43 protein-coding genes (2 of these 43 running past the window's edge) are annotated in these 57671 nt (G+C 44.3%); 23 read left to right on the top strand and 20 right to left on the bottom strand.

The window, feature by feature from the left end:
- Positions 1-1735 carry the 5' portion of an inorganic phosphate transporter gene (locus MR764_RS06025; protein WP_247978502.1) on the bottom strand. The gene continues 542 nt to the left of window position 1, outside the view, so the window shows 1735 of its 2277 coding nt (coding positions 1-1735); it begins with the start codon at positions 1733-1735; its stop codon lies beyond the left edge, outside the window.
- 601 nt (positions 1736-2336) lie between these two features.
- Here MR764_RS06025 and MR764_RS06020 point away from each other — a divergent pair.
- Complete coding sequence (locus tag MR764_RS06020) at positions 2337-3377, top strand: ATP-binding protein (protein ID WP_247978501.1); 1041 nt, start codon at positions 2337-2339, stop codon at positions 3375-3377.
- 91 nt (positions 3378-3468) lie between these two features.
- Complete coding sequence (locus tag MR764_RS06015) at positions 3469-4170, top strand: response regulator transcription factor (RefSeq protein ID WP_247978500.1); 702 nt, start codon at positions 3469-3471, stop codon at positions 4168-4170.
- A gap of 311 nt (positions 4171-4481) precedes the next feature.
- On the opposite strand, the gene MR764_RS06010 is transcribed toward MR764_RS06015, so the two are convergent.
- Genes MR764_RS06010 through asnS form a run of 3 tightly spaced genes read right to left on the bottom strand, consistent with a single transcriptional unit; the run spans position 4482 to position 8037 of the window.
- On the bottom strand, positions 4482-5087 hold the full coding sequence (locus MR764_RS06010) for a phosphatase PAP2 family protein (protein WP_247978499.1): 606 nt from the start codon (positions 5085-5087) through the stop codon (positions 4482-4484).
- Position 5088: 1 nt separating this feature from the next.
- Positions 5089-6540, bottom strand: a complete 1452-nt coding sequence (rpoN, locus tag MR764_RS06005; protein ID WP_247978498.1) for an RNA polymerase factor sigma-54 — start codon at positions 6538-6540, stop codon at positions 5089-5091.
- A 60-nt stretch (positions 6541-6600) separates the two neighbouring features.
- On the bottom strand, positions 6601-8037 hold the full coding sequence (asnS, locus tag MR764_RS06000) for an asparagine--tRNA ligase (protein WP_247978497.1): 1437 nt from the start codon (positions 8035-8037) through the stop codon (positions 6601-6603).
- Between the two features lie 384 nt (positions 8038-8421).
- Here asnS and MR764_RS05995 point away from each other — a divergent pair, with 384 nt between their 5' ends.
- From MR764_RS05995 to MR764_RS05960, 7 genes are read left to right on the top strand one after another with little or no spacing between them, the layout of a single operon-like run.
- Positions 8422-8685: a PqqD family protein gene (locus MR764_RS05995; RefSeq protein ID WP_247978496.1), complete on the top strand. Its 264-nt coding sequence runs from the start codon at positions 8422-8424 to the stop codon at positions 8683-8685.
- A 5-nt stretch (positions 8686-8690) separates the two neighbouring features.
- Entirely contained in the window at positions 8691-9737 is a 1047-nt protein-coding gene (locus MR764_RS05990) for an ATP-grasp domain-containing protein (protein ID WP_247978495.1), read from the top strand.
- A gap of 13 nt (positions 9738-9750) precedes the next feature.
- Entirely contained in the window at positions 9751-11091 is a 1341-nt protein-coding gene (locus tag MR764_RS05985) for an alanine racemase (protein ID WP_247978494.1), read from the top strand.
- Positions 11092-11096: 5 nt separating this feature from the next.
- Positions 11097-13328: an urea transporter gene (locus tag MR764_RS20230; RefSeq protein WP_282189145.1), complete on the top strand. Its 2232-nt coding sequence runs from the start codon at positions 11097-11099 to the stop codon at positions 13326-13328.
- Positions 13301-14620 (top strand): hypothetical protein, encoded by a 1320-nt coding sequence (locus MR764_RS05970; protein ID WP_247978493.1) that lies wholly within the window; start codon positions 13301-13303, stop codon positions 14618-14620. The genes MR764_RS20230 and MR764_RS05970 overlap by 28 nt, the downstream gene beginning before the upstream one ends.
- Positions 14608-15234: a tetratricopeptide repeat protein gene (locus MR764_RS05965; RefSeq protein WP_247978492.1), complete on the top strand. Its 627-nt coding sequence runs from the start codon at positions 14608-14610 to the stop codon at positions 15232-15234. The genes MR764_RS05970 and MR764_RS05965 overlap by 13 nt, the downstream gene beginning before the upstream one ends.
- Positions 15235-15246: 12 nt before the next feature.
- Positions 15247-16038 carry a T9SS type A sorting domain-containing protein gene (locus MR764_RS05960; RefSeq protein WP_247978491.1) on the top strand — a complete coding sequence of 264 codons (792 nt, stop codon included), beginning with the start codon at positions 15247-15249 and terminating at the stop codon, positions 16036-16038.
- 139 nt (positions 16039-16177) lie between these two features.
- Here MR764_RS05960 and MR764_RS05955 read toward each other — a convergent pair whose 3' ends face one another.
- The 8 genes from MR764_RS05955 to MR764_RS05920 form a co-directional block, all read right to left on the bottom strand.
- Positions 16178-16870 (bottom strand): DUF2202 domain-containing protein, encoded by a 693-nt coding sequence (locus tag MR764_RS05955; RefSeq protein ID WP_247978490.1) that lies wholly within the window; start codon positions 16868-16870, stop codon positions 16178-16180.
- Positions 16871-17002: 132 nt separating this feature from the next.
- The gene (locus MR764_RS05950) at positions 17003-17509 is read right to left on the bottom strand and encodes a hypothetical protein (RefSeq protein WP_247978489.1); all 507 of its coding nucleotides are present in this window, start codon (positions 17507-17509) and stop codon (positions 17003-17005) included.
- Between the two features lie 83 nt (positions 17510-17592).
- Positions 17593-18126, bottom strand: a complete 534-nt coding sequence (locus MR764_RS05945; protein WP_247978488.1) for a periplasmic heavy metal sensor — start codon at positions 18124-18126, stop codon at positions 17593-17595.
- Between the two features lie 3 nt (positions 18127-18129).
- Positions 18130-18564, bottom strand: coding sequence for a zf-HC2 domain-containing protein (locus MR764_RS05940; RefSeq protein ID WP_247978487.1), 435 nt, complete (start codon positions 18562-18564; stop codon positions 18130-18132).
- 48 nt (positions 18565-18612) lie between these two features.
- Positions 18613-19194 carry a sigma-70 family RNA polymerase sigma factor gene (locus tag MR764_RS05935; RefSeq protein ID WP_247978486.1) on the bottom strand — a complete coding sequence of 194 codons (582 nt, stop codon included), beginning with the start codon at positions 19192-19194 and terminating at the stop codon, positions 18613-18615.
- A 39-nt stretch (positions 19195-19233) separates the two neighbouring features.
- Positions 19234-20046, bottom strand: a complete 813-nt coding sequence (locus MR764_RS05930; RefSeq protein ID WP_247978485.1) for a DUF4405 domain-containing protein — start codon at positions 20044-20046, stop codon at positions 19234-19236.
- A 63-nt stretch (positions 20047-20109) separates the two neighbouring features.
- On the bottom strand, positions 20110-20985 hold the full coding sequence (locus MR764_RS05925) for a pyruvate, water dikinase regulatory protein (protein WP_247978484.1): 876 nt from the start codon (positions 20983-20985) through the stop codon (positions 20110-20112).
- Between the two features lie 228 nt (positions 20986-21213).
- A complete protein-coding gene (locus tag MR764_RS05920; protein WP_247978483.1) occupies positions 21214-23601 on the bottom strand; it encodes a penicillin acylase family protein in 2388 nt (795 codons plus the stop codon).
- A gap of 79 nt (positions 23602-23680) precedes the next feature.
- On the opposite strand from MR764_RS05920, the gene MR764_RS05915 reads away from it, so the two are divergent.
- The gene (locus MR764_RS05915) at positions 23681-24124 is read left to right on the top strand and encodes a DUF2147 domain-containing protein (RefSeq protein ID WP_247978482.1); all 444 of its coding nucleotides are present in this window, start codon (positions 23681-23683) and stop codon (positions 24122-24124) included.
- Positions 24125-24874: 750 nt separating this feature from the next.
- Here MR764_RS05915 and MR764_RS05910 read toward each other — a convergent pair.
- Positions 24875-25654 (bottom strand): radical SAM protein, encoded by a 780-nt coding sequence (locus tag MR764_RS05910; RefSeq protein WP_247978481.1) that lies wholly within the window; start codon positions 25652-25654, stop codon positions 24875-24877.
- A gap of 30 nt (positions 25655-25684) precedes the next feature.
- Positions 25685-26584, bottom strand: coding sequence for a hypothetical protein (locus tag MR764_RS05905; protein ID WP_247978480.1), 900 nt, complete (start codon positions 26582-26584; stop codon positions 25685-25687).
- Positions 26585-26765: 181 nt separating this feature from the next.
- On the opposite strand from MR764_RS05905, the gene MR764_RS05900 reads away from it, so the two are divergent.
- On the top strand, positions 26766-29093 hold the full coding sequence (locus tag MR764_RS05900) for a TonB-dependent receptor (protein ID WP_247978479.1): 2328 nt from the start codon (positions 26766-26768) through the stop codon (positions 29091-29093).
- A gap of 66 nt (positions 29094-29159) precedes the next feature.
- Here the strand turns inward: MR764_RS05900 and MR764_RS05895 are convergent, their stop codons facing one another.
- Both MR764_RS05895 and MR764_RS05890 read right to left on the bottom strand, forming a co-directional pair.
- Positions 29160-31532 carry a TonB-dependent receptor gene (locus MR764_RS05895; protein ID WP_247978478.1) on the bottom strand — a complete coding sequence of 791 codons (2373 nt, stop codon included), beginning with the start codon at positions 31530-31532 and terminating at the stop codon, positions 29160-29162.
- A 57-nt stretch (positions 31533-31589) separates the two neighbouring features.
- Positions 31590-31949: a hypothetical protein gene (locus tag MR764_RS05890; protein WP_247978477.1), complete on the bottom strand. Its 360-nt coding sequence runs from the start codon at positions 31947-31949 to the stop codon at positions 31590-31592.
- 84 nt (positions 31950-32033) lie between these two features.
- Between MR764_RS05890 and MR764_RS05885 the strand changes: the two genes are divergently transcribed.
- Entirely contained in the window at positions 32034-32417 is a 384-nt protein-coding gene (locus MR764_RS05885; protein ID WP_247978476.1) for a DUF3859 domain-containing protein, read from the top strand.
- Positions 32418-32422: 5 nt separating this feature from the next.
- On the opposite strand, the gene MR764_RS05880 is transcribed toward MR764_RS05885, so the two are convergent.
- Together MR764_RS05880 and MR764_RS05875 are read right to left on the bottom strand one after the other, a co-directional pair.
- Entirely contained in the window at positions 32423-32719 is a 297-nt protein-coding gene (locus tag MR764_RS05880; RefSeq protein WP_247978475.1) for a hypothetical protein, read from the bottom strand.
- A gap of 61 nt (positions 32720-32780) precedes the next feature.
- On the bottom strand, positions 32781-34715 hold the full coding sequence (locus MR764_RS05875) for an Ig-like domain-containing domain (protein ID WP_247978474.1): 1935 nt from the start codon (positions 34713-34715) through the stop codon (positions 32781-32783).
- 211 nt (positions 34716-34926) lie between these two features.
- Between MR764_RS05875 and rnr the strand changes: the two genes are divergently transcribed.
- The 11 genes from rnr to MR764_RS05820 all read left to right on the top strand — a co-directional run bounded on the left by rnr (position 34927) and on the right by MR764_RS05820 (position 54877).
- Positions 34927-37113 (top strand): ribonuclease R, encoded by a 2187-nt coding sequence (rnr, locus tag MR764_RS05870; RefSeq protein WP_247978473.1) that lies wholly within the window; start codon positions 34927-34929, stop codon positions 37111-37113.
- A gap of 130 nt (positions 37114-37243) precedes the next feature.
- Positions 37244-37846, top strand: a complete 603-nt coding sequence (locus MR764_RS05865) for a TetR/AcrR family transcriptional regulator (RefSeq protein WP_247978472.1) — start codon at positions 37244-37246, stop codon at positions 37844-37846.
- A gap of 335 nt (positions 37847-38181) precedes the next feature.
- Entirely contained in the window at positions 38182-38766 is a 585-nt protein-coding gene (locus MR764_RS05860; protein WP_247978471.1) for a hypothetical protein, read from the top strand.
- Positions 38767-38984: 218 nt separating this feature from the next.
- Positions 38985-39878, top strand: a complete 894-nt coding sequence (locus MR764_RS05855; protein ID WP_247978470.1) for an ABC transporter ATP-binding protein — start codon at positions 38985-38987, stop codon at positions 39876-39878.
- Positions 39879-39888: 10 nt separating this feature from the next.
- Positions 39889-43236 carry a M1 family aminopeptidase gene (locus tag MR764_RS05850; RefSeq protein WP_247978469.1) on the top strand — a complete coding sequence of 1116 codons (3348 nt, stop codon included), beginning with the start codon at positions 39889-39891 and terminating at the stop codon, positions 43234-43236.
- Positions 43237-43258: 22 nt separating this feature from the next.
- Positions 43259-44764: a TolC family protein gene (locus MR764_RS05845; protein ID WP_247978468.1), complete on the top strand. Its 1506-nt coding sequence runs from the start codon at positions 43259-43261 to the stop codon at positions 44762-44764.
- Positions 44765-44785: 21 nt separating this feature from the next.
- Entirely contained in the window at positions 44786-45844 is a 1059-nt protein-coding gene (locus tag MR764_RS05840) for an efflux RND transporter periplasmic adaptor subunit (RefSeq protein ID WP_247978467.1), read from the top strand.
- A gap of 28 nt (positions 45845-45872) precedes the next feature.
- Positions 45873-48971 carry an efflux RND transporter permease subunit gene (locus tag MR764_RS05835; RefSeq protein WP_247978466.1) on the top strand — a complete coding sequence of 1033 codons (3099 nt, stop codon included), beginning with the start codon at positions 45873-45875 and terminating at the stop codon, positions 48969-48971.
- Between the two features lie 30 nt (positions 48972-49001).
- The gene (locus tag MR764_RS05830; RefSeq protein WP_247978465.1) at positions 49002-49391 is read left to right on the top strand and encodes a GxxExxY protein; all 390 of its coding nucleotides are present in this window, start codon (positions 49002-49004) and stop codon (positions 49389-49391) included.
- Positions 49392-49431: 40 nt separating this feature from the next.
- Positions 49432-54156 (top strand): efflux RND transporter permease subunit, encoded by a 4725-nt coding sequence (locus MR764_RS05825; protein WP_247978464.1) that lies wholly within the window; start codon positions 49432-49434, stop codon positions 54154-54156.
- 1 nt (position 54157) lies between these two features.
- Positions 54158-54877, top strand: a complete 720-nt coding sequence (locus MR764_RS05820) for a hypothetical protein (protein ID WP_247978463.1) — start codon at positions 54158-54160, stop codon at positions 54875-54877.
- 121 nt (positions 54878-54998) lie between these two features.
- On the opposite strand, the gene MR764_RS05815 is transcribed toward MR764_RS05820, so the two are convergent.
- Entirely contained in the window at positions 54999-57236 is a 2238-nt protein-coding gene (locus tag MR764_RS05815; RefSeq protein ID WP_247978462.1) for a GH92 family glycosyl hydrolase, read from the bottom strand.
- A 102-nt stretch (positions 57237-57338) separates the two neighbouring features.
- Positions 57339-57671: the 3' end of a sugar phosphate isomerase/epimerase family protein gene (locus MR764_RS05810; RefSeq protein ID WP_247978461.1), read on the bottom strand. Its footprint extends 501 nt past the window's final position; 333 of the gene's 834 nt are visible here — the last part of the coding sequence; the start codon falls outside the window, past its right edge; its stop codon occupies positions 57339-57341.

Here is a 57671-nt window from a genome sequence, read left to right as displayed (position 1 = left end):
CTTCGCGCAGAAAACCTTCAATTCCCATGGTAAGCACCTGGTTACTGGCAACAACCGCTTTTACCACTTGTTTCGAACTTTTCTCAATGATCTGTTCTTTGGCATCCTCATCCAGAATATCTTCTTCCTCTTCAGCAGCCAGCTTTTGCGTGCGTTGATTAAAAAACAATTGTGTACGAATAACCATAAATATAGCGACCCCCACAAATACAAAGATCATAAAGGTGCCGCTCACCGAAATCAAAAGCGCAATAATTCCCGAGAGCGTAAAAGCGCTAATGGCCGTCAGAAACCACCCGCCGATCACCGAAAACACTCCCGACACCCGATACACCGCAGTTTCGCGATCCCACGCACGATCGGCCAGCGAAGTACCCATGGCCACCATAAACGTTACATATGTGGTGGAAAGCGGAAGTTTGAGCGAGGTTCCAATGGCAATCAGGATACTGGCAACTACCAGGTTTACAGCCGCCCGCAATTTATCGAAGGCCGGCGCATCGGGATCTTCTGCATCGTAATACGAAAAAGGCTCGAAGCGCGACCGGACAACATTTGTCACTCCCGATGGGATAAACCGAAGCAAATGATTATTAAAACGCGTGGAAGTACGCACCAAAAAACGTGCAGCCAACGAGGAATCGAAGCGTTCGGATTCTCCTTCGCTTTGCCGCGACAAATCGACCGTTGTGGCAACCACCGAACGGGCCTTTCGTGAAAAAATCAGTGTCAGGATCATAACCAATCCCGCAATGACCAGCATATAGGTTGGGGTACCCACTTTCCCCGCGAGCATACTCATTCCAAAACCTTCGGGAGCACCAGCTCCGGAAGCAACCCACGCTTTAAAAGAATTGTACCCGGCCAGCGGCACCCCGATGAAGTTCACCAGGTCGTTGCCCGCAAAAGCCATTGCCAGGGCAAAGGTGCCGATTAAGACAACCAGTTTCAGAATTTTGACTTTAAATACTGTATGTAAAAGCTGTAGCGCTAATGCCCAGAAAAAGAAACCATAGAGCATGATCTGAAAAGTATTGCCTTTCAGCCATTCCTGAACAGTAATTCCGGATTGAAGCTCCAAATCGGCGTAGGATGAACCTTTCATCCCTTTAATCAGCATAAAATACGTGATCGCCGTAATCGCCAGGCCACCGAAAACAGCCCCCATGTATTTCATGGGGCCGCGGTATCTGAACGAAAAAACCAGGCGTGAAAGGTATTGCACAATCGCCCCCACGGTAAAGGCAATAAACACCGAAACCAATATCCCCGAAATGATGGCCAGCGCCTTCCCCGAGTTAATGTACTGCGACAGTTCCATCATGATGGAGCCTCCGGCCATTTTAATTTTTACCGCCGAAACTGCGACTGCAGAGCCCAGCAATTCAAACACAATGGAAACCGTGGTTGAAGTCGGCATCCCAAATGTATTGAACAAATCCAGCAAAATCACATCGGTAATCATCACGGCTACGAAAACCACCATAATTTCGGAGAACATAAACATTTCGGGATGAAAAATCCCTTTTCGTGCCACTTCCATCATTCCATTCGAAAAAGTGGCCCCCACCAACACACCCAAACTGGCCATCAGAAATATCAGCCATTTGGGAGCAGCCTTTGAGCCGATGGCAGAATTCAGAAAGTTTACAGCGTCGTTACTGACTCCAACAATCAGGTCTGAAATGGCTAAAGCAAACAATACAACTACCAGTACCAAGTAAAAATTTTCCATAATTTTCTATTTAACCATGGCTTCTTTAACATCTGGCTTTCTTGTTTCCGTCGATCTGAACTTATTTTGTATCCGTTTATTCAGGGACTATTTGGATCCCGGTGACCCAACATTTTGCCCCCACTTTCACCTACAGGAAGAACCTTCCAAAACTGCTCCGGAAATTCGGAGCGTGTCGCTATTAAACATCAGTCCGGGATTCTGACTTTTATACTTTACTGCCATATCTTTTTTCCTGTAGCAACAACGATTTTCTAAATTTAATGACTTCCCAGCGGATTCAAAATTTCTTTTCGAAATATTCCCTTTCACCTCAAAAAAATATTTGTGAATGTTTTATTCCCGAAGAATTATTGTAACACAAGCCATTACTGCTTCGAACAGGAACACATTTTCATCAACCTTCGCTCTTGTGATTTGCCTGCCGGAGGGCGATGCAAACGGCTATATTGATGCCAGTCAGCCGCTTACATTAAAAAAACATTAACTAAGCTTAAAATTACTGTTAATCAATCACTAACAACTTTTTTTTACCTTTAGGATCACGATTTTATCATAGTTTAGCGCACGCAAAATTCGATAATCAAAGTATCACACAAATATGAAGACCTATTCATCAAAATTTCTATCGGCCATCGTATCATCGGCACTTACCATTCTGGCGCTCATCATTGCCCTGCTTGTTTATCATTACGGGCAACAGCTGCTGGTTGTCATTATCCCGGTGATTCTGTTCTTTGTGGCCACCTATTTTTCCATACTTTTCATCATCCGAAAATATGTAATCGACCGGATTAAACCCATTTACAATACCATTCGCGATCTTCCTTTAAGTGGAAAGAAAATGGATGAAAAAGTACTCGACCCCAACAGTCTGCTGTTAAATGTGAAAACCGAGGTGGAGGAATGGGCAAAAACACAGTTGAAGGAAATCGAACGTTTGAAAGAACTTGAAAAATACCGCAAAGACTTTGTAGGCAACGTTTCACACGAGCTGAAAACGCCGATTTTCAACATTCAGGGTTATGTGCTCACACTGCTTGAAGGCGGTTTGGACGACCCTAAAATCAACAAACTGTACCTAAAACGTACGGAAAAAAGCATCGACCGAATGGTATCGATCGTTGAAGACCTTGAGTCGATCACCAAACTCGAATCGGGGGAATTAAAGTTAAACATGACACGCTTCGACATTGTAAAAACGGTGGAAGAAGTGATTGAAATGGAACACTGGCAGGCTTCTGAAAGCAAAATTTCGGTACAGATCATCAATAAACCTGACCGCCCGGTGTATGTAAAAGCCGATAAAAAGAGAATGTTGGAAGTGATTACCAACCTCGTTGTAAACGGCATTAAATACGGGAAAAAGACAGGAAACGTTAATATATCGTTCCACGACCTGGAGGATAACATTATTGTGGAAATTGCTGACGACGGCATTGGAATCGAGAAAAAAGACCTGCCGCGCATATTTGAACGTTTCTACAGGGTCGACAAATCACGTTCGCGCGAACAGGGTGGAACCGGACTCGGACTATCGATCGTGAAACACATTATCGAAGCCCACAACCAATCCATCAACGTCAGAAGTGTGATAGACAAGGGCACCACCTTTAATTTTACACTTGAAAAAGCCAAATAATAACCTAACTTTGTCTTAATAATAGTGTAAACATACGTTAATCGTTTATTAACGACGGGCACTTATCTTTACAAAACAAATTTTACTTGTTATGAGCGAAAATCAGTTTAAAGTTCTTTTGGTCGACGACGAACTCGATATTCTCGAGTTCCTGAGCTACAACCTCGAGAAAGAAGGGTATATTGTTTATACCGCAAAAAACGGTATTGAAGCGCTTGAAATAGCCGAAAAAGAAACTCCGAACCTGATTATTCTGGATGTAATGATGCCCGAAATGGACGGTATTGCAGCCTGCGAAGAACTGCGCAAAATACCATCGCTGAGCAGCACCATTATCGCTTTCCTGACCGCCCGCGGAGAAGACTACTCGCAGATTGCAGGATTTGAGGCCGGAGCCGACGACTACATTACCAAACCGGTTCGCCCGAAAGTATTGGTTAGCCGCGTAAAAGCACTGCTTAAACGAACTGGAGAATCAACACCAGTTCCGGTTGAAGTTGTTGATTCGAACACCGTAACCATCGGAAATTTACTGATCGACAAAGAACGGTACCTGATTCGCATTGGCGACAATGAAATGATTCTTCCGAGAAAAGAATTTGAATTGCTTTCGCTGCTGGTTTCAAAACCCGGAAAAGTGTTTACCCGCGAAGAAATCTATTTCTCGGTTTGGGGCGAAAACGTTGTTGTGGGCGACCGCACCATCGATGTTCACATTCGTAAGCTGAGAGAAAAAATCGGGAACAACCACATCAAAACGCTAAAAGGAATCGGCTACAAATTTGTGGAATAGCCCAACAATCAGAAAAATAAAATAACGATTGATAAATGCCCTGTCCGGATTGGATGGGGTTTTTTATGACAGGCAATCTGTTCTCAGTTATTGTTTATTTTCCGGCTTATGCCGTTTGAAAAACACATGTTCTGAAAGCCTTAAAAACAGGGCCTTTTAAGCGTACCCAAAAAACACGCTACATTTTTCCAAAAACGTAACGTCTTTTTTAAAAAAAGACACTTCTTTTTTCTAAAAAGATGCCGTGTTTTTTTTGAAAGAGATGCGTAATACGTAAAACGAAGGGCTAAAAGCAATGCTTTTCGATCTGATCACACAAAATAAACTACAAGATAAAGCACCAAAAATCCAAGGGAATAACCGGCAATAACCTGCCAGATGTTGTGGCGCGACAATGCTAAACGGGCAGTACCCACCAAACCCGAAACCAAAATAATGATCAGCAGCGAATAAACCGGGTTAAGACCGTAGCGGAACGACAGGGCCAGAAAGGTTCCGGTCAATCCGCCCAAAGCCGCCATATGGTTACTTATTTTCCACTTAAACGAAACCACCAGCAATGCAACAATCACCAGCACACTGGCCAGCATGTAAAGTTTTAACACCGGGAAAACCGATACTTTCCCCAACAGTACGAAACCCAGGTAATAAAATACTGCCGAAGCCAGCAGCGGCAGAATGCGATCGGTACTTTTGAGCATGTTGATGTCGAACTTTGTATTCAGCGCCAACAGCGAAACCATCAGCATCGGAAGAATACAAGTGGTGAAAAACACTACCAAAAGAATAAACCGCTTGGCCTCCCACGATAACATCGAAAAGTAAAAACTGGAATTCAACAACAAAAGAATTCCAAGTGTGGGCACAACAACCGGGTGAAACAGGATGGAGATTATTTTGGCTAATTTTGGATGCATATCAGAGTTCTTTTCGCAAACGTGCCACCGGAATATCCAGTTGTTCACGGTATTTTGCAACGGTTCGGCGCGCAATGTTGTACGATTTTTCTTTCAGAATAGCCGCCAGCTTTTCATCGGTCAAAGGTCTGCGCTTGTCTTCATTTTCGATGCATTCCTTAAGAATCTTCTTGATTTCGCGCGTCGAAACTTCTTCTCCATCGTCCTTCTGCATGCCTTCAGAAAAGAAATATTTTAGCGGATAAATTCCAAAATGCGTTTGAATGTATTTGCTGTTCGAAACCCTTGAAACGGTTGATATGTCAAGATTTGTTCGCTCTGCAATGTCTTTCAGGATCATCGGTTTAAGCCTGGCTTCATCCCCGTCCTGGAAAAATTCGCGCTGGAAACTGATAATTTCCGCCATGGTAAGCAACAAAGTGGTTTGCCGTTGCTGAATGGCATCGATAAACCATTTGGCCGAATCTATTTTCTGCTTTACAAAAAGTAAGGCTTCCTTGTCGTTCTTTTTTGACTTCTGGCTTTCGCTCATGGTTTTGAGCATTTCCTGGTAGGTTTCGTTGATGGTCAACTCGGGAACATTGCGCTGATTCAACGACAAACTGAGTTCTCCGTCTATGTTATCCAGGATAAAATCAGGCACAATGTGCTGATTTGCTTTGTTTAAGGGATTACTGTACGAACTGCCCGGCTTCGGATTTAGTTTTAATACGTGGTCGATACCGGTTTTCAACTCTTCTTCGCTAAGCTCCAAACGGGCTTTTATTTTATCGTAATGTTTTTTGGTAAACTCATTAAAGAAATCCTTAACGATGGTTTTTGCCAGGCTGTAATCGTCTCCCTCTTTCCGGTCGAGCTGAAGCAACAAACACTCGCGCAAATCGCGGGCTCCAACCCCGGGAGGATCAAAATCGTGAATCACGGTCAGAATTTCTTCCAGTTCTTCTTCCGAAACATCCAGGTTCATATTAAACGCCAGATCGTCGCTGATCGACATCAGGTCGCGACGCAGGTAACCATCATCGTCAATGTTTCCGATAATGTATTCGGCCAGCTGCTGTTGCCGCTCGGTAAGATCGGACAAACTCAGCTGCTCGGTCAGAGATTCATGAAACGATGTTCCTACAGAAAACGGGACATCGATGTACTTATCGTCTTTCGAATAATTGTTGGTGTTGAGCTTATACGTTGGAATTTCGTCGTCTTCGTAGTAATCATCCAGCGTAAACTCTTCATTGTCCACATCCCGGTTATCGTCCTGGTCCTGCATATCCGGTCCTTCGTCGCCCGACTGATTATCTGACTCAAGTTCCAGAACAGGATTTTCTTCCAACTCTTTTTTGATGCGTTGCTCGAGTTGCATAGTAGGGATTTCCAAAAGCTTGATCACCTGTATTTGTTGAGGCGACAGCTTTTGGAGAAGCTTTTGCTGTAGTGTTAGTTTTTGCTCCATATCCCAAAATTAGCTGCGATAAATTTAATACTTTTTTTGGAGCAACATCTCTACAAGCTCTTAGAACTCGGCATTTTTTGGTGTCCTTGGGAAAGCGATCACGTCGCGGATGTTCCCCATTCCGGTGACAAACAGAATAAAACGTTCAAAACCCAGTCCGAAACCGCTGTGAACCACCGACCCAAAGCGACGGGTATCGAGGTACCACCACATTTCGTCAACCGGAATATTCATTTCGTTCATACGGGTTTCCAGTTTCACCAGGTCTTCTTCACGCTGCGAACCACCAATGATCTCGCCAATCTGCGGAAACAGCACATCCATTGCACGAACGGTTTTGTTGTCGTCGTTTTGCTTCATGTAGAAAGCCTTGATGTCTTTCGGGTAATCCGTCAGAATAACCGGACATTTAAAATGCTTTTCCACCAGGTAGCGTTCGTGTTCGCTTTGCAGGTCAATTCCCCATTCCACCGGGAACTGGAACTGGTTCTTCTTATAAGGTTTTGAATTCTTCAGTATATCGATGGCCTCGGTATAAGTGAGGCGGATAAAGTCGTTATCCAGCACAAACTGCAGTTTCTCGATCAACGGCATTGAACGCTGATCCTGCGGCTTGTTTTTTTCTTCCTGTTCCAGACGATCCGCCAAAAACTTCAGATCGTCCATGCAGTTATCCAGCGCATACTTAATACACGATTTCAGGAATTCTTCGGCCAGATCCATGTTGTCTTTCAGATCGTAAAAGGCCATTTCAGGCTCAATCATCCAAAACTCGGCCAGGTGGCGGGTGGTGTTTGAGTTCTCGGCACGGAAAGTTGGTCCGAAAGTATAAATCTCGCCCAGCGCCAAAGCTCCCAGTTCTCCTTCCAGCTGCCCTGAAACGGTCAGGTTGGTTGGACGGCCAAAAAAGTCTTGCGAGTAATCAATGGTTCCTTCTTCGGTTAACGGAGGATTCTTGGCATCGAGTGTCGAAACCCGGAACATTTGCCCGGCTCCTTCCGCATCGCTCGCAGTAATAATCGGGGTGTGCAGGTAATTAAATCCTTTTTCGTTGAAATATTTATGAATGGCAAAAGCCATGGCGTGACGAATGCGGAAAACCGCGCCAAAAGTATTGGTACGGAAACGCAGGTGCGCATTTTCGCGCAAAAATTCGAGCGAGTGTTTTTTAGGCTGAATCGGAAATTTCTCCGGATCGGCTTTGCCCAGCAATTCAATTTCTTTGGCATTCAGTTCGATGTTCTGTCCGCTACCTGCCGACTCAACCAATGTTCCGGTAACTGCCAGCGAAGCGCCGGTGTTGATCTCGCGTATCAGCGCTTCATCAAAACTTTCAACATCTACCACAATTTGAAGATTATGGATCGTGGAACCATCATTTAAAGCGATAAAATTTACGTTTTTACTTCCCCGCTTTGTTCTTACCCAACCTTTGGCTACAACTTCGTCGCCAGCCTTTCCACTTTTTAAAATCTCTTTAATTTTCAAACGTGCCATGATGTTTTTATTTTCATTCAAAAAACCGGGATGCAGTCCGTCTACTAATCATTCTGATTGTTAGAAGCATTCAGACTGTACCTGTCTGTTAAAATTTAAGTCTACAAATTTATATTTTATTGGAAATAATCGGAATCCACGAGTGATTTTCAAGCATCTTTTAATAATGACTAAATATGACGTTATTTCCCATCTAAATTGTAACTTGCGTTTTTTAAACATTTGTGCTATTTAAAATGAAGCCAACTGTAACCTTCTCAGTAAAAAAACCACCTCCCTCCCACAAGTTTTTTTTCGAAGATGTGTCAAACACATGTTTAAAACAATGAAGTTCACAAAAGAAGATCAACGCATAACATTACGTCATTAAACAGTCAAAATACGATGAAAATTACGGGAGAAATAAAAATCAGCGACAATGGTTTTGTTTTCAATTCCAGAACCGGTGATTCATTCAATCTGAATCCTTTCGGGCTGGAATTACTGAAGAACATTGAAACAGGGAAAGACTTCGATCAGATAAAAAACGACGTGCTCGACCGATTCGACATTGACGACCTGACATTCGAAAAAGATTTTTACGAATTCTGCGCCTTGCTAAAGCATCATCAGATTATCTCGCAGGACGATCCGCTTGATTTCAAATAAACGCCATGAGTAAACAAAAAATTACGATAGCGGTAACGGGCCTGAACAATACGGATAATCCGGGTCCGGGAGTTCCGGTAATTCGCGGAATTAAAGAGTCGACCGTATTCGACGCCCGCATCATCGGACTGGTGTACGAAAACCTGGAACCCGGTATTTATATGGAAGGATTGTGCGACCGCATTTTCCAAATTCCCTATCCCTCATCCGGCTCCGACGAACTGATTGAGCGGATTGAAGCCATTCACAGTTCGGAAAAGATTGATGTGCTGATTCCGAATTTCGATGCCGAGCTCTTTTCTTTTATGAAAAACGAAGAACGCCTCGCAAATCAGGGCATCCACACTTTTCTGCCGGGGCTGAAACAATTCCAGGAACGGGAAAAGGACAAACTCGAGGAATTCGGCAAAAAATACGGGGTAAAAGTTCCCGGAAGTTTGAACATGGGAAGCCTTTCGCAAATTTCCGACCTGGAGGCTAAATTCGATTACCCGGTAATGATAAAAGGCCAGTTTTACGATGCCTATGTAGCCCAAAATGATGAGCAGGTGAAACAATTTTTTCATAAAATTTCGGCCAAATGGGGTTTTCCGGTCATTGCCCAGGAATTTGTAAACGGAACCGAAGTAAACGTGATCGCATTGGGTGATGGGAAAGGAAATACCGTTGCTGCCGTTCCTATGCGCAAACAATACATTACCGACAAAGGAAAAGCCTGGGGCGGCATTACCCTGGCCGACGATAAAATGATGGAACTTACCCGCAACCTCATCCAAAAAACCAAATGGAGGGGCGGCATGGAACTCGAACTCATCAAAACCAACAAAAGCGAATATTACCTCATTGAAATAAATCCGCGGATACCGGCCTGGGTTTACCTCGCCGTGGGTGCCGGGCAAAACATTCCAGAGGCGCTGGTAAAACTGGCGCTTGGACAAAAAGTAGAGCCAATGACCGAATACAAAATCGGAAAAATGTTTGTGCGCTATTCCTACGACGCCATTGTGGACCTCGAAAAGTTCGCCGCCATTTCAATGAACAAAGAAATTTAAAACAGAAATCAAGATGAAAAAATTAGCATACGAAAAACCCGTTATCAGCAAAATTACCGCCGGTGTCCCCAATAAATTCGGATTGCCGACCAAACTTAAAACCATTTCAGCCATTGATGGCATCGCAGTTGAAAAACTCATGCAAGAATACGGTTCTCCGGTGTTTGTCATTTCCGAAAAAACCATTCGTGAAACATATGCCGATGCCAAACAGGCTTTTGAAACGCGCTATCCGAAAGTGCAGTTTGCCTGGTCGTACAAAACCAATTACCTCGATGCCGTTTGCAGCATTTTCCACGACGAAGGTTCGTGGGCCGAAGTGGTTTCAGCTTTTGAGTTTGAAAAAGCGCTTTCGCTTGGGGTTAACGGATCAAACATCATTTTTAACGGTCCCGAAAAATCAGCCGATGACCTGAAGCTGGCGATTAACCACAATGCCTGTATTCACATCGATCATTTCGACGAGCTGTATTTGCTGATAAAAGTGACTCGCGAACTCAATAAAAAAGCAAGGGTCGCCATTCGAATAAATCTGGATGCCGGAATTTACCCAATCTGGGACCGTTTCGGTTTTAACTACGAAAACGGAGAAGCCTGGAATGCCATTAACCGGATCATGCTGGCAGAAAACCTTGACCTGATCGGGCTGCACACGCACATTGGCACCTATATAATGTCGGCAAATGCCTATGCCATTGCGGCTTCCAAACTAGCTAACTTGTACATGGCCACTCACCGCAAATTTGATCACTGGCTGAAATACGTCGATCTGGGCGGTGGTTTTGCGTCAAAAAATACGCTGAAAGGTGCTTACATGCCGGGCACCGAAACCTGTCCGTCGTTTGACGAATATGCAGAAGCCATTTCGAATGCCTTGATTTCATCCGAGATCCCACACGAAAATTTGCCGGTGTTGTTCCTCGAGACCGGCCGTGCCCTGATCGACGACGCGGGCTACCTGCTCACCACAGTACTGGCTAACAAACGCTCCACACATGGTCGTCGCACCATGGTAATCGACGCGGGAGTGAATCTGTTGTTTACCTCTTTCTGGTACAATCTGGGTATTTATCCCACAAGGGACTTGTCGTCGCATGTGGAGGAAAGTACGATTTACGGGCCGCTGTGTATGAACATCGACGTGATTCGCGATGCCATTAATTTCCCGCAGGTGAAAACCGGAGAAAGACTGGTGATTGAACGGGTGGGCGCTTACAACATGACCCAGTGGATGCAATTTATCACTTTCCGCCCGAATGTGATATTGATCGATCTCGATGGGCAGCCCCACATCATCAGGAAGAAAGAAGAACTGGCCTCGTTGCAAAATTTCGAACAAAATCCTAAAAGATAAAAAGCATGCCGCTTCCCGTTGTCAACAGAAAAGAAATGCTGAACTCGGTATTGAACAGCTATTCGCAGGTGTTTTTCTCGAGCTCAAAACTTCTGGCGGTGCTACTCATCATTATCAGTTTCTTTGACTATGGCGCAGGCATCGGCGGACTGCTGGCGGTGCTGGTGGCTAATACACTGGCATGGGGACTTGGCTATAACCGCTACTTCATCAGCACGGGTCTGTACGGCTACAATGCCTTACTCGTAGGGCTGGGAGTTGGCCTGTTCTACCAGCCTTCTCCTGAAGTGTTTTTGCTGATCGGAATTGCGGCGGTAGTTACTTTTTTCATCACCATCGTTTTTCAGGGAGTGTTGTACAAATACGGTCTGCCGTTTTTGAGTATCCCTTTTTTGTTCGGAATCTGGATCGTAGCATTATCCGGGAGCGACTTGTCGGCACTGAACATCAGTGAGCGAGGCATATATACTTACAATGAACTGTATTCGATCGGCGGGCAAAGTTTTGTCAATTTCTACGATTTTCTTGAGAATAACATTCGAAGTTCATTCATTCGAATCTACTTTCATTCATTGGGAGCAATTTTCTTTCAGAGCCACTTGTTAGCCGGAATTATTATTTCAATTGGCTTGCTGATATACTCGCGAATTACTTTTGTTTTATCGCTGCTCGGCTTCACTGTTGCCTACCTGTTCTACCACATTGTGGGCATCGAATTCAACTCGCTGGGCTACACATTTATCGGATTCAACTATATCCTGACTGCCATTGCACTGGGAGGTTATTATCTGATACCCGGCAGGGTGAGTTATGCCTGGATAATTTTGATGCTTCCCGCAGTGGTGCTGGTCACTACCAGTACGCAGCAAATCTTTTTACTGCTTAGAATATCTGCCTATTCGCTTCCGTTTAACATTGTAGTGCTGATGTTTCTGTACGCATTGAAACTACGTGAAAAACGGCCACGCAAACTAATGGAAACACCGGTTCAACTCGGAAATCCGGAGAAAAACCTTTATCTGTATTCGGGGAACCTGAAACGTTTTCCGGCCGCTTTCCCGGTTTCTGCCAGTCTCCCATTTTTTGGCGAATGGACCGTAAGCCAGGGGCACAGCGGAGAATACACCCACAAAGGACAATGGAAACACGCCTGGGATTTTGTAATCACCGACCGGAACGGACAACAATTTAAAGGATCAGGCGATTATCATGAAGATTATTTCTGCTTCGGTAAAGCCGTTGTTGCGCCTTTTGACGGAACCGTTGTTGAAGCGGTGAATCATGTGGAGGACAATACAATCGGTGACGTAAATACGCGGGAGAATTGGGGAAATACGGTCATCATCCAACACAACGATACACTGTATGCCAAACTAAGCCATTTAAAATATCATTCGCTGGAGGTAAAGGCAGGCGACCAGGTGAAAAAAGGCCAAATAATTGGGCGCTGCGGAAACTCAGGCCGTTCGCCCTACCCACACCTGCACTTCCAGTTTCAGGAAACACCCTATATCGGTTCGGCTACATTCGATTATCCGTTTGGCAATTACCTCTTAAAAGAAAGTAACGGCTATACGCTCAAAAATTTTGATTTCCCTGAAAAGGATGTCATCGTGGTAAATCCTGCCAAAAATGAAACCCTTGCCAAAGCCCTTCACTTCATCCCCGGGCAGCGGATAAAAGTGGCCATTGAAGTGGATTCAGCAAAAACCAGATGGAAAAACATGGCCGGAGAATATTTGTGGCTTGTGCAAACCGATGTGTACAACAACACCTACATTGAATGTGAAAAGGATGACGGAGTTGCTTACCTCTATAACGACGACGAACTCCACTATTTCACGAACTATACAGGAACGCGGTTCTCTCCGCTTTACTGGTTTTTTATCGCGCTGTTTAAAGTCCCCACCCGGTTTCTTCCCAACAGTAAGATTCAGGATGTTATCCCGGTAAACCTTATGTTTTCAGGCCCCTTAAAATTTCTGCAGGATTTTATAGCTCCCGTTTATCTATTCCTGAATACCAGCTACCAGCTAACCATGAAAGATGCCGGAGACATTCTTTCGTCGGGCGACATTGAAATGGAGGCCAGTGTCAGTAAAAATATTCTCGGAAAATCGGTGCGTTCGTACGAAATCGGTGTGCGGATAAACACCGGGAATCAGATTGAAATAAATGTAATTTTTAACGAAGCCAAGATCAAACTAACATGTCAAAACGAATTGGAATCACTTTAATATTTCTTTCCGTTTTGTATGTGCTGAATGCGCAGCAAAAATGGAACTATCCCGCAGTGGATAAGAAATCGTATGCACTTTTTCTGCAAAAGGATTGGAAACACTTGATTGCTTTTAACGACTCGGCGCGTCAAAACGGGATCGATTATTTCAACCTGCAGGCCCGAACCGGGATCGCCTGGTACAACCTGGGGAAATACCGAAAATCGACACCGTGGTTTGAAAAGGCCTGGAAAAACGATCAGCAAATGGAGTGGCTGCAGGAATACCTGTATTACAGTCTGCTGTTTTCGGGAAGATCGACCGAAGCCGGAAGAATCGCTAAAGATTTTACGGTCGGCCTTCAGGAAAAAATCAATTACCGGAGGATGCAGCCGCTGCGGCTGGCATTCGAAGCAGGATTCAGCTTTAATCCTGATTTTGGCCAGCTGCAAGCCAGCCAAATGCATAACGGAGCCGGCGTTGGCAGCGACTATGGCGAGGGATTTCTACTGAAGAACTACTACTTTGGATCGCTGGACTACAGTCACCGGATTGCACCGGGCCTGAACCTGAACCACAATTTCACCTACCTGGGCGTAAACCGTGAGGAACAGCTGCTTTGGGGATCGAATTACAACTTCCCGATGGACATTAAACAGTACCAGTATTTTCTAAGCCCGCATTTTGCACTCGGGAAATGGTATTTTTCTCCGTCTCTAAATTTAACATGGGGAAACTACGACCTGATTTTAGGCAATTACGATCCCAACACATTTTATACTGTAACAAGAAAGTATTCTGATTTTATTTTCTCCACTTCTATGTGGACACACTGGGGAAACATTTCGCCCGGAGCAGAAATAAATCTTGCCAACATCAACAACAGTAGTTTTACACAGGCATCAGCGTGGATGACTTTTTACCCGTTGTCGAATTTGCGGCTTTACCTTACGCCGCGGGTATATTTCAAAAGCGATGCTGAAAATAGTTTTAGCTACAATACCTTCGGTTTATCGGGTGGTTTTCAGCTGGGACAATTTCATTTCTACGGCAATTACCTTGATGGAGAAATGGAAAATTTTGTTGAATCAGGAGGTTATGTCATCGGCAATTTCCCCGGACACTCCACCCGCAAATTTATGGGTAGCATTTATTTTCCTTTTGCCAAAAAATACCAATTTGTGGTACGTTACATCAACCAGGATGTAATCGAGAAATATCAGGTCTATCGAAATCTCACTCGGGATAACTTCATTGAATACAGTTATATCAAACAAACCATTACAGCAGGAATCTCATGGAACTTTTAAAAAGAAAATTATTCGCGTTGCTGATACTTTCAACAGCAGCTGTTCAGCTATTTGCTCAAACCAACCAACAAGCCCTTGAAGCGGCTTTTGGGAAAAGCTACGAACTGGAAAAAACAGGCGATTTCTCGGCCTCAATGGATCCTTTAAAACAGGTTTACGATGAATCATCGTACGAAATCAACCTTCGCCTGGGATGGCTGAACTACAATGCCGGTCTTTTCGACGAGTCCATTATTTTCTATTCCACCGCACAAAAACTAAAACCTTATGCCGAAGAAGCACGCTTTGGCCTGATTTTGCCACTGGCAGCGCTGGGCCGTTGGAGCGAAGTAATTGGCATCTACGATAAAATTCTGGAAATCAATCCAAACAATACAATCGCCATGTACCGCCTCGGACTGGTTTATTACGGCCGGAAAGATTACAACAAAGCTTATCCGCTCTTTAAAAAGGTAGTCGACCTGTATCCCTTTGGCTACGATGGTCTTTTGATGTTGGGCTGGACCTCATACTTTCTCGGAAACTACAACCAGGCCAAGGTACTGTTTAACAAAGTTAAGCTTTACAATCCCGGCGATGCTTCGGCGGAAGAAGGGCTGAAACTCATCCAATAAAAATATCAACCCATGAAGAAATTAATCCTACTCTTCGTTTTTGCTTTGGCTTATTTTTTCAGCCAGGCGCAGGTAACTCTGGATCACACCTACAACTACTCAGCAACTGTGGTAAAATTCGAAACCCTCGGTTACAAGTACTACCTCATGGATGTTCCGCGTGCTGAATGCCGCATTTACAACATGGATCATTCGCTGTACAAGACCATTGCATGCACGGTTCCATCGGGCTGCTATCTGTATGATATTAAATTCCTTTCTGAAAAAACCTTCGACAACGATGCCGGAATTGAGCTGCTTTATTCGTATTACAAATATTATCAGGAAGCGGAATATTACGACTACGACACCCGTATCATCAACGAAGACGGCAGCGAAATTGTATTTATCGACGGGGCACTTTACAATTACATCAACAAAACCGGTGAAGACGAGTACAAGCTCTTTTCGTATTGTTACATTTTATCCGGTTTCCCGGAGGTAATCTGGACCAACATTTATTCGTTGCCCGGAGCTCCGGTTCTCAATGCCTCCATTCAGTCATCAAGTGAAGACTGGTCGTTGACTGCCTATCCGAACCCGGGAAATGAGATGGTAAAAGTGGCTTATTCGCTGCCCGCAAATGCATTTTCGGGAACCCTTCACCTGGTTGATCAATCGGGACGACCGATCCATCAATTTATTGTTGATCGTTATTCCGATCATCTTGATTTAAACGTTTCCACGATGGCCAGCGGAGTTTATATGTATTTTATTGAATCGGAAGGACAAAAGTCTACAACACAGAAACTGGTCGTGCAATAAAGATTGGTCAGCTTTATTTTTGTTGTTCAATACCCCACTCAAATTCAGCGATCGATAACCGGGCTACACCAGAACCCGGCACAATATGGCCAAGCCTTTGAACAAGTCAGGGATAAGTATTCTTGTCACAAGAAACGGATCAGTTGTTCCAACATCCGTTTTGTTTCCCGCGATTTCGAAATTGCTTTCCGCCCTGCTGCTTGCAATTATTTGAATGGGGCGTAGCATTGATACAATTGCCGCGATTTCCGCATTGGATGCTTGTACCCACTATGGCCGAATATATTTCCGCATCCAGCACCGTTGGAACATATTCCAAATCTCTCCACGACAATTGCCGGGTAAACGCCCGTATATGATTTTCTGATCCGCGTAACAAATTGGAATAAACGGCAGCAATGGCATCGTTCGAAGAGGTTTCAATAAGTTCTTTTAGATCGAGAATATCCACTTCTTCAATATACGCCCCAACTTCAAGTGCTGCCAGTAAAGATTCACTCCCCCGGCTTACGAGCGAGTCGTAAAGCACAGCCAACTCCCGGTTTTTGAACCTCCCGGCTTCCGGAAATGCCGGATCATTCAGCTCAAATGTTTCCAGTAAATAGCCCATTGCATCGAAATGCCTGCTTTCGCTGCCCGAGATGTTGCTGAACGGCTGTAACTGCCATTTATCGTACAACAAAGTATAAACATCGTGCGCCAGTTTCTCTTCTTCACGCATCAGTAAAATCCCTTCTTTCTCAGAAGCTGATATTGAAACACTCTGTGAATACCCGCTTAACTGCAATACGAGGAAAAGCACGTTTGCCAAAGTGAATATTATTGTCTTCATAATCTGAATATTTGTTTTGAGTTAGACACTTTTAGTCGGAAAAACTTGTGCAAAAAAAAGCTCCGGATTTTCACCCGAAGCTTTTGAAACTATCTCTTAACTTAATGTGTGTTCGCTTAGATCGAACTCACGTTAATTACTAAAGCGGCATGCTCCCCGCCCGGCCTGGTTCCAGCCCCGATTCGACCGGGCATTAACACAAGCGTTTCCCTGTCCGCGACCACGTTTGCCTCCGTTGCCGTTTCCCCGGCCAACGTTTTGGCTTTTCCCCGTTCCGGCATTCGCCTGCAGCTCATCATATCTTTTTTGCTGATCTTCGGTAAGAAGTTCCCTTACTGCGTTGCGATGGGCTTCCACGGTTTTAAGCATCTCGGTTCTGATTTCGCTTTTCTCAACAGCATTGGTAGTGGAACGGCGTTTAGTCTGCAGCTCATCCATTGTTTCCCAATGCTTTTCATTCATAGCCTTGATCTGCGACTGTTGGTCTTCGGTTAAATCCGAAATGTAGTTTAAACAGGTTCCCTTTTGCTGGTTTACATTCCTGTTTCCTTGTCTGCCTCCCTGACCAAATGCGGTAGAGGTGCTTAGCGCCAGGGCAAAGAACACCCAGGCAATCTTTTTTAAGTTGCACGATTTCATTGTCTTACGATTTAAATGATTATGACTTTTATTGATTCCGTTACGTCGTTTCGAAACGGGTTTGATATTTTACAGAATTTATTTTAACGATCATTTCCTCCCCTATGTCTGTGCCCCCGCTGCGGCAATGCAATTTCTTCTTTCGACTTCGAAACTGAGAGAAAGATCTCTTTCAGTTTTTCCTGCTGATCGCTGTCACAAATGGCTTTCATCTGCAGGTAGTAGTTCATGGTAATCTCTTTCAGTTCCGAATGGTGACCTCCAACTTCCTGAGCAATTGAGTCGAGTCTTTCCTGCGACGGCGACTGTTTTCCCATTTCTTCAACCATTTGAAGACGCAACTCCTCCAGTTCATCCGATTCCTTGCGTGCACTCCGGTTAAATTCACGGTTCAGTTCCCGAAAAACATCCAACTGGTCCGGGCTCAGGTTAAGCTGTTCCCTGAAAAAACGTGTTCGCTGTTCCGAAGGAATTTCTTCCTGCTGTATACTTACTTCTGCAGCAGCCTTTGTTTCCTGATGTCGGTGATACCAGAACGAAAGTCCCATGGAAAGATTGGTTGCCACCAGAATCACGATGATCCAGATAAGTATGCGGTATGTATTCCTGGTCCTCATAACTTACTCCATTAAAAAGGTTTCCAAAGGTTCCACATCCATTTCATTTAAATAAGGAACCATTTCCTGCTCAGCAGTAAACGCCGACCCTGTTTTTGCTCCTGTGGCACCCATTTTTACTCCTCCGTAAACGCCCAAAATCAAAACAATGGAAAAAGCCACGGGCTGAAGTACCCGAACCAACACTGAGCTGCGGATTCCGCTAAGCTGAATTTCTGAAGGACGATCGAGTTTGGCTTTTACACGTGTATAGAAATAAGGATTGACTTCCGAAACTTTTTCTGTTTCCAAAATACTGAGTGTCCTTTTCATTTCTTCGGCGAAAAGAGCGCAATCCGGACAAACAGCCAGATGTTCCTGAACCGCTTTCATTTCCGGTTCCGGAAGCTCTCTCTCGAGAAAGAAAATTAGTTTGCTATGTGCTGCCTTGCATTTCATTCTTTTCAGTATTTGTTTATATGACACATTCATTCTTAAAAACTTGCGCTACATACACTTCTTTTTGTAGCATTGGTATAGTTTCTTTTGAAGGTTCTTTTTTGCCCGAAACAACAGCGATTCCACCGAGGAAACTGACATTTCCATGACTTCAGAAATCTCCTGGTAAGAAAGATCTTCGTACTTGTTCAACGTAAAGGCTACTTTCTGGTTTTCGGGCAGACTGTTAATCGCCCCGTACAAAATAGCTGCCCGTTGTTTGTTCTCCATCTCGTATCCGGGATTGTCTGCCGCGGAAGACTCAACCTGAAAGAGCTGGCGGCTTTTGGCCTCTTCATCTTTTTCAAACGACTGGAACCATTTGTGTTTTTTATTGTCGCGAATGTGGTTTAACGAACGATTAACGGCAATCCGGTACAACCAGGTAGAAAGCTTGGAATCGGCGCGGAACTGCTGAATAGAACGGTAGACCTCGATAAAAACGTCCTGTGCAATGTCTTCGGCATCTTCACGATTATGAACCATCCCGAAACAGGTGTTAACCACCAGCTTTTGGTGGCTCTCAACCAGTTTCCGGAAAGCTGCTTCGCTGCCCTGCTTAAGCTGTTCTATGATTTCCTGATCCGACATTAGCTCCCGAAAATTACAATAAATGAAGGTTAGTTTTCATTATTTTGAAATCAAATTGTACACATCGCGCGGGGGAATATTATTGTTTTCTCCAATGGTCCGAAGCGTCTGACCTTTCTCAGCTTCAATGTTGTTTTGTTGTAAAACTGCGAGCATTTCGTCGACACTTTTCCCAAGTTCTGAAGCAAAGTCTTCCAGCGTTTTGCGTCCAACACCGGCTCCCTGCATGGAATTTCCGGCCGGTTTCGAAATAATTTCGTAGATCTCCATTGGTGTAGTACCATTGGCAACGGCTATTTCCTGCAACGATTGCGAATGAACATTTTCAAAGCTGATTTTGTGGTTGTTCAGTTTTCGGGTAATTACTTCCACCGAATCAAGTTTTAGTTGATCCGACAGTTCAGCCAGTGTTAGCAATTCGGCGTGCGGAACGGGTGCCCGCTCTTCGGTTTTTTCCCACGAGTTGGTGAGATCTTCACCCAGCGCCATCACATTTTGGAAGGGTGGCAACGAAAATACTGTTCCAAATAAAAATACCAGTACCACAACAGTTGAAAGCAGTAATTCGCGTTTTCTGCCAAAACTACCAGTGGCCTTCGACCTTAGGTAGGAAAGAAACACTCTCCAGTTGGCCGAGAAAAGATGAAAAACAGACAAGACGATAAAGCCCAGCGAGAACACCGTATGAATGGATTGCCATTCTTCTTTTGAAAATCCCCACAATGTCCAGTTTACCCAATGCGCATAACGTCCGGGAGGCGAAACATACAAAACTATTCCCGAAACAAGGAGAACAACCATTGCGTAGGTAAGCCCAAAGCTTATAAACGCACGCCAGCTAAATTTATTCATCTTACAATTGAAATTAAGTTCTCATCAACCGTAAGACACCGGCATCTGAAAAAACTTGCGCTCTTATTTTGAAGTATCTGATTTTTGATCGTGATAAGGCGATTCGAGCTTTCTGCCGCGGTACACAAAACGCTCCGACATGAGTTTCAAAATTTCGTTAGCCGTACTTTCAATAGGCTTATTGGAAACATTGATGACGGTAAAGCCTCCCTTGTCGAACACAAACATGGCATTCCGTATCTCTTCGCGCACTGCGTTCTGATCGACATACGAATCACTGCGATGGTTGTTCCAGCCTTGTATGCGTTTCATACGGTGGGCAATCAACTGACCGGCTCCGATGTGTAATCCAAAAACCCGGTTCGGATCGATTTCAAAGAGCTCGTCGGGAGGCTGAACACCGGGAACCAGGGGAACGTTGGCGACTTTCCAGCCATACATGGCCAGGTAAACACTGAGTGGTGTTTTTCCGGCACGCGAAACTCCGGTGAGTACGATTTCAGCCTGTCTCAGCCTTTGGGGGCCCATGCCATCGTCGTGCGAAAGCGTATATTCAATAGACTCTATCCGGTCGAAATACTGCTGATTCAGCTCGCGGTACAAACCCGGATGCTGCAAAGGCTCCACATTCAGGGTCCGGTCCAGATAGCGGGCCAAATCGCCCATCAGGTCGATTACTTCCACATTAAACTCGTTGGCCAGTTCGTTGATCCTTTTCCGCAAAAAAGGATTTACCATGGTGTGCGTGATAAGTCCGCCTTCGCTTTTGGCGCGCATTACCACATCAAATACCATATCTTCCGTATTCACTCCACCAATGATTTCTACCGGAATTTTGTTATCGGGATATTGGATCAGTATCGATTGAAGTAAATTATTTCCGGCAATTCCGCGACCACCGGAAACAACATAGATAGGGGCGTTTTTTTTCATTTTCATCGGTTATAATTGTTTTATTTCAACGGCTTTGTCTGGAATTATCTCCCTTTATTTTACGGAGCACTCCCGTACATGCTTTCATTCGTTTTGGTTGATGTGAAACGAAATTCAGCATGACTCATTCCATCCTCACGCGCGTTGCATGGCTTTACTACTGTTTCTTAAAAACACGCAAATCAATGCAGTGTTCTACAAATATGACTCTACTTACCAACTTTTTCCAAGAGATTAGTCAGGATTGAGCGTCATTTTGAATTTTGCAGCCTTTTCTACTTCTGTTTTACTGAAAGGATCGGCATGATACTGATTCTGCAAATACATTTCGGTTTGATCAAGATAGAACTCGCTGGCCGGAATTCCGCTTGTCCCGGTCGGGATAATGGTTTCCGAACGATCCCAGTTTCCGGCATCAAAAATATGCCGCTCCGAAGCGCCGTGGTTCGTTTTATACAGGTTGCGGAAAGAATAGGCGTACGGGCAAACCGTGTGATAACTCCCCGGAACCGGGAATGGCCCGCGATTCAGCTTTAACACTTTGTTCAGCGCATTTACCACGCCCAGCGGATGTTTCAGGGTAATCGTATGAAGTTTTCCCCATTGCCACTGTTCGACATCTGTTCCAAGTTCCCCGGAAAGATCCTGCACGGTTTCAGCAAAGGCCTGCTGCACCACATCATCCAGGTTTTCTTTCCCGGGCGTATTTTTATTGTCGATCCACACAGAATTCTGATCGGCAAGCACATTCATCAACAAGTTCTCCAAAAGCATTTTTTCACCTTTCATCTTTTCAAACAACTCCGAAGAAAGATCATCTTTTACGAGGTTCTCCATCACTTTTCGGTATAACACTTCAAATACCGACGCCGCCTGGCTTTCACGTGTTAACTGAAAATCCCAGGCAAGTAATTTATCCAAAGCTGCTTTTTCGGTAGCCGACCAATCTGCTTTCGTTTTCAACGAAGCGAGAAAAACCGGTGTCATACGTTCCGCCGTTTTCGATTTTACATCGGCATGCATGGCTTTAAAATCATCCACACCCAGCTTTTCTTTTGCTTCCAGCATCTCGCGAATACGATCAATGCGGCTTGGCGTAGCAAACCAGTGACTGATGTAATACGGATAGCCATCGGGTACCGTTTTGTTGTTGGCCGAAGAAACATAGCCTCTTTCCGGGTTGTATTCGTAAGGTAGTTCTTCAAAGGGAACCAGTCCCTTCCAGTCGTATTTGCTGCTGTCGCCGGGATAAATTTCAATGCCCGAGCCTTCACGAAGCGGAATACCGGCAGTGCACTGCAAACCAATATTCCCATCCACATCGGCATACACTACATTCTGACTCACCGAAATAAAAGTGCTCATTGCATTGCGAAAATCATCCCAGTTCTTTGCCCTGTTTACCAGGTACACCGTTCGGATCTCGTTACTCATTTCGTTCCCCAGCCAACGAATCGACAAAGGCATTTCCTTTTCCTTTTTCATGCGGTTCACAATCGGGCCGCGATGCGTAAACTTCAGTTCGGTTTGAATGGAATCTCCCTCTTTGGTTTTTATGATTTCGGGTTGAATGATCAGGTCTTTCCAGGCTCCGTCGAACCAGTATTTGGTGGAGTCTTCGTTGAGTTTTTCCCGGTAAAAATCAAGATCATCGAGCATTACATTGGTCATTCCCCAGGCAATCCGGTCGTTGTGCCCCGCAATTACAAAAGGCTGCCCCGGAACCACAACACCTGTAACATCCAGTTTCCCTTCAACTACCTGGTGCATTTGGTACCAAATACCCGGAGCAAACAAACCGAGGTGCATATCGTTGACCAGCAAAGGCATTCCGGTTACACTTTTTTTACCGGCAACCGCCCAGTTGTTGCTGCCGTTAAATATTTCGATCCCCATATCTTTCAACTTCTGAGTGGCTGAAAGCAAGGAGGAACCTGCATCAATCCGGTTATTTCCGAATGCTTCAAAAACGGTTGTCGGGTGTTTGTCCAGATCGGGGATCATTTCTGCGATCATTGAATCGGGTACTTCGGCCCTGAGCTGATGCAAAAAATATTCGGTTCCCCATCCCATCGATAAATCCCACGACATGTAGCCAATCAGGTTAATGGAATGCACCGGTTTCCACCACTCGGGCTGGTAACCCAGCACCCTAAATTCAGGAGGAAGCGGAAACTGTGCGATATACTGATTCACGCCGTCGGAAAACGCCTGAAGCGCCGACACAACTTCGGGATCGGACTGTTCCAGAATTTTTTGCGACTTTTCCTGAATCCGCAAAGCGCGCATCAACAAATCGGTTTCTGCCTGGTCTTTCCCTAAAATTTCAGACAAACGCCCCTGTGTAACGCGTCGCAGCAAATCCATCTGCCACAAACGGTCCTGCGCCATGGCAAACCCTACGGCCCGGTATAAATCGGAATCTGATTTTGCATAAATATGTGGAATTCCGTGCTCATCGCGAAATACTTCTGTTTCCGACTTCAAACCGTATAAAATAAAGCTTTTGTTGTAGTCGGGAACTGCAGCCTTTTTTAAGTATTGAACAAAAAAAACACCCGCGATAAGTGCGAGTACGATCAAAATGAACAGCGAAAACAAGACACGCTTAATGATTTTCATAAAGAATGGATTAGTATTTTTTCACCCGATGAATGAATCTTTTTTATATTTAAGCTTAAAATTAGATCAAAATAAACGTATGAAGAAATTAATCATCCTTTTTTTCCTTGCAATTTATGGTCTTGCAGGATTTGCCCAGGAAGCCGACAAAATAGTTGGAATCTGGTGGAATGAAGAAAAAACATCAAAAATTGAGATTGAAAAGAAAGACGGGAAGTTTATTGGCACCATCGTTTACATGATTCCTGAAAAATATGTGAACGGAGAAGCGCCAAAAGACGATAAAAATCCGGAAGAAAAACTTCGCGAACGTCCGCTGGTCGGAGTCCATATCCTGGATGGATTTGTGTACAATTCCGAAAACAAAGAGTGGAAAGAAGGAAAAATTTACGACCCGAAATCGGGCAAAACCTACGATTGCTATGCCTGGTTCGAAAACAATGATCTGCTGAAACTCAAAGGTTTTGTAGCCGGTATTCGCTGGATGGGCAAAAGCTCGGAATGGTATCGGACAACGCTTTAGTTCAGAGTTCAGAGTTTAGAGTTCAAAGTTCAGGGCTCAAAGCTCAGAGTTCAAAGTTCAAAGCTCAGAGTTCAGTCGTCAAAGATAAGGACTACACTAATACATTATTTTTTACGAAAAATTGGCTTTTGTCCCGGATCTGGTTGGCAGATAACAACCTTTTCCAAAGCTTGGAACTTTGGAAAAGATAAAAAACAACGCGGGTACCCGCCCGGCGGAGGTTGAAGTAGTCGATGCTACAACCAAAGAACTCGTTGTTTGAGTTCAAGAGGTCGTTGTTGTACCCCGAGCGGTTATTGTTACAACTCAAGTAGTTGTTGCGAAGGTCAAACCTGACATTGTTTCAGATGAAGTATTTATTGTTTGAATCAAACCTGACAATGTTTCGTCTAAAATGCTCATTGCGAAGGTTCAAGTACTTATTGTTTCAATCTAAACAGTCATTGTTTAAACTCAAGTGGAGGTTGTTTAAGTTGAAGTGGTCATTGTTTGAAATCAAGTGGAAGTTGTTTAAGTTGAAAAGGTCGCTGCAGCAACCAAAGCAGGCATTGTAAGCGGTTACTCAGAGCTCGTGGCTCGCAGCTTTTAATTTGTCCCCATTGGGGGGCGAGGAATTCAGGCGGCATTGACACCGGAATGACGGAGGGGGTGTTCCGGATACTCAATGCTGGATTCCGGATACCCGATTCTTTACTCACTCTAAACCCTAACCCTGAACTTTGAACTCTGAACTCTGAACTCTAAACTCACCTACCCTGAAACCTGCACATCGAATCCGGCATTTCGGACGCGGTCTGCAATTGCGTTTAGTTCTTCCAAAGAAACTTTCTGAAGCGTTTCCACCGGAGTGTCGCGGGCAATGGTGTAGATCATCACCTGCCGCGGTTTGATTTGTTTCAACAATTCAAGCCAGGCTGCAATTTCCTTTTCGGTGGTATTATCGATTACCTCCCCTTTAAAACTTCCGCGGATAAACATGGTTTGGATGATCACTTTCCCTTCGAAGGCAATCAATTGTTCAACGGTCCGCTGAAGATCAAAAGAAGCCTTCGGGCAATCGATGCTTTTTACAGTTTCTGCAAACGCCGAATCCAGTTTTTGTATGTTGTCTTTTATTTTGAGCAAGGCATCAAAAACCGGCTTCCGGTGAATCATCGTAGCGTTGGAAAGAACAGCAATCCTTGCGTCAGGCGCTAAATGATCCCGAAGCTCAATGGTGTCGTCAATGATTCCGGCAAACTCGGGATGAAGCGTTGGTTCTCCGTTTCCGGCAAAAGTAATTACATCGGGCAACTGTCCTTCGGCAGCCATTTCCCGTAACTTGGTATCCAAACGGGCTTTTACCTCTTCGCGTGCAGGAAGCGATACTTTCTCTTCGTATTCTTTAGGGTTGAATCCACATTCGCAATAAATGCAATCGAACGAACAAACTTTTGCCTGGGTAGGCAGCAGGTTAATCCCCAGGGAAACACCCAGCCTGCGGCTCTTTACCGGGCCGAAAATTATCTTATCAAATAAAAAAGTTGCCATAAAAAGAGTCCCGTCTCTACAAAAACGGATTTATTGGAGCGTAAAAGTTGTGTTGCCAATTTCGTTTCCATCGGCAAACAGATTCACGGTATAAGTGCCCTTCATCAGTTCGGGTTCGTTGGTATTGTCCCAGAAAATAGCCACCGGCAAATCTTTTCCTTCATACACCACTTCGCGCATGGCCGAATACTGAATCTTCAGGTCCTCAAACTGAAACAGGTCTTTTTCCGATTTGGTCATCAACAACTGATCGGGGCGCATGATACGGGCATACACATTTTTAGCGCCTCGTGGTGTGGCCTGGTTTTGTCCCAGTACAAAATAGATGCGTATTTTTTCCGTGCGCTTGGTAAACTTTGTCACTTTTGCCTTATCATTTATTGGTTCAGCAACCAATTCCCGGGCTTCAAGTTTTGCAGCAATTTTCAAGTTCTGCTGCAGTTGTTGTTTCTCCTGACTTAACTGCTGATTCTTTTGCTCTACCTGCATGTACTGTTGTTTTACTTCCAGGTTTTCGGCCATCAACTCCTCATTTCTTCTGTTCAGCGAATCAATTTGCACCACAAAATTTCGCATGATGCCTCTCAGTGTGGTTACCTGTTTTTGGTAATCGGCTATTTTTGAATAACTCACTTTTTTGGTCTGTTCCACTTCAAGCAAAAGATCCTTTACTTTTGCCTGAGCCACAAAAAGCTGTTCATTTAAGGTATCGTTCTCGGTGCTCATCGAATCGTAACTGGCAGCAATCTGTGTCAGTTGAAACTGAATGGAATCCTTTTCTGCTTTTATTTCCTTGACCACTGAATTATGTTCACGGCGTTGCATAAAAAACAAGCCGACAACCAACACCAAAACCACAGACAAAGCAATTACGATGATATTGTTTCTCAAATTCTTCTTTTGCTGACCGGTATTCATTTCGTTACTCATAGTTCGAAGTATAAATTGAAGTGGCAAATTTAGTAATCTTTTAAGCTAAGGCAAACAAAACAAAAACGATCAATTCAGAATTAAATTTTGAAGAAATTAATTATTTTATTTAGAATCTTTCTAGATAAATTACGTTATTGTACCCGAATGATACATTTACCAATCTTAAATGAATTACATCATGCGCAAACTTGCAACTGCATTAATCATACTACTTCTTTCCGTTAACTCAGTTATAGCACAGGAACACAACGATGTGGTAATCACGGGACATGTCGTTTCAAGCGGCGAACACATTCCCTTTGTAAATATATTTCTGGAAAACACACGCTTTGGAACCACCACCGATGTAACCGGACACTATATGTTGGTTGACCTGCCCGTAGGCGAATATACATTGGTGGCGAAAATGGTGGGGTATAAACAGAAGAAGCAAAAAGTTGTGCTAAAAGCCGGCGAAACACTGGAAGTTAAATTTGACCTGGAAGAGGATGTGATCCACATGGACGAAGTGGTGATCACCGGTACCAAAACATTTAAACGACAAACCGAAAGTGCCGTAATCGTGAATGTGCTGGATGCCAAAACCATTGAAAAAGTAGCTGCCCAAACCATTTCTGAATCGCTGAGTTTCCAGCCGGGCCTGCGTATGGAAACCGATTGCCAGACCTGTAACTACACTCAACTGCGAATGAACGGACTGGGAGGCGCCTACAGCCAGATACTGATTAACAGCCGGGCAGTATTTAGTCCGCTAACCGGGTTATACGGACTGGAACAACTCCCCACTGCTCTGGCTGATCGTATTGAAGTGGTTCGGGGCGGAGGATCGGCGCTATACGGCTCAAGTGCCATTGGCGGAACCGTCAACATTATTACCAAGCTTCCACAGCGAAACTCGTATGAGGTAACTTCCAATAACCAATTGATTTCGGGCGATGCATTGGATTACAATGTAAATGCAACCCTAACGGCTCTGTCACAAAAAAGAAATGCAGGAATGGCAATGTATGCCTTTCACCGGGACAGGGATGCCTACGACCATAACAATGATAATTTTTCGGAACTTCCACAAATCAGCAACAACTCTTTTGGGATTAATTCCTTCTTCAAAATAAACGAAGATGAAAAACTGGAGGCCAACTTTTCAAGCACCCACGAATACCGGTATGGAGGAGAAATGATTGACGGGCCGGCATTTATGGCGAAGCAATCGGAGGAGCGCACTCACGATATTATTATGGGCGGACTGGATTACGAAAACAACCTGAGCATGCGAACAAACCTGATTTTATACACAGCCGGTCAGTACACCAAACGCAAGCATTTTACCGGCATTGCCCCCGACGGCGACCAGGAACTTACCGATTACAACAACCAGCCTCCGTACGGCCATTCAAAAAATCACACTTTTCAGTTTGGAACGCAGCTAAACCATGCAATCAATGACTTTCTGGGTGCAGGAACCAACATTTTTACTTTCGGGGCCGAATATGTAACCGACGATGTTTACGACCAGATTGAAGCCTACAATTATCTCATCGATCAGAACACCCGTAATTTTGGAGCCTTTGTTCAAAGCGACTGGTCGCTCACCCGAAAAACAACACTGCTTGCGGGAGTTCGGGCAGATCAACACAATTATGTGGACAAGCTGATTATTAATCCGCGTGTGTCGTTACTGGTTAAACCTCATCAAAACACGCAGCTACGCTTATCATGGTCGACCGGATTCAGGGCGCCGCAGGCCTTTGACGCTGACATGCACATTGCTTTTGCCGGAGGAGGAATTCAGACCGTGGAGCTGGCCGATCAGCTTGAAGAAGAAAAATCGCAAAGCTGGAGTGCATCGCTAAATTGGGATCGCCCCACTGAAAAACATATTGTTGGTTTTACTTTGGAGGGATTTTATACGCAACTAAAAAATGCTTTTGTGTTAGAGGAACTCGGAAATGATTCAAACGGAAACTCGATTCTCGAAAAAAGAAACGGTGGGAATAGCCAGGTTTACGGAGCTACTTTCGAGGCTCGTGCCAACTTCGACCGGAAATTACAAATGGAAGCCGGTTTAACGCTTCAAAAAAGCATTTATGATGAGGCAGTCGCCTGGTCGGAAGAATTGCCGGGAGTAAAAGATTACCTGCGGACACCCGAAAGCTATGGTTATTATACTTTCAGCTGGACTCCGGCCCAGAAGATCAGCCTATCGTTATCGGGAGTTTACACAGGAAGCATGCTGGTTCCACACTACGGACTGGCAGGCGATCCGGGAACACCCGAGCAAGACCAGTTGTACAAGTCGGATTCATTTCTGGAGACGAACCTGAAAGCTGGCTATACTTTCGAGTTGAAACGCATCGATTCATCGATTCAACTTTTTGCCGGATTCAGCAACCTTTTTGACAACTACCAGGACAATTTCGACAGCGGCAAAAACAGGGACAGTGGTTTTGTTTACGGCCCGTCGAAACCCCGTACCTTCTACTTCGGAATTAAGCTATTCAATTAAAATAGAAGGGACCAGTTGTTGAACAACCGGTCCCTTCTGTATTCACTGTTCAGATGAAAGAAATTTCTAATACAAATTCCCGATTTTCAGACCAAAATATAGGGTGCGCGGCGTAAGTGGCCCGTACATATAACCCGGGTCGCGATCAACACCGCTATCAAAATCTTTTTGATAACTGTTGAAGATATTTTTCACTCCGGCATTAAGCTGAACACGGGCGTTATCGGCCACTTTAATATCGTAGCTGAATTTAATTCCCGCATCAAAAAACGAGGTACTTTCCCGCAATTCCCCTGCGTCAGGATCAGCAATCGAAGGCCCGAAATACGGAACCAGCATGGGGCCGGAGAAATTTCCCGTTGCTGCAATATTGAACACCGGAACAGGATTGTAATTCATACTCAAATACCCGTACGTGTTGGGAGTGCGAAAGAAGCGCTTTTCGTTAAACTCCTGCGGTGTTTCAAACTCACTCTTCTGAATAGTAAAACCGGATTGAAGCTGAAACTTCCCGGAAGGTGATGCATTCAATTCGATATTCACTCCCTGAACAGTAGCACCGTCTTCGGCATTCACCCTTGTATAAATTACGGTTCCGTCCTCATCAGGAACTCCGTATTCGTTGGCAAACGGATTATCAAGGTGTGTATAAAATCCTTCGAGCAGCAACTGGAATTGCCACTTCCCCACTTCTTCACTAAAATCGAGCGAAGCAGTGATACTGTTAGACGATTCCTGTTTCAAATCCGCCGCATTTTTATGAATTACTTTTCGGGAACCCGAGGTCTCGATGTGTAAATCTTCGTCAAAGATCTGCGGAGCACGGAATCCCCGGGCAAACCCGGTGCGAAACTGCAAATGGTGCGAGATATTATACAGCACACTCACGCGGGGGCTAAATACATTCCCCGAAATTTTGTCGCCATCACCCGTTTTTTCTGTTATCTGATAGTGATCGTATCGTAAACCCGTGCTAAAAACCACCTTATTGGTTTTCCATTCAGCCTGTAAAAATCCTGCATTAGTGGCTATTTTCTGATCTGCAACCAGCGTATTATCAAAATGCTCATCTATTTCCGGATCGTAATACCCGAGTTTCTGATCTTCCATCGAACTACCGGTCGATTCGATTCCGGCGGTTAAAGTGGCTGGTGCAAACATCAGGTAACCGATTTCACGGATGTACTGGGCGCCTGCCGAATAAGTTAAATCGTCGGTTTCTCCGTAGGCTGACAAATCCTGGTTGGCACCGTAATAAGAATCGCGGTGTACCCCCTGCAAAGAAAGAAAAGCGGAGAACTTGTCGTTTTCACGCAGAAGCTGATCGAAGTTCAAAGCTCCAGAATTAATACGGTGTGTCACACTTTCGGTAACATCGGATTCGTGCATCGGCAAATCGAAGCGGTTACCACCTCTTCTAAATTCATAAATATTAAAATAGTCGACCGTTAATTTGGCACGGTTGGCAATGCGTTGATACAATCTTCCGCCCAATGTGAGGTTTTTTATTTTGGCCAGTTCGGTGAAACCGTCACCGTTAGCATCAAAACCATCCCGTTTGCGATGAAAACCGAAAATGCTCATCCCGGTGCGGTAGTCATCGGTTACATACGAGCCATTGAGGTTTACGTTATAATCGGTAGCAGCTTCTCCATCCAGTCCAACGCCAACGGTACTGTTCGATAATGCGCCTTCAAAATTATTCGCCACCGGATCTTTGGTGATCAGGTTAATGGTTCCGGCAATGGCATTACTACCGTACATCGACGAACCACCTCCGCGAATCACTTCTACCCGCTCGATCATATTGGCAGGGATCAGTTCCAGCCCGTAAACTCCGGCAAGTCCGCTGAATACAGGCCTCGAGTTGATCAGAATCTGGGAATACGGTCCTTCCAGGCCATTCATCCGAACCTGTGTAAAACCACAGTTCTGACAGTTGTTTTCCATACGCAGCCCGGGCGAAAAGTTAAGCCCCTCACTGAGTGTAACACTTTGTACCCTGTCAAATAATTTCGGATTAATACTGCTTACTATGGTGGCTGTTTCTTTCCGGCTTTTTGCGTTCCTGTCGGCAGAAACCACCACCTGTTCCAATCCAATATTATCGGTCTCGAGTTGTACAAAAAGCGTTACACTTTTTTTCGATTCAAAAAGCATCTCTTTTTCGAAAGCTTTGTAGCCAATGGCCGAAACCAGAACGGTTTGTTTTCCAACGGGAATGTTGGTCATTTTAAAATGACCGGTTGCATCGGCGGCAGTTCCAACGGTGGTACCCTTAATGGTTATGGTGGCAAAGGGAATGTGGTCTTCGCCCGATTTTACTTCGCCAAACAACATGGCATCGGTATTCGGTTTTTTATCGTCGTCGAGTGTATATACAGCTTTCACCCCATGAAAGCTGAATAAAAGCACAAAAAGTGCCATTATATTCTTCATGATTAATAATGATCAGGTTAATAAATAATGTCGTAAAAAAGAAAGTGGAAAATGAAATTACGCGACCGGAGGTGCACGCGGATTGGATCTCTGATCCTGATCTGAAAGGATTAAATGTGCATCCTGAACGAAGTATTCGAAATGAATTTCAGGTAATTTTGCAAGGGAGCTTATGTATAACGGCACCTCAGCAACATCGAAATGAAGTGTGCTAAAAAAGCAAATTTCAGTTTTGGCGTGTCCGTGGTGATTGGCAGGCTCGTTTTCTCCGGAGTGTATGGGGTGCGAATGGGTGACCACCATTCCGTTGGCATAAAAGTGGGTGTGCTTATTTTGTATTGAAGTGTTGACGATAAACAGATATACCGGCAACATCAATGCAAACCACAACTTATTATGTCTTCTTATAAACTCCACAAAGCCTGATTAATAAGGCTGCTAAGGTATAATTTTAAATTAATCTAAATTAATAACTTTAATTACTTTTGCTTAAAATTAACGATGACAAAACGAAGACCAACTTTTAAACTGTATGCCTTTGGTGAATATTCGAAATGGGACCGTGAAAGCAGAGAAATTCCAAAAATCCTTGACTTCACTACTGAAATAAAGGCTTCGATCGGTACGGAATTCGGGTATGTTTTGCACATCAAAAACGGGAAGGGAGAAACCCTTCAATTCAGGATCGATCACCCTCCTTTTTTGGATGAAAGCGGACAAATTACTCCGCCCTTTACGGGGGAGCAATTTATTCGTACCAATGATTTTGAATTTTACCTGGGCGATTGCATATGGGAACCGCTCGCGGACAAATTGGGGAAATGGGAATTAAGCACCTGGTACGAAGGCAAAATGATAGCCAACAAGGTTTTTAACCTGAAATGATGATTTTAGCTGGCTACTTTCTTTACCTCTTCCGACAGTTTTTCCAACGCGGTATCAGTTGCTTTCAGCATATCCTGCACCAAACTTTTGTAGTATTCTTTTACTAATTTGGTATTATCTTTTCCATCGGGATGTATCGCTCTAAGCCTTAATTCGCGGTGCTTCTGAACAATTTCACCGGCAATTGCATACACTGCTTCTTCGTCAATCTTACTGTTGTATTCCAACACATAGAAACAATCACTTAATGCCAGCGACATAATCAGGTCGATGTCTTTTTTCAGATTCCTAACACTTGCCATGATAATTCATTAAAAGTTAATTAAACATACAAAATTAAACGATAAACGCTGAGATGACAGATTAAAAACCTCCTCCTCTCATAAGATTGCTACCGCCTCCGGTATTGAAGTTATTATTCTTCTTTTCGTTTTCTTTTTCTTTCCTGGCCTTCTCCTGTTCAGCTTTACGTTTTTGTTCTTCGGCTTCCTGGTCGATGATTTTCTTCACGAATTCAGGATTGGGAGTTACGTCCCAGATACGCTTCTCAGTCCAGTTCGACCGTAATTTGATAAGTTCCGGCAAATATGAAACCAATTCAGGTTGAATTTTGTCCTGGTAACTTCCGCCATCCCATTTACCGTTTCCGTTGGTATCGTATATAATCTTGATCTTGTATTTTTCAGGAGGTACCAAATCAAATTCTACTTCGCCATCTTTATCAAAAAATTTCTGTCGCAAAACCTCTTCTTCTTTGCTGTTTTTCAGAAGTTGGACGATCATTGGCCCGGGAACATTGCTAAAATCGAAAATAAACGAGCCATAGTAATCTTCCTCCCTTGTCTGGAAGCCTTTTTCCAGAGCCATACTCGACACGCCAAAAACATTCCAGCAGGCCGCTGAATCAATTCTCAGGGTATAGCTGGTCTGCGGTTCCCAATCGTACGAAATGTTGTAGGTTCTCCATGCCTTGGAATCTTTCTCAAATTTGATGTTCAGCGGAGTTTTAAGTGTATCCTCATTCAGGTACAATATAACCTGTGTACTATCAAACAAAGCTATTGGAGTAGGCGACTCAATCTTAATTATCCCGTCCAGCTCCATAGTGGGCCCCAGGCTTGTCGACCAGCTAAACTGAGGAATTCGTGCCGGACCTTCTTCTTCTTCGCCTTTTTTCTTTTTCTTTTTCGTATCCACTACCGGTTTCGAATATTGCATCAAAAGCGTATCGTGAAAAACATAAGGCTGAGCCATGGAATCGAGCATAAAATATGAAAGCTCCATATACAGCGAATCTTCTTTTGCCAGCGTGGTATCGGTTATCCAAAGCACGATGGAATCCATCTCCTGGTTGTATTCCATCAGGTACCAGTCGCTTACCTGATGATCAAGTAAACGGATATCAAACGTATCTTCCACCGACTCATTAAAAACAAATGAGCATTTGTATTCACTGGTCCTTTCCGATTTATCGATGTACTGTTCAAAAATGTCTTCCATAAAGTAACTCAGATAAATCGGCTCGGGAAAGAAATGCGTGTGTCCCATTATCAGCAATGAATCCACGGCATTTGCGATAGTATCCTTGTTTTCATGAAATTCTGCCCGCGGAACCACCACCTCGCTGTAAAAAGCAATTTCTTCGGCTCCTTCGTCATACAACATGTTATTATTCTGATCATTCAATGCAAAAACGTGATACGATCCCGGCGCGATGTTGTCGATCATGAACAATCCGTCCTCGTCGGTTTTGGCAATATAATCGGGTATCACTTTAAAAACCGCCGAATCGTGCAGGTTACTCTGCATCAACACCAGCCCTTTCTCGATCGGCTCAAGGTCAACCGCATTTACAACCCGGCCGGCAACACGCAAAGAATCGTACACCGGACCCGTACTAAACGAAAAGCGCAGGTTTTCCATCGGATTCTTTTCGTTGTTGTCCACAATCGAATTTTTGAAATCAAGCGAATACGTTGTACTGTCCTTCAATTCTTCATTGAACAGAATGATAAGTGTCTTCGATTTGGTTCTGATGATCGGCCGTTTTTTTAGGGGTGGAGAGATCACCAGCGATTCCGAGATCTCATCGGGCAAAATGTATTCGTCAAACGTAAAACGCACATCTTTCCCTTTAAAATTCAATGCCTTAAAATCCGGGTTGGTCTCCAGCAATACCGGAGGAATCGAATCTTTTGGCCCGCCGGCAGGCATCCCTATGTTGGCACACGACGAAATAACAACGACCCATGCGAGGCCGGCAATAATGATCAGTGGTATTTTTCCCTTCAGCTTCATCCGTTGAAATTGGCTACAAACATACAAATTCCTGCTCACTCTTGATGTTAAGCTTTATTAATTTCAACCAGAGTATTTTAACAAAATGTGTTAGAGGAAAGTCTAAAGCAGGCTCCTGAGAGATAAAAACTTTTTAGCAACTTCGCCTCCTGAAAATAGTGCGGGTCTAAGAATTATATTAACTTGGATTGGTGAAATTTTTGACAATACAATGGGCAAGAAAAAAAATAAACAGCGTTCCAAAACACGGAAATCGGTAACATTCAACAAGAAAAAATTAAAGAGCGCCATTCTCTCCGGCATGTATGAAGATCCGGGTAAAACAGTGAATTACCGACAGATATCAGGCTCTCTGGGCATTAATGATCCAGAAACACGAAAGCTCGTAAACATTGTTTTACAGGAACTGGCCGACGACGATTACCTCGATTTGATCGCTCGTGGGAAATACAAACTAAAAGCCCGCACGGGAACGGTATGCGGAATAGTGGAAATGCAACCACAGGGATTTGCCTACGTAGTCAGCGACGAACTGGATCGCCCGGTTATTGTATCGTCCCGCAATCTGAACCATGCCATGGAGGGCGACAAAGTACGGGTACACGTTTTTGCGCGGCGAAAAAAGCACGATTACGAAGGAGAGGTAAAAGAGATCGTGGAACGCGCCAAATCAGTGTTTGTAGGAACGGTTCAGGCTTCAAAGAATTATGCCTTCCTTACGCCTGCCGGCAAAGTAGGTTTTGATATTTTTATTCCGAAGGAAAAACTCAACGGCGCCAAAGACGGGCAAAAAGCCATTGCGGAAATCACCGACTGGCCTGCAAATGCACGAAATCCCTTTGGCGAGATCAAAGAAGTACTGGGCGACACCGGCGATAACGATGCCGAAATGCATGCGATACTGGCAGAATTTGAACTGCCGCATAAATTTCCGGAGAACGTGGATAGAGCTGCCGAAAAAATTCCGCTGGAAATTTCGGAAGATGAAATCAAAAACCGGCGCGACTTCCGCAAAACCACCACGTTTACCATCGACCCGATTGATGCCAAAGACTTTGATGACGCCCTTTCGTTAAAAAAACTAGACAACGGCAACTGGGAAGTCGGCATTCACATTGCCGATGTAACGCATTATGTACGCCCCAATACGATTATTGAAGACGAAGCCTGCAGCCGCGCCACTTCGGTGTATCTGGTTGATCGCGTGGTCCCGATGCTCCCCGAAAGGCTTTCGAACGGCGTATGTTCGCTCCGCCCCAACGAAGACAAACTTTGCTTTTCGGCTGTTTTTGAACTCAACGAAAATGCAGAAATCCGAAAACAGTGGTTTGGAAAAACCGTAATTCACTCCGACCGGCGTTTTACTTACGAAGAAGCACAGGAAGTGATCGAAACAGGTTCCGGCGACTTTTCGGAAGAATTGCTCAAACTCAACGAACTGGCCGTTAAACTTCGGGAGTCGCGTTTTAAATCAGGCTCCATTGCTTTTGATCGTGTCGAAATCAAATTTAACATCGATGAAAAAGGCAAACCACTGTCGGTGTACTTCAAAGAAGCAAAAGAGTCAAACAAACTGATCGAGGAATTTATGTTGCTGGCCAACAAAAGGGTTGCTGAATTTATTGGCGATGTTTCGGATAAAAACAAAGCCAAAACCTTTGTGTATCGTATTCACGACAAGCCCGATCCCGACAAACTGGTTTCGTTCAATACTTTTATCCAGCGTTTTGGTTATGGCATTCAGCTCACAACACCCAAAGCCATTGCTACCTCGCTGAATAATTTGCTGAATAAGGTGAAAGGAAGAAACGAACAGAATGTAGTTGAAACGCTGGCGATCCGGTCAATGGCCAAAGCCGAGTATTCAACCCGAAACATCGGACACTACGGATTATCGTTTGAATATTATACCCATTTCACCTCTCCTATTCGCCGCTATCCGGATATGATGGTGCACCGCCTGCTGGAGAAATACCTAGACGGCGGCCGTTCAGCCAACGAACAAAAATACGAGGATCTGTGCAAGCATTCCTCCGATATGGAATCGAGGGCAGCCAACGCCGAACGTTCTTCGATTAAATACAAACAGGTTGAATTTATGCAGGAACACGTCGGGAAAGTATATGCCGGAGTGATTTCGGGTGTCACCGACTGGGGAATTTATGTGGAACTGGAAAATAAAATTGAAGGGATGATCCCCGTTTCGGAACTGGACGACGACTTCTACATTTTTGACGAACGCAACTACATGCTGGTTGGGCGGCACACGCGAAAAACCTTCCAACTGGGCGAGTCGATTAATGTTAAAGTGTGGCGGACAAACCTGGAACGAAAACAGCTCGATTTTCGACTGGCAAGAAACGAAAAACCTGACACTTTCGAAATACCAACTCCGTAGAAATGAACAAGGTGAACACTTTGATGCAAATCATCCGCGTTGTCGTCTTTTCGATTTTAAAATTCTAAAAAGTTTTACAGGCAAAATAAATAACTATCTTTGCTGATATTTTTTCGTTAAATAAAAGGCAATGCACGATCTTGGTAAAAACGGGAACAAAAGGGATGCAAACCGCGAAAACATCCTGAAAATTGCTCGCGAAATCTTCAGTAAATACGGCTTTAAAAAAACTACCCTCGACGACATTGCAAATGCCGTGCGCAAAGGCAAAAGTTCGCTGTACTACTATTTTAACAGTAAGGAAGATTTATTCCAGGCTGTGATTATGAAAGAGGTGGAGATACTGGCGCATGAACTCGAAATTGTCATCAACCGAAACACCGATCCGGTAGACAAATTGCGCGATTACATCCTCACCAAGCTGGCAACTTTCAGGAACCTTGCCAATTTTTATCACGCCATCGAGAATGACATTACTGCTGTTGGCTTCATTGATGAAGTAAAGCTAAAGTACGAGCAGGATGAAATCAGAATGATCAAAAGAATTCTGATTGAAGGTGTACGTAAAAACGAGTTTGAAATTTACGATTTCAATTTGGCTGCCATCGGAATCACCACAGCCATTAAAGGCTTGGAGATGCCACTTACAGCAGGTCATTACGGAGATGTTAACCTCGAAAGAAGTGTTGATATCATCCTGAAGATTATCTGTTACGGCATCATGAAAAGGTAAAACCGTTTACTGACTACCAGACGGTTCCATCTTACATTTTTCATCTTTCATTCGAACAAAAACGCTTATTTGTCCGGTGTAATTTATATGCCCCATTCCATCCGGAAGAAATCTTCTTGCGCTTACCTTTTATTTTTTGAACTTTTAACCCTCAAAAGTGTCTTTCCCCGCTGAAAAAGCATTCCAAATCCCTAAAAATGAAGACCAATAACGTTCGTTGTCTCTGCCCTGCTGTCTGACTTTGTTCTACTGTCGTTCGCCGAAATTAATTACACGACAGCCCTTTATGCCTTAATTTTAACAAGCCATAAATAAACAATTAAAGAAAGCAAGTCATGAAAACGAAAAGCTGGGTACTTTTTACCCTTACACTTTTTATTGCAGCAATAGGAAGTGCCACAGATTTCCCTAAAATGAATGTTGTTCAGGTGGAGAAAGACAAAGCCATGCTGGCCTATAGTGCTTCTACTGCCACTCCGCTGGAGATTACACTGACCAATTCCGACGGTGAGATCCTGTATTTTAACTGCACCAACGAACGATACAGGGAATACAAAAAACTGTTTGATTTTTCAAAAATAGGCGATGGTGATTATTGCCTGTCGGTGAATTTCGGAAACCAAAGTGTCAGCCGCAGTTTGAGTATCAACCACAATAAAATGGAGGTAGGGCCTCCGCAAAAATGTTACGTACCTTGTTTTAATCTTAACGGCAATCAACTCGACATTTCGTTTTTGAACACCGGCATGAAACAAGTGTATGTAAACATATACCACAATGGAGAACACATCGAGGAGGCCAAACTCGGAAGAGATCTTGCCATTCAGAAGCGACTGGATTTGAAAAGACTGAGACCCGGAGAATACTTGGTGGTAGTAAGTGAACGTTTTAAAGACCATACGTTTATTGCAAAACTCTAATAGCTTTTGTTGTTACAGGAAACAAGGGGGTATCAATGCAATTTTTGATACTCCTTTTTTTATTGCAGAAACTAAAGACACAAAAATCTTGCTTTTTAAAGAAAATGGAAACCAATTGAATGTAATTTAAGTCAGCTTTCCTTACTAACCTAATTAAACGATTGTAAGCTTCTTCAGTCAAAGTCGAAGTTATTGTTTCACTAACCATAGATTGTGCTGTGCATATACGAATCGAAAATCTAAACAAGATCTACAAAGGTGGCAGCTATGCCATTAAAAATCTGAACCTTGAGATCCCCAACGGAATGTTTGGGTTATTGGGGCCAAACGGAGCCGGAAAATCAACCCTGATGCGGATATTGGTCACTTTAATGAAGCCCACCAGTGGTAAAGTATATTTTAACGACTTTGAACTGTCGAAAAACAGAAGAGAAATACGGTCCATGTTAGGATATCTTCCCCAGGACTTTAGTTTTTTCTCGAAGTTGAAAACCTACGAATTCCTGGATTATACAGCCCGGCTGGCAGGAATGAAAAACGGAACAGTTCGCCGGGCGGCGGTAGATCAAATGCTGGAGGAAGTGGGGCTTTTTGAGGCACGCGACCGGAATGCCAACAAGCTTTCAGGTGGTATGAAACGAAGATTGGGTATTGCCCAGGCACTCATCAACGATCCCAAAATAATCATTGTTGATGAACCTACTACAGGTCTCGACCCCGAAGAACGTATCCGTTTCCGGAACCTGCTCTCCACCCTCAGTACCCGCGATGTAATTATCATCCTCTCGACACATATTGTGGGTGACATCTCAAGTACCTGCGACAACATGGCGCTTTTAAACAAAGGGAAACTGGCCTTTACCGGATCTCCCGAACAGCTGATCAGAGAAGCCGAAGGCAACGTTTGGCAAATTGAAGCCACCGAGCACGAGTACCTCGAAATCAACGAAAAATACCCGGTCATTTCTACCATTCCTATCGACGGAGGCTGGGAAGTGCAGGTGGTAGCCAGCGACATTAACGGCTACCAGGGGAAACAAATTGCTCCCAACCTTGAGCACGCTTATGTCCATTTTATGGAAAACAAATTGAATCAGTGGTCCAACGCCTAAAACTATAAAGATGATATCGTTTCACAATATTTTTTCCATCGCGAAATACGAACGTAAAACACTGTTCCGCAGTTGGTTTTTCCGCATTTTCAGCGTTCTGTCGCTCCTCGTTTTATTCGGGATGAACTTTGGAATGGTTATCCAGGGAGGAGGACAAGAGGGTTGGGCCATCCGTGCCATCCCCAGCGCCATCCCCTATTTTAACTTACTAATCTTAAACGTAGCGCAAGCCATAATTGCGGTTTTCCTCGCATCAGATTTCCTGAAACGCGACAAGAAACTGGACACTACCGAGGTAATCTACATGCGCTCGATGACCAACGGCGAGTACGTCATCGGAAAAACCCTGGGGAACATGCAGGTTTTCCTAACCCTGAACATTGCTGTGGTTATCCTGGCACTGGTATTTAACATGCTTTCTGAAGGAACTATAGTTGACTGGGCGCTGTATGGAATTTACCTGATACTGATCAGTATTCCAACCCTGGTTTTCATCATGGGGCTTTCGTTCCTGTTAATGAGCCTTGTCCGAAACCAGGCCATAACTTTTGTTCTTGTATTGGGCTACATCGGAATAACCCTGTTCCTGATCCAGGCAAAATTTTACTACATCTTCGATTACATGGCTTTCAACATTCCGATGTTAAGCTCCGATGTGGTTGGTTTTGGAAACCTGGCGGTGATACTCGTTCATCGCGGTATTTACTTTGGACTTGGTACCGGATTTATTTTTCTGACCATCTTCCTGTTGAAACGACTCCCGCAATCCGAAGGAATGACCTGGTTCTCATTGGTTTTCAGCTTCATCTTTATAGGCGGAGCCGGCTACCTGGCATTTAATCATATCCACTACTTCAAAAATGCTGAGAAAATCAGGGCTGAAATTGTTGAACTCAACAACAAATATGTGGGCGAACCCGCGGTTTCAATCGTTGCAAACGAACTGAATGTTGACCATAAAGGAAAAACCATAGATGTTACATCGAATCTTGTGGTCACCAACCACACCAAAGTACCGATGAACAAACTGATTTTTAGCCTGAATGGCGGACTAAAAATTGATGATCTGAAACTGAACGGAGCTGCAACCCAGTTCCTCCGCGACAAACAGTTGGTCATTATTTCTGACAACGTGAACCTGCAACCCGGCGACACTGCCGATGTTGAATTTGCTTATTCGGGATCGATCGATGAAACCTACTGCTACCTTGACATTGAAGAAGAAACCCGATTGGAAAAATACGGCAAATTTGTGTTGAATGTCGACAAACGCTATGCTTTCATAGAGCCCAATTATGTTTTGCTGACCAAAGAAGCCAACTGGTATCCCAAAGCCGGGACAACCTACAGTTCGAAGGATGTTAGCTGGCACCAGCCGCAATTTACGCGCTTCGAGATGAAAGTAAAAACCAATCCGGGGCTACAAGCCATTTCTCAGGGTGTGATTAACGAGGTTTCGGCTGGTGAATTCAACTTTGAAAACGAAAATCCGCTGACACAGGTATCGCTGACGATTGGGAATTACAAGCAAATGAAAATGGAAGGAAAAGACGTGGAGTTTGGTGTCTGGTATTTTGACGGACACGATTATTTCTCCAGTGAATTTCCCGAATCAAAAGATACCTTGCAGGCCATTATCAACGAACGCTTCGACGACTTTGTCCGTACTTACAACATGGAATTCAGCGCCAAACGCTTGTCGATTGTTGAGGTTCCTGCTCAGTTTAAAACTTACGAACGCATGTGGACATCGATCCAGGAAGCCGTTCAACCCGAGCAAGTTTACATTCCGGAAAAAGGATACATGCTACGTGATGCCGATTTCAAAAAACAAAAAGAAAACATCGGACGCTGGGGTGGCCCGGGTGGCAGAGGTAACGACATGACTGATCAGGATAAGGAACTCCGGGTACTGGAAGGATTTCTTCGGAAGTTTACTTCAGAAACCGAGGAAAACAGAAATTTCAGCAGGGGGCAAATGACCATGGAACAATTTGGAAATCCCTATTTTATTTTCCCGATGCTTTACAACTTTCAGAACAATATCCAATCAGACCGGTGGCCAATCACCAACCGTGTTTTTGAAGCCTATCTTAAAAGTCAGTCGCTGGATATGCGTTCCGTTTTTATGGGCAACATGAATGGCGAGAGCGAGGATGTGCTGGCAAACATTGCGCTTCAGGATGAAACCTTTGAGCAAATTCTGGCTGATCCTGATCAGAAAGACCTTGTTGACAACGTTATTAAGCTAAAAGGTGATGTTCTTTTTTCGATGATTCAATCGAAAGCAGGGCAAACCGAATTTGAGGATTTTCTACGCAAAATGCTGGCTGACAACAAATTCAAGAATATCGCATTTGAAGACTTTGACCGACAGATCAACGAGGCTTTTAATATTCAGCTGGTACCGATTATGGATGACTGGTTCAAGGCCAAAACACTACCCGGATACTTAATTGAACCTGTAAAAGCTGTAAAAGTGAAAAGTGGCGAAGCCATGCAGGCAATGATTAGCACAAAAATTACCAATTTCTCGGATACCGAAGGGATGGTGAAATTATCTTTCCGCATGGGCGGTGGCGGCGGTGGATTTGGTCCGCGCGGCGGTGGTGGTAACGACGATGTTATCAACAAGCTGGTCTTCCTGGAACCTCATCAAACCAAGGAGTTGAGTTATCTTTTTGACGGTGACCCAAGGATGGTGATCATAAACACCATGACATCGAAAAACATTCCGCAAACGATGATGAACTTCTTCCGCGAAATTGAAGAGGATCCGAAGGCGCGCCCCGAAGAGAAAGAAGTGGTTACTGATGTGCCGGTTCAGTTGAAACAGCCCAACGAAATTGTGGTCGATAACGAAGATCCGCAATTCAGCATTACCACCAATCACCACGTTAGCTTACTCGAAAAAATGATTGTAAAAGAAGAAGAGCAGACACGTAAGTACCAGGGAATAAACTGGTGGCGACCGGCGACCAGCTGGACGGCTACTACCAGCGACGAATTCTACGGCGAATATGTTCGTTCAGGCTATTATATCAAAGGCGGAGAAGGCGACCAGGTGGCCACATGGAACGTTCCGGTGGAGAAAGCAGGTTACTACGACGTATATTTTCACCTGTACAAAATGCGCAGGCGTGGCCGCGATGGCGGAGAAGAAAAAGGAAATTACAATTTTATCATTCACGGAGATGATGGCCCCGAAGAAGCTGCACTTGATGTTCAGAATGCAGAATCGGGCTGGAACCATCTGGGATCGTACTACTTCTCTCCCGATACAGCGAAAATCGAATTAACCAACAAAACACAACTCAGAACAATATTTGCCGATGCGGTAAAAATCGTTGAACTGTAAATCAATTAAATCAAACATAGAGATGAAAAAGACAAAAGCTAAACAATTTCAGAAAATCATTCTTCTGGTGGCTTTTCTGGCAACGGGCGTTTTTTACGCTCAGGCACAGGAAGCACTTACTTTGGCAAAAGCCTTGAGCATTGCCGAAACCGGGAGCCCCGATCTGCAGCTTTCACTGCTGAATCTGAAGCGTTACCAGAAGAGCCTGGAAGCCCAGCGGGCAGCGCTAAAATCAAGATTTTCGCTCGAAGTTAACCCGGTAACCTACAGCAAACAGCGCCGGTTCGACAACCGCTTCTCGGAATGGTACACCAACGAGAATTTTGAATCAAATACTTTATTTACGATTTCTCAACCCATACTTCCTACCGACGGAACCATTTCGCTTACCAACGAATTCGGCTGGTCGAGCAGTAAATCAACCTTGTCATCCGACGAAAACAAAAGTGAGGTATTTTTTAACAACCTCTACCTCAACTTAAACCAGCCCCTTTTTACGTATAACCGGTTGAAACTCGAACTTAAACAGCTGGAGTTAAACCTGGAAAATGCCAACATCAGTTATGCCATTCAGCGTTTGAACCTGGAGAAAAACGTTACCCAGTATTTCTACAACGTATACATGGCCCAGATGAACCTGAGTATTGCCAAGGAAGAACTTGCCAATACTCAAAAAAGTTACGACATCATCGTTAACAAAGTAAATGCAGGATTGGCCGCAAAAGAAGAACAATACCAGGCAGAGCTGAACCTTTCTACCGCCAAATCAACGGTTCAGAACGATGAAGTAAACTTTGAAAATGCCAAAGATCAGTTAAAACTTTACCTGGGTATGGACTTGTTTCAGGACATTATGATCCTGGCCGACATTAGCGCCAATCCGGTGAAAATAGATCTCGATCTGGCGATTGATAACGGGCTGAAATCGAGAATGGAACTTCGCCAACGTGAAATCGACGTGGAAAACAGTCAATTTAGCCTGATTGAAACCAAAGCATTAAACGAATTCAAAGGTGAAATGAACCTGCGTTTCGGGATCACAGGCGACAACCGCGACCTGGGCAATATCTACCAAAACCCGACCAAGAGTCCTTCGGTAGGTGTTAGTTTTAATATTCCAATCTTCGACTGGGGCGAAAAGAAAGCCCGTATTGCTGCAGCCGAAGCATCGATTCAGTCGCAGGAATTAAACTTGTCGGAACAGAAAAAACAGATCGTAGTGGATATTCGCCAGGTGTACCGTAACCTGCAAAACCAGTTAACCCAAATCGACATTGCCAAACAAAACGAACGCAATGCGCAGTTAACCTACGAAATTAATCTGGAACGTTACGAAAACGGCGATCTCACCGGTATGGATCTTAACCTTTACCAGACCCAGTTGTCGGAAAAGAAAATCTCCTACAGCCAGGCGCTTATCAATTACAAAATTGAACTGCTGAATCTGAAAATTCAATCGTTGTACGATTTCGAAAAAGGAGAACAGATTTTACCCGGTGAACTTTACCTCACACAAGACAAAAAATAACCAACGAAAAAACTTAAAAAAATGAAGAACATAAAATTACTTTACCTGGCTGTCATCGTTGCAAGCGCCATCTCGTGTAACAACCGACCTGCATCAGAGAGCAGCGACCTTGCTGTTCCGGTTTCAGTCGAGACCATCAAACTCAAAAGCATTCAGCAATTTATAACCACCACCGGTACTGCCAAGGCAAAATCGGAAACCGAACTTACTTCAGAAATTGTAGGCGACTACCAGTTACAGGTAAATCCGAAAACCGGTCGTAAATTCAAATTAGGCGACCGCGTTGAGAAAGGTCAGGCAATTATTAAGTTTACCAACGAAGAGTACCTGAACGGACTATCGCTCGAATCGAAAAAACTCAACCTCGAAATTTCTCAACAGGAATACGATAAACAAAAATCGCTTTACGAAAAAGGAGGTGTTACCTTGCGTGAACTGCGTAACTCCGAAGTGTCATCAATCGAAGCACAAAACAGTTATGAAAATGCCCAGATTCAACTGGCCAAAATGCAAATTGTTGCTCCTTTTTCAGGAGTAATCGTCGATCTTCCTTATTACACAGAAGGCGTGCGCGTTTCGTCGGGACAATCGATGGTGAAACTGATGAGCTACGACCAGATGTATGTGGAAATCAACCTCCCTGAAAAAAACATCCCGGATGTCCTGGTGGGGCAAAATGTGCTGATCACCAGCTACACCTTAACCGAAGATACGTTGAAGGGACACGTAAGCGAACTATCACCGGCAATTAGCGACGAGACCCGTACCTTCGCCGGAAAACTCCAGATCGACAATCCGGAGCTGAAACTTCGCCCGGGAATGTTTATCAAAGCCAACATCATTACTGCTCAAAAAGACAGTGTTGTAGTCATTCCGAAAGATATTATCATGTCAGGTTCGCGCGGGAAATATGTGTTTGTTGTCGGACGCAACAGTTCTGCCGACGATCGCCGCATTACCACCGGAATCTCGAACCAGGATGAAATTGAAATCGTGGAAGGACTGGCTCCCAATGATCGTTTAATCATCAAAGGATTTGAAACCCTTCGCGACAATTCGAAAGTAAAAGTGATTCTTTAACAGCCGGTAATTATAGAGGAACAGAATTATGAAGAAATTAACTCAATTTTCTGTCAACTATCCGGTTACTGTGCTGATGGTAGTTTTGGGAGTTGTTCTCCTGGGCTATATTTCGTACGATAAACTGGGGGTTGACCTTTTCCCGGACCTGAATTCTCCCCGCATTTTTGTGGAAGTGACTTCGGGTGAACGGCCGCCCGAAGAAATGGAAAAACAGTTTGTGGAGAACATCGAAGCGCTGGCCATCCGCCAGTCAGATGTTATCCAGGTAACTTCCGTTTCGCGAGTGGGTTCGGCCCAGATTACCGTGGAATATGCCTGGAACAAAGACATGGACGAGGCTTTCCTCGACCTGCAAAAAGCCCTCAATACGCTCACTCAGAATTCGGAAATAGATGAGCTGAAAATTACCCAGCACGATCCGAATACAACTCCGGTAATGCTCATCGGACTAACACACACCGAGATCTCCGACATGAATGAGATACGGAAGGTGGCCGAAAACTATATTCGTAACGAACTGGTTCGTTTGGAAGGGGTTGCCGAAGTTGAACTATCCGGACAGGAAGAAAGCGAAGTGATCATCGAAACCGATGTTTACCGTCTGGAAGCACAAAATCTTTCGATGGATGAAGTTGCAAACCGTATTGAAAACTTCAACCGAAACGTATCGGGTGGACGTATCACCGACATGGGAACACAATACATCGTAAAAGGTGTTTCAATGTTGCAATCGATCGAAGATTTTGAAAACCTGATCGTGGGATACAAAACAGTTTTTAGCACCACTTCAGGGCAAAACCGCTCAAGCAACGAAATGGCCCCTGTTTTTCTGAAAGATGTGGCCAAAATTTATGTGGGAAATAAACAACCCACCAACATTGTGCACATCAACGGAGAACGTTGTGTGGGTTTATCCATCTACAAAGAAACAAAATACAACACCGTAAAATCGGTGGAGCAAATCAATGAAGCGTTGGTTTCCATCGAAAAAGCGCTACCCGGATATAAACTTACGGTTGTGTCGAACCAGGGCCGTTTTATCAGCAGCGCCATTGGCGAAGTACAGGAAACCGCACTTATCGGTATTCTGCTGGCGGTGTTCATCCTTTTCCTTTTCCTGAGAAGAGTCGGAACAACCTTAATCGTAAGTGTGGCGATTCCAATATCGATTATCGCTACATTCAACCTGATGTACTTCAACCACCTCACCATCAACATTATGACTTTGGGAGGACTTGCATTGGGTGCAGGTATGCTCGTGGATAATGCCATTGTGGTGATGGAGAATATATTCCGAAACCACGAAAACGGAATGAGCGTGCGCGAAGCCGCCATAGAAGGAACTGCACAGGTGGGTGGTGCGATAACAGCATCAACCTTAACCACTATTATTGTGTTCCTGCCCATCGTTTATTTGCACGGTGCATCGGGCGAATTGTTCAAAGATCAGGCCTGGACAGTTGCATTCTCGCTGGTTTCTTCGCTTGTGGTGGCCATCTTCCTGATTCCGATGATGTATCATCGGTTTTACCGGAACAAAAAAGCTCCGCTTAAAGCCAAATCACTTAAGATGGGTGGTTATGCCCTCTTTTTAGGAAAAGCTTTAAAAGCCAAATGGCTGATCATTATTCTCACCACTGCCTCAATCGCAGCATCGGCTTTACTGATTCCATTTATTGGAACCGAATTTATGCCCAAAACGGAAACCCGCGAACTAACCGTTGAACTGAAGTTACAGGAAGGTACAAAACTGGAACGTACGGAAGCGACGGTTAAAAATATCGAAAACATTCTGATCGACTATCTTGGTGACAATCTAGCCACTATCTATTCGCAAGCCGGCCCGTCAACAGGAATTACCGGCGATGCAAATGCAGTTTTCCAGGGAGAGAATACGGCAGAAATGAAAATTATTCTGAAAGAGGATGCCTCCATAAATACCGAAAGTATTGTAGAAACACTGGATAATCTCACCGCCAATATTGAAGGGCTGGAACTTAGCTTCACACAGGAAGAAACGGCGCTTCAATCCATCCTGGGAACAGAGGATGCTCCCGTTGTAGTGGAAGTTCGCGGTGAAGAAATGGATGAAATTGAAAACGTTGTTAACCAGGTTAAAGAAAAAATGCTGGCGATCAACGGTTTGTTCAACATCAAAACTTCGATCGAAGACGGTGCTCCTGAAGTAGAAATCAAGGTGGACAGGATGCGTGCCGGAATGTACGGCATCAACATCGCCACGGTGATCAGCCAGATTCAGGAACAGCTGGAAGGGAAGGAAGCAGGAGAACTGGAACGAAACGGTGAAATGCAGGACATTACCATCAAAGTTCCGGAAAAAGGCATCGAAGAAATCAATTCATTCCTTATCACTTCGGGCGACCAGGTTTTCCGCTTAAATGAGATTGCCGATATCTCTTACGGAGTTTCACCCAAAGAGATTATCCGCAGAAACCAGAACCGCCTTGGAAAAGTAACGGCGCAGATGGACAAAGGCCTAGCACTGGACCATGTTTCGAAAGAAATTCGTGAAGCCACTGCCAACATCGATCTTCAGCCTGACTACCGCATCCTGGTAACCGGAGAGGAAGAAAAAAGACAGGAATCGCTTGATAACCTTGCGTTTGCACTGTTGTTGTCAATTATTTTGGTTTACATGGTGCTGGCTTCTCAATTCGAGTCGCTGATCCATCCGTTTACCATTCTGTTAACCATACCGTTGGCCGTTGTTGGAACGATCCTCATCTTTTTTATACTCGGAAAAACGATCAACATCATGGCCATTATTGGAGTGATCATGCTGGTAGGTATAGCGGTGAACGACTCGATCATCCTGGTCGACCGGATCAACCAGCTGCGAAAAGACGGAATGGACCGCACGCAGGCAATTCTTCAGGCCGGACAACAACGTATCCGCCCGATCATCATGACCAGTTTGACAACTATCCTCGCTTTGCTTCCGCTTACGGTAGGTTTTGGGGAAAGTGCTTCGTTACGCTCTCCGATGGCGCTGGCAGTTGTGGGAGGTTTGGTTACATCAACTCTGTTGACACTGGTGGTGATCCCTTGCGTGTACGATGTGCTCGACCGGGTGAGAGAGTTGTTTGTAAAGACCGAAGATTAAAACAGAACGCTGAAAACGCAGATTGTAAAGATGACCACAGATTACAAATATTCTGATTTAACTGAAAAGATCATAAAGTGCTTTTACAAAGTATACAATGCTTTGGGCTATGGTTTTCTGGAAAAAGTTTATCAGAATGCACTCTTGATCGAACTGCACAATTCCGGGTTATCTGTTGAATCGCAGAAACAAATCAAGGTGTTTTATAATGAATCGGTGGTTGGCGAATATTATGCGGATATAGTTGCAAACAACTGTGTGATCCTTGAGCTTAAAGCTGCCGAGGCGGTAGTGGAAGAACATGAATTCCAGCTCATAAACTATTTAAAAGCAACTGAAACTGAGGTAGGATTACTTTTGAATTTTGGGAAGGTCCCTGAAATCAGGAGAAAAGTATTTACAAATCCAAATCAGCGATAATCAAGAAAATCGCCGTCATCAGCGTTCCAAAACGAGAAAAATGAAATTCATCATACATAGAAAAATATTCATCAGTATGCTCTTTGTAGGGTTGACCATGCTTGGTTACATCTCCTACAAAAGGCTACCGGTGGAATTAATGCCCAATGCCGAGCTGCCGATGCTTTTCGTGCAGATCCAGTCGCGGACCCAGGTAGATCCTAAATACATGGAAAGCCAGGCCGTGATCCCGATCGAAGGAGCTATTGGCACCATGGAAGGCATTGAAAGTATGGAGTCGAGTATCAATAACCAGTCGGCTTCCATCCAGGTTAATTTTAAGCAGAACGTCAATTTTAAATACACCTTCCTGAAGTTGCAGGAAAAGATTGACCTGGCGGCAGCCAACCTCGACGATAACTTTACCGTTATCGTAAACAAAGTGAACACCGAGCAGCTCACCAATCAGTTTATGGAACTGCAAATCAGGGGCAGCGGCGGAGTTGACCGGGTTCGGAACATCGTCGATCAGGACATCACTTCTGAAATTGAAAACGTGGATGGTGTTGCCTCGGTTACGGTCTACGGAGGTAAAGAACGTTCGATTGAAGTAACCTACGATGCAGCGGCGTGTGAAGCCTATGGAATTACACCGGCGCAAATCAGCAGTGCCATTTCGGGGAACTCGCAAAACCGCACGTTCGCAGGCTACCTGCACGAATCGGACAAAAAATACTTTGTACATGTAACGGCTGAATACGATAATGTTTCCGATATCGAAAATATTGTGGTGGCCGATGGGCCCATCTTTTTGAAGGATGTTGCCGATGTCTTTTTTGGCGTAAAGGAAGAAACCTCGATCAGCCGTGTCAACGGACTCGATGCGGTTTCGATGTTGCTTGTCAGCGATTCACAGGCCAACCTGATCGATTTGTCGCACAAAGTACAGGATCAAATTGCCACATTAAACCAAAAGCTGGCTTCAAAAGATGTGGAAATAGTGGTGCAAACCAACCTGGCCGAAACCATGGAGAACAACATCGACCAGATTGTTAACCTGGCGCTGGTTGGTGGCTTACTTGCCATATTCGTTCTTTGGATGTTCCTTAAAAACATGCGCATTGTTTCGTTTATTGCGCTGGCGATGCCCATTTCAGTATTCACCGCCTTCAATCTCTTCTATGCGTTTAATATTTCGCTCAACAGTTTAACCCTGGTGGGTTTGGTGCTGGCCATCGGAATGCTCCTCGACAACAGTGTGGTGGTACTCGAGAATATTTATCGCTTATCGGGGAACAGAATGAGCCCCGAGCAATCGGTTACACAAGGAACACAGGAAGTTTGGCGCTCCATTTTAGCCGCCACACTTACCACGGTTACTGTATTTCTTCCTTTTGTATTCTCTACCGACTACATGGTTAAACTGTTGGGAAATCACGTGGGTGTATCCATCATTTCAACTTTAACAGTATCACTTTTTGTGGCGTTGCTGCTTATCCCAATGGGTGCTCACCTGCTTTTGAAAGGGAAAAAACAGCATAATATTTTCTACGAAAAGGTTACGACCAATAACCGCATCATTCAGATCTACATCCTGTTGCTAAAAGCAAGTATGCGAGTTCCGGGAAGAACGATCATTGGTGCAATCGTCGTCTTTTTCCTCACCGTATTTATTGTTCTGGCAGTGAGTGTAAACAATCTGAGTGAAGTGGAAGAAACCCAGTTCTCGGTATATGTAACCATGCCAACCGGATCAACACTTGATGCTACAGACAAACTGGTAGCAGAAGTGGAAAGCCGGCTAAACGATATCAAGGAAAAGAAAGACCTGATTTCAAAAATTGAGGAAGAAGAAGCAATTCTGACCTTTATTTTGGTGGACGACTATAAAGACATTGACAACCGGACGATTGCCGAAATTAAAAAAGATGTTGAAGACCGCGTAAAAAATATATCGCAGGGAGAAGTCAGTCTCGAGGCACCTACTTCAAGCTCCAGTTTCCGTGGTGGCGGAGGAGGTGGACGGCGTTCAGGTTCGCAGGGCTTTGCCCAGTTTATGGGAATTGGCAGCAACCAGGAACGCATTGTGATAAAAGGCGAAAACTTCGAAGTGATGAAAGGCGTGGCCGAAGACCTGCTTTATTACATCGAAGACCTGGAATCCATCCGCCGGGCCAATGTCAGCGTGTCGCGCAACCGGCCTGAGGTACACCTCTATTTCAACCAGCTTTTGCTTACCGAATACGGTGTCACTCTAAACAACATTGCCTCCGACCTTCGCACCTTCAACCGTGAATTTACGTCGGGCGTGAACTTTAAACAAGGTACCGAAGAATACGAGATTGTGATCAAGGAAAAACTCCCGGAGGGCGTGGAGGAAGAAGATTCGGAGAAAGGAATTGAAGATCTGCGCCGCCTTTCGGTTAGTAACAGCCAGGGAGCGACCTATGAATTGCAGGATTTGGCCGATCTGGTTTATGCAAGCGGAATGGCCAACATAAGACGTGTAAACCAGGAAAAGCAGATCGAGTTGAATTACCGTTTTGTCGACGAGGCAGAAGATTCAAAAGACCTGCTCGAAGCGTATCGCCTGGAAATTGATGATATCATCAGTTCCTATAAATTGCCCGCCGGTGTTGCCGTTCAGGTAATTCATGAAGAAGACCAGTATTCCGAGTTTTACTTCCTAATCGCTGCTGCCTTCATCCTTATCCTGATGATTCTTGCTTCGGTTTTTGAATCACTTTCCACGCCGTTTGTGTTGATGTTCTCCATACCGCTGGCGGCTATTGGTTCTTTCCTGGCGCTTATTTTTACAGGAAACAGCCTTTTCAATGCCAACACCTTAATGGGCTTTATTATTCTGATCGGGGTAGTGGTAAACAACGGTATTATCCTCATCGATTATACCAATATTTTGCGAAAACGCGGGTTCCGAAAATCAAGGGCATTAATGACGGCAGGCCTTTCGCGTGTTCGCCCGATCCTGATTACTGCCATTACTACCATTGTCGCTCTGTTCCCCCTGGCCATGGGTCAGGCTGAATATGTAGGTGCAATTGGAGCTCCGTTTGCCATCACTGTTATTGGCGGTTTGTCGTTGAGCACCATATTAACGCTGGTATTCATCCCTACGCTTTATGCCGGGCTTGAAAACTCGCTCAACTGGATAAAATCATTGCACTGGGGATTAAAAACCGGAATGCTTATAGTTTTTGTGACCGGAGCCGTGTTGGTTTACCTCGAAGTGGATAGTTTCCTCTGGCAATTACTCGATTTCATGTTATTGATTATTCTGGTGCCGGGTGTTGTTGCTTTTGTGATGACCAGTTTGCGTCAGGCCAATGAAAAAGTAATTGACGAAAACGAGCCCATCCGGATCAAAGTACAAAAACTGGTAAAAATTTACGACCGCGATTCCCGCTTTGTTCGCGAATGGAAATCGGGAATTAAAATCAGGGAACGCGCCGGCTTAACCCGCGAATACAAAAGTTTGCGCGACTTTTACGATATGGTGTGGCAGTTGCCACTCTTCGGATTCCTGGTTTATTTCACCTTCTTTTACCTCGAAAGTAACCTTTGGATGTGGATCCTGTCGCACAGTGTATTTTTCTTCCTTTTGCTCCTGCGTGTTCCTGTTCAACAGGTACTCCTGAATAAACACGAAGCAACAGGTAAAAACCTCTACCTGAAACTCAACAAATGGATTTACAACCTGATCTTTTGGGTACTTCCGGCTGTATTCCTTTTTATCTTCTACAAAAACTGGGACAACCTTGGTATGGTGATTTTTGTAGGTATCATCTGGTACATCCTGCTGATCATCTACAGTTCGGCTGAATACATCCAGAAAAAGAACCTGAACATTGCCCGTATCGAAGGACGATTCAGTGTTTTACGCCGTGGTTATTTCACTTTGATTCGTCAGATTCCGGTGGTTGGAAAACGCAAGAAACCTTTCAGGGCGCTGAACGGCGTTTCTCTCGAAATTAAAACAGGTATGTTTGGTCTGCTCGGACCTAACGGCGCCGGGAAATCGACCATGATGCGAATTATTACAGGTATTCTGGAACAGAGTTACGGAAAGATCTGGATTAACGGACTGGACACGCAGAAATACCGGGAAGAATTGCAGGGTTTGATTGGCTACCTGCCACAGGCATTCGGAACCTACGAAAACATGTCGGCATGGGAATTCCTCGATTATCAGGCCATTCTGAAGGGGATTAAGGATACAAAAATCCGAAACGAACGTTTGGAATATGTACTGAAAAACGTGCACATGTACGAACGTCGGAACGATAAAATCGGATCCTTCTCGGGAGGTATGAAACAAAGGATCGGAATAGCACAGATCTTGTTGAACCTGCCTCGTATTCTGGTGGTAGATGAACCTACTGCCGGTCTCGATCCGCGCGAACGTATCCGTTTCCGTAACCTGCTGGTAGAACTCAGCCGCGAAAGAATCGTGATCTTCTCCACCCACATTATCGAAGATATTTCGAGCTCGTGTAACCAGGTAGCCGTTATTAACCGGGGTAACCTGAAATACTTTGGCACACCTACCGACATGGTAAACATGGGGAACAAGTTTGTTTGGCAATTCTCGGTTCCGGCAAAAGAATTCGACAATATGGCCAACAAACAACTCATTGTTCACCACATGCGCGACGGAGAAAACATCAAAGTCCGTTGCCTGGCTAAAGAAAAACCGACACCCGATGCGGTAAATGTTTCGCCACACCTGGAAGATGCTTATTTGTGCTTACTTAAAGACTTTGTTTAAAATGGCTTCAAAACTCAACATAAAAAACAGGCTTTTCATCCTGATTAAAATGATCCGTTACAACCTGAAGATCATTTTTGCCAATCGTTTTATCTGGTTTCTAATTGCGGCACTGGCATTTTTCCTTTTTGTCGCTATTATAAATGTTGTTAACAACAATACAATTACCGATGGAACAATTTACGACTTCCTGATTTTCCCGGGAATATTACTGATCTTTTATCCATCGGTTTTCGGGATACAAAATGATGACGATTCGCGAATGCTCGAAATCCTTTTCGGTATTCCCAACTACCGGTACAAAGTATGGCTGGTGAGGTTGGTCATGATCTATTCGCTGGTCTTTGTTATTATTATACTGTTCTCCGGAATCGCGTCCGTATTGCTTTATAAAATCAATATAATGGAAATGTCGTACCAACTCATGTACCCAATTGTGTTTCTGGGTTCGATGTCGTTTATGTTCTCAACGATTGTAAAAAACGGGAACGGAACTGCAGTTACCATGGTACTGATTGGAGTAGCCATAATGATTTTACAGGATACCATACAGCGTACCCAATGGAATCCTTTTTTGAATCCCTTTGAGATTCCGAACAACCTAAATGAAGTGATTTGGGAAGGGACCATTCGTAAAAACAGGATTTTCCTGGGAATCGGAATGCTGGTGTTTATCCTCTACGGATTGTTTAATCTGCAAAAGAGGGAGAAATTTGTTTAGGCAAGGGACGATTGGTATCATTCACCAACCATCTCTTTCCCCGCAATAAGAAAGTGCAGACTACCTTTTCGTAGCCTGCACTTTTGCTATAATTTTATAAGGTCTGCACCTTTTGTCAGGTTTATTTCACTCCCCAGTTCCGGTTTGCTTTCGGTCCCATTTCAAAAACCAGTTTCCCGCCTTTTGCAATCGCCTCGTGCGAAATCCAGGGTGTATCCAGTTTTTCGCCGTTCAAAGTAGCCGACTGGATATATTTGTTTTCATCTGAAGCATTACGGGCTTCAATTGTGAAAATTTTACCGTTGCCCAAATCAAGTGAAACGTTGGTAAACATAGGACTTCCGATGCTGTATTCCGGAGTTCCGGGAGTAACGGGATAAAAGCCCATGGCAGAAAATACCACAAACGACGACATACCGCCACCGTCTTCATCGCCGGGCACACCCATCAAATCGTTTCTAAACCATTCTTTCAGCAACTTCCTGATTACTTTTTGAGTTCGCCAGGGCTGTCCGGCATAGTTGTACAAATAAGGAATATGCAACGAAGGTTCGTTGGCCATCGAGAACTGCCCCACATTCCCGGTATGATCGGGTAATTGTGCGTAAAATGCATATTTGCTTCTGCCCAGTGGTTCCAGAAACATCGCATCCAGGTTTTTCACAAACGCATCGTCACCTCCCATCAAACCGATCAAATCCGGGATATTGTGCTGAACATCCCAGCGGTAAACCCATGCATTGTTCTCGCCATAATAATTACGGGCTCCCATTCCACCCGAAAACTTGTAATCGAACGGTTCTATAAATTTCCCTTCTTTGTCTTTTGGGTGAAAGAAATTAGTTTTCGCGTTAAACAGGTTCCGGTAGTTGTATGAAGCCTTTTTAAAATAGGCAGCATCCTCTTTTTTTCCCAGCTCTTCAGCGATCTGCGACAAACACCACTCATCGTATGACGTTCCCAGTGTAACGGCCACCGGCTGACGGCTTTCAAACGAATGCACTTCGGGTATCGTTTCTTTTTCGCCATCGTACAAAGCCGGAATATAACCGTGGTCCTTGTAAAACTGATCCAGTTCTCCGGCAGGTCTTCCCGACCACGGTGCCAGTGTTTTTTCTGTAATCGCACCTTTGCATGCCAGATAAGCTTTTTCAAGGTCGAAGTTTTTCAATCCTTTCCGGTAAGCGTCGATTACCGATGCTACTCCGTGATTGGAATTCATGCGTCGGCTGTCGCCTGTTATTTCGGGGAAAGTCGGCCACCAGAAATGCTCCATTTGTTCCGACATCCGTACAAAGGAATTCAGAATATCTCCTTCCTTCGCGGGATCAATCAAAATCCGAAGTGGATGATGGGCGCGATAAGAGTCCCAGATCCAGTCGTCGGTATAAAACGGACGTCCGTTGTCATCGTGCACCTTCCCATCGAAAGCACTGTAATAGCGATCTCCTTCCGAAATACAAACCGGACGCTCGAAACAGCGGTACAACGAAGTGTAAAACACCGTTCTTTCATCGTCAGTTCCACCTTCAATCTGAATTTTCCCCAGTGCTTCATTCCAAATATCGCGACCAATCTTTTGCAGTTCGGCCACTGTTTTTCCAATTACTTCGCGCTCCATGTTGGCTTTTGCCTGTGCCTCATCAATAAACGAAATCCCGTATTTTACCCCCAGACTTTTTGTTCCGACAGGATAATTCATCACCAAACAGGCATTTCGGCCTTCGGCGCTGGTGCCCTCCTCCAGTTTTCGGTCATTTAATTTTGAAACCTTTTGCGGAGCTGTTCCCGGAACGAGGTAAACATACACTTTGGTGTTGTTCCCTATTGTTTGAAAGCCGCTGATTGCTTTACCGTCCCAGCTTAAACTTCCGTTGCCTGAACTTAAAATCAGGTAGGCAGGAGCTTCTTTTTCAAACTCAATTTCGTAAGCTGCCGACTGATGCGACAAGCCAAAATCAACCTGAATTTGCTGTTCGTCCAAATAGACAGAATACGAATAAGGAGTTATTTTTTCCAGATCATAACTATAATTGATCACCGGTCTTAAATCGCTTTCATTTCCCTGAAAAGGGCTCAAACGAAATGCTGAGCTACCACGATGGCTGGTAACCACCAATGGCAGGGCATGTATTTCAATGTTAGTGTAATCGCCCCTTTCAGGATAAACCCGAAGTAAGCTGTTGGGAAGATGAATGGTTGGAAAAGTGGGGACCAGTAAATGGCTTATGTTACCCATGTAGGGATTTACATAATCAACCGGCTTTTTATTTTCAGCACTAAATACACTTTGATGCACAAATAAGGCAGCAAAAGAAACAACAATCATTAACAGGTTTAATCTTACTTTAGGTTTCATTACAAATCTTTTTAAAATGACTTAATCTGATATTGTGCAATTGCATCATTCTCTTACATAACCAGCGAAAAGAAAGACAAATGAACGCTACCCTTTTCTCAATTATTTTCGAGTGGCTGCAATTACGCCTCTAAAATAACCAATAGATTCGGCGATTCCCATAAAAGGATTATCCATGTTTCTTTCGTGTTCCAACGAAACCATGCCAGTGTACTTCACTTTTCGCAACATTTTTACCATCGCGGTGAAATCTATAATCCCACGGCCAACTTCAACAGAATAGCCAGCACCTGTATTTCCGGTTACATCTTTTAAATGAACGTCGAAAATGCGGTCATGGTATTTTTTTAAATCCTGAACGGCATCGTTTCCGTTACGCGTATCATGCCCCATGTCAAAACACATCCCAATACGCGAATCAAGATCCTTTACATG

The organism is Maribellus sp. YY47 (assembly GCF_023111095.1).
GTDB lineage: Bacteria > Bacteroidota > Bacteroidia > Bacteroidales > Prolixibacteraceae > Draconibacterium.
Note: the sequence above shows the minus strand (reverse complement) of the source record. Positions and strands in the feature narration are given on the sequence as shown.

Coding starts and splice junctions, on each gene's coding strand:
- MR764_RS06020 (WP_247978501.1), top strand. CDS start 2,337: ATGAAGACCTATTCATCAAAATTTCTATCGGCCATCGTATCATCGGCA.
- MR764_RS06015 (WP_247978500.1), top strand. CDS start 3,469: ATGAGCGAAAATCAGTTTAAAGTTCTTTTGGTCGACGACGAACTCGAT.
- MR764_RS06010 (WP_247978499.1), bottom strand. CDS start 5,087: ATGCATCCAAAATTAGCCAAAATAATCTCCATCCTGTTTCACCCGGTT.
- rpoN (WP_247978498.1), bottom strand. CDS start 6,540: ATGGAGCAAAAACTAACACTACAGCAAAAGCTTCTCCAAAAGCTGTCG.
- asnS (WP_247978497.1), bottom strand. CDS start 8,037: ATGGCACGTTTGAAAATTAAAGAGATTTTAAAAAGTGGAAAGGCTGGC.
- MR764_RS05995 (WP_247978496.1), top strand. CDS start 8,422: ATGAAAATTACGGGAGAAATAAAAATCAGCGACAATGGTTTTGTTTTC.
- MR764_RS05990 (WP_247978495.1), top strand. CDS start 8,691: ATGAGTAAACAAAAAATTACGATAGCGGTAACGGGCCTGAACAATACG.
- MR764_RS05985 (WP_247978494.1), top strand. CDS start 9,751: ATGAAAAAATTAGCATACGAAAAACCCGTTATCAGCAAAATTACCGCC.
- MR764_RS20230 (WP_282189145.1), top strand. CDS start 11,097: ATGCCGCTTCCCGTTGTCAACAGAAAAGAAATGCTGAACTCGGTATTG.
- MR764_RS05970 (WP_247978493.1), top strand. CDS start 13,301: ATGTCAAAACGAATTGGAATCACTTTAATATTTCTTTCCGTTTTGTAT.
- MR764_RS05965 (WP_247978492.1), top strand. CDS start 14,608: ATGGAACTTTTAAAAAGAAAATTATTCGCGTTGCTGATACTTTCAACA.
- MR764_RS05960 (WP_247978491.1), top strand. CDS start 15,247: ATGAAGAAATTAATCCTACTCTTCGTTTTTGCTTTGGCTTATTTTTTC.
- MR764_RS05955 (WP_247978490.1), bottom strand. CDS start 16,870: ATGAAGACAATAATATTCACTTTGGCAAACGTGCTTTTCCTCGTATTG.
- MR764_RS05950 (WP_247978489.1), bottom strand. CDS start 17,509: ATGAAATCGTGCAACTTAAAAAAGATTGCCTGGGTGTTCTTTGCCCTG.
- MR764_RS05945 (WP_247978488.1), bottom strand. CDS start 18,126: ATGAGGACCAGGAATACATACCGCATACTTATCTGGATCATCGTGATT.
- MR764_RS05940 (WP_247978487.1), bottom strand. CDS start 18,564: ATGAAATGCAAGGCAGCACATAGCAAACTAATTTTCTTTCTCGAGAGA.
- MR764_RS05935 (WP_247978486.1), bottom strand. CDS start 19,194: ATGTCGGATCAGGAAATCATAGAACAGCTTAAGCAGGGCAGCGAAGCA.
- MR764_RS05930 (WP_247978485.1), bottom strand. CDS start 20,046: ATGAATAAATTTAGCTGGCGTGCGTTTATAAGCTTTGGGCTTACCTAC.
- MR764_RS05925 (WP_247978484.1), bottom strand. CDS start 20,985: ATGAAAATGAAAAAAAACGCCCCTATCTATGTTGTTTCCGGTGGTCGC.
- MR764_RS05920 (WP_247978483.1), bottom strand. CDS start 23,601: ATGAAAATCATTAAGCGTGTCTTGTTTTCGCTGTTCATTTTGATCGTA.
- MR764_RS05915 (WP_247978482.1), top strand. CDS start 23,681: ATGAAGAAATTAATCATCCTTTTTTTCCTTGCAATTTATGGTCTTGCA.
- MR764_RS05910 (WP_247978481.1), bottom strand. CDS start 25,654: ATGGCAACTTTTTTATTTGATAAGATAATTTTCGGCCCGGTAAAGAGC.
- MR764_RS05905 (WP_247978480.1), bottom strand. CDS start 26,584: ATGAGTAACGAAATGAATACCGGTCAGCAAAAGAAGAATTTGAGAAAC.
- MR764_RS05900 (WP_247978479.1), top strand. CDS start 26,766: ATGCGCAAACTTGCAACTGCATTAATCATACTACTTCTTTCCGTTAAC.
- MR764_RS05895 (WP_247978478.1), bottom strand. CDS start 31,532: ATGAAGAATATAATGGCACTTTTTGTGCTTTTATTCAGCTTTCATGGG.
- MR764_RS05885 (WP_247978476.1), top strand. CDS start 32,034: ATGACAAAACGAAGACCAACTTTTAAACTGTATGCCTTTGGTGAATAT.
- MR764_RS05880 (WP_247978475.1), bottom strand. CDS start 32,719: ATGGCAAGTGTTAGGAATCTGAAAAAAGACATCGACCTGATTATGTCG.
- MR764_RS05875 (WP_247978474.1), bottom strand. CDS start 34,715: ATGAAGCTGAAGGGAAAAATACCACTGATCATTATTGCCGGCCTCGCA.
- rnr (WP_247978473.1), top strand. CDS start 34,927: ATGGGCAAGAAAAAAAATAAACAGCGTTCCAAAACACGGAAATCGGTA.
- MR764_RS05865 (WP_247978472.1), top strand. CDS start 37,244: ATGCACGATCTTGGTAAAAACGGGAACAAAAGGGATGCAAACCGCGAA.
- MR764_RS05860 (WP_247978471.1), top strand. CDS start 38,182: ATGAAAACGAAAAGCTGGGTACTTTTTACCCTTACACTTTTTATTGCA.
- MR764_RS05850 (WP_247978469.1), top strand. CDS start 39,889: ATGATATCGTTTCACAATATTTTTTCCATCGCGAAATACGAACGTAAA.
- MR764_RS05845 (WP_247978468.1), top strand. CDS start 43,259: ATGAAAAAGACAAAAGCTAAACAATTTCAGAAAATCATTCTTCTGGTG.
- MR764_RS05840 (WP_247978467.1), top strand. CDS start 44,786: ATGAAGAACATAAAATTACTTTACCTGGCTGTCATCGTTGCAAGCGCC.
- MR764_RS05835 (WP_247978466.1), top strand. CDS start 45,873: ATGAAGAAATTAACTCAATTTTCTGTCAACTATCCGGTTACTGTGCTG.
- MR764_RS05830 (WP_247978465.1), top strand. CDS start 49,002: ATGACCACAGATTACAAATATTCTGATTTAACTGAAAAGATCATAAAG.
- MR764_RS05825 (WP_247978464.1), top strand. CDS start 49,432: ATGAAATTCATCATACATAGAAAAATATTCATCAGTATGCTCTTTGTA.
- MR764_RS05820 (WP_247978463.1), top strand. CDS start 54,158: ATGGCTTCAAAACTCAACATAAAAAACAGGCTTTTCATCCTGATTAAA.
- MR764_RS05815 (WP_247978462.1), bottom strand. CDS start 57,236: ATGAAACCTAAAGTAAGATTAAACCTGTTAATGATTGTTGTTTCTTTT.